The sequence below is a fragment of the Microbacterium sp. ET2 genome, assembly GCF_030347395.1.
GTDB classification, from domain to species: Bacteria; Actinomycetota; Actinomycetes; order Actinomycetales; family Microbacteriaceae; genus Microbacterium; species Microbacterium albipurpureum.
The window spans coordinates 3,456,328-3,513,700 of the sequence record NZ_CP128170.1; the positions used below are offsets into that span (position 1 = coordinate 3,456,328).

The window sequence follows — 57,373 nt, forward strand, 5'->3', positions numbered from 1 at the left end:
TCTACATTCTCGACATGACCTCGCCGCACGTCGCCTCGCTCCACACTGCGCCGCCCGTCTTCGAAGGCGAGGCGGGGGAGATCCGCCGGCTCACCCGCGCGGACTTCCCGATGCTCAGGCGGATGTCCATTCAGCGGATCGTCCTGGCCCACGGGGGTGTCCGCGAGCCGCAGTGGAACGTCAACGCACACCAGCTCGCCTACGTCACGCGGGGCAGGGTGCTGGTGTCGGTGCTCGGCAACGCCGATGCCTTCGCCACCTTCGTCGTCCAGGCGGGACAGATGTTCCACGTCGAATCGGGCGCCGTCGCGCACATCGAGAACGTCGGCGACGGAGACGCCGAGATCATCGCAGCGCTCCGGTCCGGTCACCCGCAGCACTTCTCCTTCTCCGGCAGCGTGAATGCGATGACCGATGCCGTCCTCGGGAACACCTACGACCTCGAAGCGAAAGCCTTCGAGATCCTGCCTCGACGGGACCCGACCCCGATCTTCCGACGGCGCGGCCCGGTGCACATCCCCGACACCGCCGGGCTTCCCAACGCCCGGCTCTTCGACGCCGAAGGGCAGCTGGCACCGCTGTCGTACAGCTACGGGTACGCGAAGCTCGCACGCAAGCAGTACTGGGCCGCACTGGAGAACCTCTCGATGTACCACCTCCACATCGCCGGGAGTGGAATGCGCGAGCCGCACTGGCACCCGGTCACCGCGGAGCTCGGCTACGTCTGGCAGGGCAGAGGACGGATGCGGGTGCTCGGCCCCGACGGAACCCTCGACCAGTACGAGCTCGAGCCCGGGCAGGTCTACTTCATCCCGCGCGCGTTCCCGCACCACATCGAAACGCTCGGCGAGGACGGACTGGACTTCCTCATCTTCTTCGACCAGTCGACCCCCGGAGACGTCGGATACCGCGCGACCGCCTCGGCGTTCTCGCGCCAGGTGCTCGCCGGTGCCTTCGGGATCCCGGAACAGGACCTGCCTCGACTGCCGTACACGCCCGTCGATCCGCTCATCGTCGAGCGACGGAACCGCCGGGACCCGTGACTGCCTCCGCCGCGGAAGCGGCGCTCGTCGGCGACATCCGGGCGGCCCTTCGCGAGGCAGCCGACTCTTCGCGCGCGGCGGGCCAGCAGGCCTACATGAAGTCCCCCATGCCGTTCCTCGGGATCCGGGTGCCCGAGGTGCGACGCCTGGTCGCTGAAGTCGCAGGCAGTGCCGACCCCGAGGCGAGTCTCTCCGCTGCGCGCCTGCTCTGGGACGAGGGGACCCACCGCGAGGAGCGCTACGCCGCGATGGCGCTCGTGCGCGCTCGCTCCTCCGAGGCGATCCGCGCCTCGTCCCGCTCGTCGAGCACCTGGTGCGCACCGGCGCCTGGTGGGACATCACCGATGAGTTGGCGCACCGCCTCGGCGACCTGCTCGACATCCGACCCGACGAGACCGCCGCCGTGGTGCGCGACTGGGCGCACGATGCCGACCGATGGATCCGGCGCATCGCCATCCTCTCCCAGCTGGGACGCCGGACGAGGGTCGATCAGGGGCTCCTGGCCGACGCCATCCGTCCGAACACGGCCGATCCCGAGTTCTTCATCGCCAAGGCGATCGGGTGGGCCCTGCGCGACCACGCCCGCACCGACCCCGCGTGGGTGAGGGCATTCGTCGCGGCTCACGACCTGCGTCCGCTGTCCGTCCGCGAGGCGCTCAAGCATCTGTGAGCCGGCTTGCTACGGTCACGCCCATGACCACCGCCCCGAGCTCCCGTACGGGGGCGACGCCGCAGAAGACCCCTTTGCTCATCGGCCTGCTCCCCTTCGCGGGTGTGATCCTGTTCGTCATCGCCGAGATCGTGGGATTCGTCGTCACCGGCGGTGCCGATGCGCTGCGGTGGACGACGATGAACGCCGTCCTCTTCCTCATCGGTTCGTCCAGTGTCGGCAACGGCATCGCCCACCTGTTCTTCGGGCCGGTAATCGCCCGATCGATCGGCTGGCAGCCCGGGCCGTTCCAGTTCGAAGTGGGAGCCGCCAACCTGGGCATCGGCGTCGCGGCGATCGTGGCGGCCGCGGCGTTCGATGCCGATGCGTGGCTCGCGCCCATCCTCGCGGCGCTCATCTTCCTCGTCCTCGCCGGCATCGGGCACATCCGCGCGATCGTGGTCGAGCGCAACCTCTCGATCAACAACGCGGGCCCCATCCTGGTGCTCGACTTCGTCATCCCGGTCGTCACCCTCGCGCTGTGGATCTGGCTGACCGTGTCGTAACGGCCTGCGAGGGCACCTCTAGACGGTGGTCGCGGCCAGTGCCAGCACCGCGCCGCCGACGATGAGCGGTGCGCCGACGAGTCCGAGGAGCGCATAGCGCCCCCAAGACAGCGTCACTCCCGCCGCGACGATCCGGGCATGCCACAGCAGGGTCGCCAGCGACGCCCAGGGGGTGACGAGGGGGCCGGCGTTCACGCCGATCAACAGGGCGGCCAGGCGCACCGGATCGTCGGCGGCGGATTCGAGCAGGAGGTAGGCGGGGAGGTTGTTGGCGAGATTCGCCGCCACGGCTCCGGTCCCGGCGATCCCGGCCAGTGACAGCGCCGAGTCGCCGGGGCCGATGAGCGCCTCCAGCGGCTCGAGAGCTCCGAGCGCCTCGAGCGCCGCGACGGCGACGAACAGGCCCGAGACGAAGACCAGCAGCGACCACGGCACGAGCGAGATCTGCAACCGCCGGGGCGACCGCCAGGCGAAGAGCACCACCAGCGCGAGGGCGGCCACGCTCGCCGGCATCCAGGGCGGGATGCCGCTGACGAGGGACGGCAGCAGCACGATCACGATGATCGCCGCCACCCGCAGTTGCACGCGATCGGTGATCAGCGGAGGCGCCGAGGCATCGTGGCGCCCACGGAGCCGTCGGCGGAAGACGAGGAAGAGCAGCGCCACCGAGAGGGCGATCGACACGAGCGCCGCCGGCCACAGCAGGCGCACGAAGCCGAGGATGTCGCCGCCGGAGATCCCGTCCACCGCGAGCAGGTTCGTGAGGTTGGAGATCGGCAGGAGCAGCGAGGCGGTGTTGGCGAGCCACACCGTCGCCACCGCGAAGGGGAGCGGGTCGAGACGATGCGAACGCGCGACCGCGAGGACGACCGGCGTCAGCAGCACCGCGGTGGTGTCGAGGGAGAGGAAGACGGTGACTCCGGCCGCGAGGCTCACCACGAGCATCCACAGCAGCAGGGTCCTGCCTCGAGCAAGCCGGGAGAGCGCGCCGGCGGCGACATCGAAGACCCCGGCTGTCGCGGCGAGCTCGGCCACCACGGTGATGGCCACGACGAACAGCAGGATGCTCCAGACCCGGTCGCCGACGGCGAGAAGATCGGATGCCGGGAGGACACCGGTCACCAGCGCCACCGCACCCGCGGCGAGGAGCCCGAGGCCCAGCATCCAGGTCTTCACTGCACCATCATGGTGCCCCGATCCGCGCCCACCGACCTGACTAGACTGTCCGCATGGATTCCCGGCCCAGCATCGCGGCTCTCGCCGCCCTGGTCGGCACGCGAACGCTCGACGCCTGAGCGGGCGGGGCGCTGACGCGCCCGAAGCTGAGAACGTGACCGACCACCCGTGACCGAGACCCAGGAGTACCCCTGTGACTGACGTTTCCCCGTCGGACGAATCCGCCCGCACCGACGGCTTCGCGCTCTTCCCCGACAAGTCCGTGATCGCCATGCGCGTGAACGGAGAGCCGCGAGACCTCGCGACGACCGTCGGCGACGGCGATGATGTCGAGCCCATCACCGTCGACAGCCCCGAGGGCCTGTCGATCCTCCGCCACTCGACGGCGCACGTGCTCGCCCAGGCCGTGCAGCGCATCTCGCCGCAGGCGAATCTCGGGATCGGCCCGCCGATCACCGACGGGTTCTACTACGACTTCGGCGTGGATGAGCCCTTCACCCCCGAGGACCTGAAGGCCATCGAGAAAGAGATGCAGCGCATCATCCGCGAGGGTCAGCGATTCGTCCGCCGCGTCGTCACCGACGAGGAGGCGCGGGTCGAGCTCGCGTCAGAGCCGTTCAAGCTCGAGCTCATCGGGCTCAAGGGCGGCGCCGACAAGACCGAGGGCGCATCGGTCGAGGTGGGAGCCGGGGAGCTCACCATCTACGACAACGTCGACCGCGACGGGGAGACGGTGTGGAAGGACCTCTGCCGCGGACCCCACGTGCCCAGCACCCGGACGATCGGCAACGGCTGGGCCCTGCAGCGGGTCGCCGGCGCCTACTGGCGGGGAAGTGAGAAGAACCCTCAGCTGCAGCGGATCTACGGCACCGCCTGGGCGTCGAAGGACGACCTGCGGGCCTACCAGCACCGCCTCGAGGAGGCGGCCAAGCGCGACCACCGCAAGCTCGGCCGCGAGCTCGACCTGTTCTCCTTTCCCGAAGAGATCGGGTCGGGACTGTCGGTGTGGCACCCCCGCGGCGGAATCGTCCGCGGCGAGATGGAGCAGCACGCCCGTCGACGCCACATCGAAGGCGGCTACACCTACGTCTACACCCCGCACATCTCCAAGCAGGACCTCTTCGTCCAGTCCAACCATTTGGTGACCTACAAGGAGGGCATGTTCCCACCCATCACCCTGGACGAGGAGCGCGACGCCGCGGGGGTCGTCACCAAGGCAGGGCAGGACTACTACCTGAAGCCCATGAACTGCCCGATGCACATCCTGATCTTCAAGGAGCGTGCGCGCAGCTATCGCGATCTGCCGATGCGTCTCGCCGAGAACGGGACGGTGTACCGCAACGAGCTGTCCGGAGCCTTGCACGGGCTGACACGCGTGCGCGGATTCACCCAGGACGACTCCCATCTCTTCGTCACCCCCGAGCAGCTGGAGGGGGAGGCGACCCGCGTGCTGGAGTTCGTCATCTCGATGCTCCGCGATTTCGGTCTCGACGACTTCGAACTCGAGCTGTCGATGCGCGACGACGAGAAGGAGAAGTGGATCGGCTCCGACGAGTTCTGGGAGTACTCCACCGACGCACTCCGCAACGTCGCGGTCGCCAGTGGGCTGAAGCTCACAGAGGTTCCCGGGGAAGCGGCGTTCTACGGTCCGAAGATCGACCTGAAGACCCGCGACGCGATCGGACGCACCTGGCAGCTGTCGACGGTTCAGGTCGATCCGAACCTTCCCGAGCGGTTCGAGCTCGAGTACACCGACCGTGACGGTCAGAAGAAGCGCCCGATCATGATCCACCGCGCGCTGTTCGGATCGATCGAGCGGTTCTTCGCGATCCTGCTCGAGCACTACGCCGGTGCCTTCCCGGTCTGGCTGTCGCCCGTCCAGGTCGTGGGAGTGCCGGTCGCGGAGGAGTACGCCGACTACCTCGACGGGATCGTCACGCGCCTGCGCGTCGACGGGGTCCGCGCCGAGGTCGATCACAGCGACGACCGGATGCAGAAGAAGATCCGCACCCACACCACGCAGAAGGTGCCGCTGATCCTCATCGCCGGCGAGCAGGACCGCTCGGCGGGGACGGTCTCGTTCCGGTTCCGAGACGGCAGCCAGGAGAACGGCATCGCCGTGGATGACGCGGTCCGGCGCATCCGCGCGGCGATCGACGGCCACCTGCTCGTGAACACCGCCGAGGACTTCCGTGTCTGACTCCGTCCGCGGCGGCGACGGCCTCGTCGCCGCCGCGGAGCTCGCCGGCGTCCCCGATGAGTTCCAGCGGCTGTGGACGCCGCATCGGATGGCGTACATCCAGGCAGGTCCCGAGCCGCTGCGCGAGGAGTGCCCCTTCGACGAGGCGCCGCGAAAGTCCGACGAGGACGGGCTCATCGTCTTCCGCGGGGAGACGGCGTACGTCCTGCTGAATCTCTTCCCATACAACTCCGGGCATCTCCTGGTCTGTCCCTACCGGCACATCGCGACCTACGACGAGGCGACCGCTGAGGAGGTGGCCGAGATCGGCGCGCTCACCCAGACGGCGATGCGGGTGCTCCGGCAGGTCTCGCGCTGCGACGGGTTCAACATCGGGATGAACCAGGGCGCCGTTGCCGGCGCGGGGGTGGCCGCGCACCTGCACCAGCACATCGTGCCGCGATGGGCGACCGATGCGAACTTCTTCCCGATCATCGCCAAGACGAAGGCCCTCCCGCAGCTTCTCGGCGAGGTACGCGTCGCCATCGCCGACGCCTGGCCCGCCTGATACCGCCCCCGGAGGGTGTGGACAACCCCCGGCCTCGCGGCGTGGTGGCCGATACGGTGGCGGACATGCCCTCACGCTCGACCGCCGCAGCCGCCGCTCTCGTCATCGTCGCCCTGAGTCTGGCCGGCTGCTCCTTCTCGGTCCCGGTGGTCGAGTCCGACGCGTCGTCGAGCCCCACGGTGGCCGCCCCGGCTCCCACGCAGACGGAGAGCGACGACACCGCCGGTGACGATCAGATGGCGGACGCGCTCGCCGAGCGCGACCAGTTCCTGGCCGACCAGCAGCTTCCGCTCGACGGCTCGCCCCTGGTGGCGGTCACTCCCGCGCAGCAGGAGTTCATCGCCCAGCAGCGCGAATTCATCGAGTCGCAGGGCGGCACCTGGGACGCTCAGACCGAGAGCATCTCCCTCGCGCTCGCTGCCGATGCCTGCGAGACGGCGATCCTGAACTACCACGAGGTCGACGCCCCGCTGCTGCAGGCCCACGTCGCCTCATCGCCGGTCTTCGCGCAGGTGATCCCCGCGGACTTCACCGCAGACCAGCGCGCGGCTGCGGAGCGCAACGTCGCGAGCGTGATGGTCTTCGGTGCCGGTTTCCTCTGCCCAGAAGACGGACCGCAGTGGGAGGCGGCTTTCACCGAGGTCTACGGCTGAGCCCTCAGCGCACCTGGGCGACGGAGAACTGCATGCGCGGGTGGGCGTAGAACTCCTGCGCCTCGACGAGCTGGAGTTCGCGTTCGCCGGATTCCAGGGTCAGGGCCAGGAGGTCGAACACGCTCGACACGGTGCGCGCCAGCGCCTCGCCCGCACTCCGAGTGCGCAGGTAGTGGGCCGTGAAGAGTGCAGCGGTGACGTCTCCCGATCCGTTCGCCTTCATCGGCAGCTGCGGGGTCTGCACGATCCATGCGCCGGCATCGTCGACCGCCAGCATCTCCAGGGTGCCCTCCTCGCGCTCGGGGCGTTCGACACTGGTGACCAGCACCGTGCGGGGACCCATCGCGCGCGCCGCCTCGACCGACTCCAGAGTGGACTCGAGGGAGAGGGGCTCGGTGTCGGTGAGGAAGCCGAGTTCGAACTGATTCGGGGTGATGATGTCGGCGACGGGGACGACCCGCTCGCGCAGCAGCACGGGGATGGCGGGAGCCACGAAGCATCCGGACTTCGCGTTCCCCATCACCGGGTCGCACGCGTACAGCGCGCCGGGATTGGCGGCCTTGACCCGACGGACGGCGTCGACGACCACGTCGCCGATCCCCTCGCTGCCCTGGTAACCCGACAGGACGGCGTCGATCTGCCCGAACACCCCACGCTCTTCGACGCCCGCGAGCACCTCGGCGACGTCGGCCGGCGGAATGAGCGGACCCCGCCAGGCGCCGTATCCGGTGTGGTTGGAGAAGTTCACGGTGTAGACCGGCAGCACCTCGACGCCGATCCGCTGCAGCGGGAAGACCGCCGCGGAGTTGCCGACGTGGCCGTACGCGACGGCGGACTGGATCGAGAGGATCTTCACGGGAGCATCATCCTTCGGTCAGGGCCGCGGCACGCGCGGCGGCGGAGAGGTCGCGGGCGAGTGCCCGGGCGTCGGCATCGTCCAGATCGTGGACGGTGAGTCGGAGGTGCGTGCTCGGCTGCTCGGTGCGCAGGGAGAACTCATCTCCGGTGCGGGCGAGCCAGCCGCGGCGCATCAGCTGCTCCGACACCCCGCGCGCGGGGGCGCCGGTGTCGACCCACAGGTTCAGGCCGTCGCGCGCGGCCGCGTCGATCCCGGCGTCGCGCAGGAGATCGGCGACGCGGGCGTTGCGCGCGGCGTAGTGCGCGGCCGCGTGATCGATCATCTTGCGCGCCGCGGGATCGGTCAGCTGCGCGAGCGCCAGCCGCTGCAGCAGATGGCTGACCCAGGTCGTCCCGGGGCTCAGCCGCGTGGCGAGGCGCTCGGCGGTGTCGGGGTCGGTCGCGGCGAGGGCGAGACACATGTCGGGTCCCAGGAACTTCGAGACCGATCGCACCAGTGCCCATCGGCGGTGCCCGGACGGGATCAGCGACAGGTAGGGACGCCGCGAGAGAAGGGAATAGTGGTCGTCCTCGACGATGAGGACATACGGATGCTGCGCCAGCACGCCGCGCAGATCCTCGGCGCGCTCGGCGCTCATCCCCGCCCCGGTCGGGTTCTGCGCACGGGGCGTGCAGACGATCGCGCGGGCGCCGGCCTCGAGCGCCGCGGAGAGTCCTGCCACCGTCATCCCCTCGTCGTCGACGGGGACGGCGATCGGCCGATACCCGCCGATCCGCACCGTGTGGAGCGCGGAGAGGAAGCAGGGGTCCTCCAGGGCGACGGCGTCGTCACGGGTGAGGGCCTGTGCGAGGAGTCGTTCGAGCGCGTCCACCGCGCCGTTGGTGACGGTGATGCGCATCTCATCGGCGAGCACGTCGGGCTCGAACCACTCCGCAGCCCACGCGGCCAGCTCGGCGTCGACGACGGGCTCGCCGTAGAGCACCGGTCGCGCAGCGATCCGGCTGAGGGCGGGCGCGAGATCGGGGATGAGGGCGGGGTCGGGGTTGCCGGTCCCGACGTCGCGGAGGACCGTGTCGGGGGCGAAGCCCTCCTGAGGCACCGACGCCCGGTCGGCCACCCGCGTGCCGCCACGGCCGCGGGACACCACGAGCGCGGCCTGCGAGAGCTGCCGGTACGCCGCGACGACGGTGTTGCGATTGACGCCGAGGGCTGCGGCGAGATCGCGCACCGGGGGAAGGGCGTCGCCGGGGGAGAGGATGCCCTCTTCGATCGACGAACGGATGCTGCGGGCGATCTCCGCTGCGGTGGTGCCGCGGATCGCCTGCTGCACGTCGATTGCCGTCATCCCGACCAGCCTACGCGGTAGGTCATGGTATTTTCTGGCCTAGGTCAAACTGAATCTTGTCTTGAAAGGACCGATGATGAGCACACCGACGACCGGATCCGACCGGGTCAAGCGCGGGCTCGCCGAGATGCTGAAGGGCGGCGTGATCATGGACGTGGTCACCGCCGAGCAGGCCCGCATCGCCGAGGACGCCGGCGCCGTGGCCGTCATGGCCCTCGAGCGGGTGCCCGCCGACATCCGGGCCCAGGGCGGTGTGTCGCGCATGAGCGACCCCGACATGATCGACAGCATCATCGACGCCGTCTCCATCCCCGTCATGGCCAAGGCGCGCATCGGGCATTTCGTGGAGGCTCAGGTGCTGCAGGAGCTCGGCGTCGACTACATCGACGAGTCGGAGGTGCTCTCGCCCGCCGACTACGTCAACCACATCGACAAGTGGAGGTTCACGGTGCCGTTCGTGTGCGGCGCGACGAACCTGGGCGAGGCGTTGCGGCGCATCACGGAGGGCGCCGCGATGATCCGCTCGAAGGGCGAGGCGGGCACGGGAGACGTCTCGGAGGCGATGAAGCACATCCGCAGGATCCGCGGCGAGATCGCCGCGCTCACCTCGCTTCCGAAAGATGAGCTGTACGTCGCCGCGAAGGAGCTCCAGGCTCCGTACGAGCTGGTGGCCGAGATCGCCGAGACCGGCCGCCTCCCCGTGGTGCTCTTCGTCGCAGGCGGCGTCGCGACGCCGGCCGACGCGGCGATGATGATGCAGCTCGGCGCCGACGGTGTCTTCGTCGGCTCAGGCATCTTCAAGTCGGGAAACCCGGCCGAGCGTGCGGCGGCCATCGTCAAGGCGACCACCTTCTTCGACGACCCGAAGGTCATCGCCGAGGTCTCGCGCGGACTCGGGGAGGCCATGGTCGGCATCAACGTCTCCGATCTCCCGGCTCCTCACCGCCTCGCCGAACGTGGCTGGTAGGCCGCGCGTCGGCATCCTCTCCCTGCAGGGGGACGTGCGCGAGCACGCGCGGGTTCTGGCCGATCTCGGCGCGGAGGTCGCCCTGGTCCGCCGGCCGGCGGAGCTGTCGGCCGTGGACGGGCTCGTGCTCCCCGGGGGCGAGTCCAGCACGATCGACAAGCTCTCGCGGGCGTTCGGCATGCAGGAGCCGATCCGCCGGGCGATCGCGGACGGGATGCCGGTCTTCGGCACGTGCGCGGGACTCATCCTCCTCGCCGATCGCCTGGAGGACGGGATCGAAGGGCAGCAGACCTTCGGAGGGCTCGACGCGACGGTCAAGCGGAACGCCTTCGGCGGGCAGGTGGAGTCGTTCGAGACGGAGCTGACGGTCGACGGTCTCGCTGGGCCGCCGGTGCGCGCCGCCTTCATCCGCGCGCCTTCGGTGACCGAGGTCGGCCCGGCCGCCCACGCGCTCGCCGCACTCGACGACGGTCGAGTCGTCGCGGTCGAGCAGGGGTCGCTGCTGGGGATCGCGTTCCACCCCGAGGTCTCGGGGGAGACCAGGTTCCATCGGCGGTTCCTCGACCACGTCGCCGAGCGGGCCTGACGTCTCCCTCTCCCACCCACTCCCCTCCCCGCCCGCCCTCCCACCCGGCCCGCCCACCCTCCGCGAGAATCCATCTGGACGCCGAGGATGCGGGTGAACCCCTCATCCTCGGCGCGCCGTTGCACTTTCGCGGCGCGAAGCGGGCGGCGCAAGCGTAGCCGCGGGTCAGACCGCCGCGGGCGAGGTCAGGCGGGCGATCGCGGCGAGGGTGAGGTCGATGTCGTCGTCGCCGGTCACCCACGACGACATCGAGCAGCGCAGCACCGCCCGTCCGCGCCAGCGCGCTCCTGTCAGGGCTGCCGTTCCCTCCTGAAGGATGGCGCGCCCGAGCTCCTGGGTCGCGTCGTCGTCATCCAGTCGGAACATCACCTGGGTGAAGTCCGGCGCGCAGACCACCGTCACCCCCGGGATGGCGCGGAGGCCCCGTTCCAGCCTGCGGGCGTTCGCGTGCAGCCGGTCGACGAGGGCTTCCACGCCCTCCCTGCCGAGCGATGCCAGGGCCGCCCACACGGGGACGCCGCGAGCTCGTCGAGACAGTTCGGGTGTGACATCCCACGGGTCGAACCCGGTGTACATGAGGTAGTCCCCACCGGCCCGGAACATAGCTATCGAGTCGGCCGGATCCCGGACGATCGCCATGCCGCAGTCGTAGGGGACGTTCAAGGTCTTGTGGGCATCGGTCGTCCAGGAATCGGCGGCGTCCACACCCCAGGTGAGGGCGCGCAGGCGCGGTGACGCGGCCGCCCACAGACCGAAGGCGCCGTCGATATGGACCCACGCGCCCTGCGATCTCGCGATGGGGACGAGCTCGGCGAACGGGTCGAACGCCCCCGAGTGCACTTCGCCCGCCTGCAGGCAGACGATCGTCGCCGCATCCGCCGGAGCCGCGTCCAGCGCTCGCGCGAGCGCGTCCGGGCGCATCCTGCCGTCGTCGTCGGAATCGACGACGACGGTGTCGGCCTCGCCCAGCCCGAGGAAGCGCGCGGCACGATCGATCGAACCGTGGCGGTCGCGACCGACCACGAGGCGAACCGGCGGCGATCCGGCGAATCCTCGACGGGTGAAGTCCCAGCCGCGGCGTCGCAGGAGCGCGTGACGTGCGACGGAGAGGCAGACGAAGTTCGACACCTGCGCTCCGGTGACGAACCCCACCGAGGCGCCGCGCGGGAGATCGAGGATCTCCAGCAGCCAGTCGCCCGCAACGCGCTCGAGCGCGACGGTCGCGGTGGTCATGGCGCTCGTGCCGGAGTTCTGGTCCCAGGCCGACACCAGCCAGTCGGCGGCGAGCGCCGCCGGCAGGGTGCCGCCGATGACGAAACCGAAGAAGCGCCCGCCCGGGATCGCGACCAGGCCGGGGTCGGCGCGGGCAGCGAGATCCCGGATGACGTCCGCGGCGGGCCGGCCGCTGTGGGGGAGCGGGCCGCCGAACACCGCCGTCATCTCCTCGATGCCCGCCCGGGGCCAGACGGGGCGATCGGGCAGGGTCGCCAGGAAGTCCCGCGCCGCGTCATGAGCGGCGTCCAGCGCCGCGCTGCGCTCATCCATGGCGACAGTGTCCCGCCGCTCCCGCGAGAGTGCAACGGGCTGCCGAGGATGCGGGCGAACCCCGTTCCTTCGGCGCGCAGATGCACTCTCGCGAGGGTGGGAAGCGGGCGCGGCTAGAATCGTCAGCATGTCCGGCCACTCCAAGTGGGCGACCACCAAGCACAAGAAGGCCGTCATCGACGCCCGCCGTGCGAAGTCGTTCGCCAAACTCATCAAGAACATCGAGGTCGCCGCCAAGATCGGCGGCGCCGACCTCTCCGGCAACCCCACGCTGTACGACGCGGTGCAGAAGGCGAAGAAGACCTCCGTCCCCAACGACAACATCGACCGTGCCATCAAGCGCGGCGCGGGAATCGGGGGCGAAGCGGTCGAGTACACCTCGATCATGTACGAGGGCTACGGCCCCAACGGCGTGGCGCTCATGATCGAGTGTCTGACCGACAACCGCAATCGTGCCGCCGCCGAGGTGCGCACTGCCCTCTCGCGCAACGGCGGCAACCTCGCCGACCCCGGCAGCGTCGCGTACAATTTCACCCGCAAGGGCGTGATCGTCGTCCCCGGCGAGGGGACGAGCGAGGACGACGTCATGCTGGCCGTCCTCGACGCCGGTGCCGAGGAGGTCGAGCCCCACGGCCAGGGATACGCCGTCATCACCGAGGCGAGCGAGCTGGTGTCGGTGCGCACCGCCCTCCAGGACGCGGGGATTGACTACGACTCCGCCGACGTCGAGTTCGTCCCCAACCTCAAGGTGGAGGTCGACGCCGACACGGCTCGCAAGGTCTTCCGGCTGATCGACGCGCTCGAGGACAGCGACGACGTGCAGAACGTCTTCAGCAACCTCGATCTGACCCCCGAGGTTCAGGCCGAGCTCGAAGCGGAGGACTGAGCGCGGGCCGACGCCGAGCCCACCGGGCGCGCCTGCGGCGTCGCGGGGGAAGTCGCGCCTACCGTTGCGGGGTGGCCACCTTCCGCGTTCTCGGCGTCGACCCGGGTCTGACCCGATGCGGGATCGGCGTGGTCGACGTCGCGGCCGACCGCAGTGCACGTCTGGTGCATGTGGGCGTCCTGCGCACCGAGCCGGGCGCGCCGATCGAGCACCGTCTCGCAGCCCTGGCTGCGGGGCTGCGCGAGGTCGTCAGAGCTCACGATCCCGCGGCCGTCGCCGTCGAGCGGGTGTTCGCGCAGCACAACCGGCAGACGGTGATGGGAACGGCCCAGGCCAGCGGTATCGCCCTGCTCGTGGCGGGGGAGGCGGGCATCCCCGCGGCCACACACACCCCGACCGAGGTCAAGGCGGCGGTCACCGGGTACGGGGCGGCCGACAAGCGGCAGGTGCAGACGATGGTCGCTCGCGTGCTGCGTCTGGACGCCCTGCCCCAGCCCGCCGACGCGGCGGATGCGCTCGCGCTGGCACTGTGTCACGCGTGGCGGCGCGGCGCCGCCGCCGGACCCGCTGCCGGGGCACTCACGCCGGCGCAGCAGCGGTGGGCCGACGCCGAGCGACTCGCCCGTCGCTGAGGGCGGCGGCCGGGGTGTCGCTAGAACATATGTCCGAAGTGTCGTCTAGGCTTGGCCCATGATCTCCTCCCTCCACGGCACCGTGCTGCACGTCGAGGCCGACAGCGTCATCGTCGAGGTCGGCGGGGTCGGTTTCTCCGTCGCCGTGACGCCGCAGGTGTCGCGCAGCGCCCCGGTGGGGGAGCGCGTGCTGCTGCACACCTCTCTGATCGTCCGTGAGGACGCGATGTCGCTGTTCGGCTTCACGACTCGAGAGGAGCTGGCGGTGTTCTCGGTGCTCCTGGGCGTCACCGGCGTCGGTCCGAAGTCGGCGCTCGGGGTGCTGGCCACCCTGACGGTGCCGCAGATCGCCGATGCCGTGGCCGCCGACGACGACGCACCCTTCCGACGGGTCTCGGGGATCGGGCCCAAGACCGCCAAGCTCATCGTCGTGCAACTCGCCGGCAAGCTCGCGCCCGCTCGCCCCGCCGGCGCGGCGGCCGCCGCCGTGCCGGCGCCCGATCTGAGTTCCCAGGTCGTTCAGGCGCTCGTGGGTCTCGGCTGGTCCGAGCGCACCGCGGCCGAAGCGGTGACCGCGGTCTCCGAGACGGCGACCGACGCCGACCGCTCCTCCGTGGGTGCGCTCCTGCGTCGCACCCTCGCCGAACTCGGCCCCGCCCGGGAGTCGCTCCGTGGGTGAGGCCCTGGATCCCGCCGAACCGGCCGACGAGTCCGAGCTCGCCATCGAGGGGGCGCTCCGGCCCACTTCGCTCGCCGACTTCGTCGGGCAGCAGAAGGTGCGCGGCCAGCTCCAGCTGCTTCTGCAGGCCGCGCGCATCCAGCAGCGCCCGGCCGATCACATCCTGCTCTCGGGTCCTCCCGGGCTCGGCAAGACGACGCTGGCGATGATCGTCGCGCACGAGAGCGAGCGGATGCTGCGGATGTCCAGTGGCCCCGCGATCCAGCACGCGGGCGACCTCGCCGCTCTTCTGTCGAGCCTCGTCCCGGGCGAGGTGCTCTTCATCGACGAGATCCACCGCATGGCCCGTTCCGCCGAGGAGATGCTCTATCTCGCGATGGAGGACTTCCGCATCGACATCATGGTCGGAAAAGGCGCCGGCGCCACCAGCATCCCGCTGGATCTGGCTCCCTTCACGCTCGTCGGCGCGACCACCCGCTCGGGGATGCTGCCCAATCCGCTTCGCGACCGTTTCGGCTTCACCGCGCACCTGGAGTTCTACGAGCCGGAGGAGCTGGAGCAGGTCATCCGGCGCTCGGCCGAGAAGCTCAGCGTGCAGATCCCGGCATCGTCGCGGTCGGAGATCGCGCGGCGCTCGCGCGGTACACCTCGGATCGCGAACCGGCTGCTGCGCCGAGTCCGCGACTATCTCATCGTGCACCGGGATGGCGGCGCCGCCGATGCCGAGGTGGTGGACGCGGCCCTGGAGCTCTACGACGTCGATCGGATCGGACTGGACCGTCTCGACCGTGCCGTGCTGGACGCGCTCGTCCGCCGATTCCACGGCGGACCGGTCGGTCTCGGAACGCTCGCGGTCGCCGTCGGCGAAGAGCCCGACACCATCGAATCCGTCGTCGAGCCGTATCTCGTCCGCATCGGTTTCATGGGTCGAACACCCCGCGGCCGGGTCGCGACTCCGGACGCGTACGCCCACCTGGGAGTCCCCCACCGCGATGGGGCCCTCAGATTCGATGACCTATAATCGCTCAAGGCTTCTCGCCGCCTCCCCTCCCTGCACGGCAGCGCCGCCCAGGCGTGCCGAAACCGAAAGGTGCCCTTCACCTCATGGACTTCGCGAACTTCTTCGCCAACTACGGCCTGATCCTCCTGCTGGCCGCCCTGTTGGTCTTCATGTTCTGGAGCTCGCGTCGTCGCCTGCAGAAGCAGAAGGCCGAGCAGGAGGAGCGCGCCCGCCAGACCGTTCCCGGCGCCGAGGTGCTCCTCCAGGGCGGGCTCTACGGCACGATCGTCTCCTATGACCCCGACAACCTCGACCAGCCCGCGGTCGTGGAGATCGCTCCGGGGGTGAGCATCAAGGTGCACAGCCAGGCGATCCTCCGCGTCGTGAACCCCACCGACATCCTCACGGAGGCGGAATTCATCGAGGCCGAGGTCAGCAAGGAGGAGTACCTCGAGGGCGTGGCCACGGGAGACATCACCTCGATCAGCGATGACCGGCGCGCTGCCTCACCCGCCGAGCCCACGGACGAGACCGACGCGGACAAGCGCACCAAGCCCGACGCCTGACCCGTCATCCGACGGCTCGAAGAAAGCTGACCCCTCCGTGGCCACATCCACCCCCGTCCGCCGCGCCTGGCGGGCCCTGATCGGCCTGCTGGCCATCACGGCAGCCCTGTTCGGCATCAACGCGCTCGGTGTCTACGCCTTCGGCCAGAGCTCGTGGGTTCCCGAGCTCGCGCTCGACCTGCAGGGCGGCACGCAGATCGTGCTCGAGGCACAGACCGAGAACGCCGAACCGCCGTCGACGGAGCAGCTGGATCAGGCGGTCACGATCATCCGTCAGCGCGTCGACGCCTCCGGCGTCGGCGAGGCGGATGTCGCCACCCAGGCGGGCAACCAGATCGTGGTGCAGATCCCCGGGGAGGCCGACGAGGAGACCCGTCAGCGCATCGAGCAGTCGGCGCAGCTCCAGCTGCGTGCGGTGCTCGCCACGAGCAACGAGACCACCGGTGCGTTCATCGGGCAGGACGGCAACCAGACGCCGTACCCCACACCCGATCCGTCGCTGCCGTCGACGCCGTCACCCTCGCCGTCCGACGGCAGCGATCCCGCGTGGATCACCCCGGCGCTCCAGGCGCAGTACGACGCCTACAACTGCTCCGATCCGGCGAACGACCCCGCCAATGCCCCCGCCGATCAGCCGCTCATCACCTGCGATCCCACGGGCACGGTGAAGTACCTCCTCGGACCGGTCGAGCTCGACGGGTCGGCCATCGACGACGCGACCTTCGGTCTGCAGCAGACCGACGGTCGCTGGGCGGTCAATCTCGTCTTCGACGGCGAGGGGACGCAGATCTTCGGTGAGATCAGCCAGCGCCTGTTCGGTGCCGCGCCGCCCCTCGACCAGTTCGCCTTCGTCCTCGACGGATCGGTGCTCTCCGCGCCCCAGATGAACGGGGTGATCCTCGACGGACGGCCGAGCATCACCGGCAGCTTCACGCAGGAGACCGCACAGGTGCTCGCCGACCAGCTGCGCTACGGTGCCCTGCCGCTGAGCTTCGAGGTGGTCAGCTCCGACACCATCTCGGCCACCCTCGGATCCCAGCAGCTGCAGATCGGCCTCATCGCCGGCCTCATCGGCCTGATCCTGGTCGCGCTCTATTCCCTCGCGGTATACCGCGCGCTGGGCTTCGTCATCATCGCCTCGCTCATCGTGATGGGCGTGCTGACCTACATCACGCTGTGCATCCTGGCGTGGCGCATCGGGTATCGCCTGTCGCTGGCCGGTGTGGCCGGTGTGATCGTCTCCATCGGATTCACCGCCGACAGTTTCATCGTCTACTTCGAACGAATACGAGATGAGCTGCGCGACGGAAAGTCGATCACGGGTGCGGTCGAAGACGGTTGGGCCCGCGCGCGCCGGACGATCTACATCTCGAAGTCGATCAACGTCCTCGCGGCCGTGGTGCTCTACATCCTCGCCGACGCCACCGTGAAGGGCTTCGCCTTCACGCTGGGTCTGACCACGGTGATCGACGTGCTGATCTTCATCATGTTCACCCACCCGGTGCTGCAGCTGCTGGCCCGTACGCGCTTCTTCGGGTCGGGGCATCCGCTGTCGGGTCTCGATCCGGAAGCCCTCGGCGCCGTCTACCGAGGTCGAGCGCAGTTCCGCGCACCGGTGTCGGCGGGGAAGACTCCGGCAGCGCGCCGGGCAGCCAAGGCTCGAGGCGAAGCGGAGCGACGGCAGACCATCGCAGAGCGCAAGCAGGCGGAACTCACCGCCGCGGAGTCCGGCAAGTCCGCAACGAAGGTCAAGGACGGAGACCACTGATGCGGTCCATGAGCCAGCTCGGCAACGATCTCTACACGGGTAAGACCAGTTTCCCGTTCGTCGGGCGACGGCGGCTGTGGTTCATCATCGCGGCGATCCTCGTGATCGGGTCTGCGCTGGTGCCCCTGTTCCGTCCCATCCAGCTCTCCATCGAGTTCACCGGCGGCTCGCAGTTCACCGTCTCCGGCGTCGCCACCACCGATCAGGCCTTGGCCACGGAGGCTGTGCAGTCCGTCGTGCCCGGAGCGGTCACCCGCGTCGTGACGGTCGGCTCGGACGCCATCCGTGTGCAGACCGACCAGGTCACCGACGACGAGAGCCTGCAGATCTCCACGGCGCTGGCCGAGGAGTACCAGGTTCCCGCCGCCGATGTCAGCTACTCCTTCATCGGGCCCAGCTGGGGAGCGGACGTCACGCGGCAGTCGCTGTGGGGCCTTGCGATCTTCCTGGCGCTGACCTTCCTGATCCTCGCGATCTACTTCCGGACGTGGAAGATGTCGACAGCGGCGATCATCGGCCTGGTCGATGTTCTCATCATCACCGTCGGGGTCTACGCCCTCTTCGGGTTCGAGATCTCACCCGCCGCGGTCATCGGCTTCCTGACGATCCTGTCGTACGCGTTGTACGACACGACGGTGGTCTTCGACAAGATCAGAGAGAACACCAGCGAAGACGGAGAGGTCTCCGGTCGCACGTTCGGCGAGTCGGTCAACCTGGCCGTCAACCAGACGCTGGTCCGCTCGATCAACACCACGGTGGTCGCAGCCCTTCCGACAGGGGCGATCCTGTTCATCGGTGCGCTGTGGCTCGGGGCGCGGACACTCACCGACATCTCGCTGTCGATCTTCGTCGGCACGATCGTGGCGGCGTACTCGACGATCTTCGTCGCGGCTCCGCTGTACGCCCTCTTCCGTGAGAAGGAGCCGGCGGTGCGGGCCCGCGACGAGCGAGTCCTCGCCGCGCGTGAGCTCGCGGGCACTCCCGTCTGAGCCCGGCGCTCCCGCGAGAGGGGGTGCAGTCGCGGCGCACACGGGGCCGAACGAGGGGGTCCCGCTCGCGGCGTAGGATGAGGTGTCCAGCGGAGGGAGGGGCCACATGACGGAGACCGTCCCGTCCGCTCCGGCGCCGCCGGCGTCGCAGACGACCTCGTCGCTGCGCAGGCTCGTGCCCCGCATCTTCTCCCGCTCCGCGCGCCGCGACGATGTCGAGCGTCTGCTGCGCACGGTGCGCACGCATCACCCCAAGGGCGACCTGACGATCATCGAGCGCGCCTACACCGTCGCCGAGAAGGCCCACTCCGGGCAGACGCGACAGAGCGGCGAGCCCTACATCACGCATCCTCTCGCGGTGGCGCAGATCCTGGCCGACCTGGGGCTGGGACCCCGCGCGATCGCCGCCGCTCTCCTGCATGACACCGTCGAGGACACCGGCTACCCGCTCGACACCCTCACGGCCGAGTTCGGCGACGAGGTCGCCATGCTGGTGGACGGCGTCACCAAGCTCGACAAGGTCAAGTACGGCGAGAGCGCTCAGGCCGAGACCGTTCGCAAGATGATCGTGGCGATGTCGCGCGACATCCGGGTTCTCATCATCAAGCTCGCCGACCGCCTCCACAACGCCCGCACCTGGGGATTCGTCCCGCCCGAGAAGGCGAAGAAGAAGGCCACAGAGACCCTCGAGATCTACGCCCCGCTCGCGCACCGGCTGGGTATCCAGACGATCAAGTCCGAGCTCGAGGACCTCTCCTTCGCCGTTTTGCACCCCAAGCTCTACGCCGAGATCGACAGTCTCGTCAAACAGCGCACCCCCCAGCGCGAGCAGTACGTCCAGAGCGTCATCGAAGCCGTCGAAGGAGACCTCCGCGAGCTGCGCGTGCGCGGTCGGGTCATGGGCCGCCCCAAGCAGCTGTACTCCGTGTACCAGAAGATGATCGTGCGCGGTCGCGAATTCGACGACATCTACGACCTCATCGGCATCCGCGTGCTGGTGGGGAGCGTTCGCGACTGCTACGCGGTGCTCGGCTCGATCCACGCGCGGTGGACACCGCTGTCGGGACGCTTCAAGGACTACATCGCCACGCCCAAGTTCAATCTCTACCAGTCGCTGCACACCACCGTCATCGGTCCGGCAGGACGCACGGTGGAGATCCAGATCCGCACCAACGAGATGCACCAGCAGGCCGAGTACGGTGTGGCGGCGCACTGGAAGTACAAGGAGCGGATGAACGGCGGCAAGACCGACGCGAAGGCCGTCGACGCCGACATGGCCTGGCTCGCCCACATCTCCGACTGGCAGGCCGAGACGGCCGACCCTGGCGAGTTCCTCGATTCGCTTCGCTTCGAGATCGGCGCGAAAGAGGTGTACGTCTTCACGCCCAAGGGCCGGGTCATCGGACTGCCCTCGGGTGCGACACCGGTGGACTTCGCCTACGCCGTCCACACCGAGATCGGCCACCGGACGATGGGGGCGAAGGTCAACGGGCGACTCGTGCCGCTGGAGTCCGAGCTCAACAGCGGCGACGTGGTCGAGGTGTTCACCTCGAAGAACCCCGATGCGGGTCCCAGCCAGGACTGGCTGGGGTTCGTCAAGAGCACCCGCGCCCGCAACAAGATCCGCGGCTGGTTCACCAAGGAGCGGCGCGAAGAAGCGGTCGAGCAGGGGAAGGATGCCATCGCCCGCGCGATGCGCCGCCAAAACCTTCCGCTCCAGCGCCTGATGAACCAGGACTCCTTCACCGAGGTCGCCCGGCAGTTGCGCTACGAGGACGTCTCCGCCCTGTACGCCGCGGTCGGCGAGGGACACGTGTCGACGCAATCCGTGATCGAGAAGGTCACGGCGCTCGTGAGCGCCGCCGAGGACACCTCCACGGGCCCGATCGACCTTCCGGCGGTCGGCCGGTCGAGGGCCCCCCGCGGGGGGGAGTCCGGAGTGCTGGTCCGCGGCGCCCCCGACATCCTGGTCAAACTCGCCAAGTGCTGCACGCCGGTCCCCGGCGACGAGATCGTGGGCTTCGTCACCCGCGGCAGCGGCGTGTCGGTCCATCGCGCGGACTGCACCAACGTGCGGTCGCTGAAGGAGGACCCCGAGCGCCTCATCGAGGTGGAGTGGGCACCGACCACCAAGAGCGTGTTCCTCGTCCAGATCCAGGTCGAGGCGCTCGACCGCTCAGGTCTGCTGAGCGATGTCACGCGCGTACTCAGCGAGCATCACGTCAACATCCTCTCCGCGACCGTGTCGACCTCCAATGATCGGCTGGCCATCAGCAGATTCGTGTTCGAGATGGGCGACACCGTGCACCTGGACCGCGTGCTCAACGCCGTGCGGCGAATCGATGCGGTCTACGACGTCTACCGCGTGACCTCTTCATGATCGGCCGGACGGGCCGCCAGCTCGGCGAGAAGGTCGAGGGCCCGTCTCTTGTGCGGAACCCGGCCCCGGCTGCTGAGATGTGCGTGGGTGATCCCTGCCAGCCCGGGTCTCAGGCGGGAGAACTCTCCGGCGGCGCGCCGGTGCGTCTCGTCGCCGACTCGGCAGAGGTCGGCGAGCGTCCGCGCGGGAGTGGTGACCCAGACCCCGCCGACATGCTCGAGGTCCCGGCGGTCGAGGGCCATGTCACGCACGACGACGCGGCGGTCGTGCACGGCCGTGACCCGTCGCGTCACGGCCCGCTGCACCGTGTGGCGCGCAGGCGGCTCGGGGATCGCACCGTGGATCCACGCGGCGCTGAGGTGGGTGGCCGCGAAAAGATCAGTGAGGATGCCGCCGAGCGACCCGGCCCGCAGCGCCGCCGTTTCCACCGCATCGGCCGGCATGTAGCCGTCGCCGACCTCGATGACGTCGCCGTCCAAGCGCGCGGCTGAGAGCTCGGTCGCCGACAACCGGTCACCCGGGAGGTAGAGGAAGCGCGAGGGGGCCATGGCGGCGAGTCTGCCGCGGATGAGCGGTCGGCGGGTGGCCCTGTGGAGAACCCGCGGTGGTCAGCCGCCGAGGGCGCGCAACCAGGTCTGCCGGGCTTCGAGTGCTTCCTTGGCCTTCGCGACCGCGCGCGCATCTCCCGACGCCTCGGCGGTGGCCACTTCTGCTTCGAGCTTGGCGATGGCGTCGGTCAGCTGACGGGTCATGTCGTCGGCCCGCGCCTGCGTCTCGGGGTCGTTGCGCTTCCACTCGACCTCTTCGCGCGACCGTACGGCCTGCTCGATCTTGCGGAGCTCGTCGTCGAGCGAGCGCTCGGCGTCGCGGGGGAAGATGCGACCGATCTCATCCCACCTCCGCTGGATGCCGGTCAGCAGTGAACGGGCTTTGGCGAGATCCTTCTCATCCGGGATCGGGCGGGCCTCCACGAGCAGGGCCTTCTTCGCCTCGATCTTCTCCTTCGAGGCTTCGGCGTCGGCTGCTTCCCGTTCGCCGCGTGCGGCGTAGAGCGCGTCACCGGCGGCCTTGAAGCGCGCCCAGAGCGCGTCATCCGCCTTTTTGCCGGCACGACCGGCGGATTTCCACTCGTCCAGCAGGTCGCGATAGGCGCCGATGCCGTCCTCACCGCGCGGAGCGAGGGCTTCCGCGCGTTCGATCAGCCGCGTCTTGCGGTCGCGGACGGATTTGTGGGCCTCGTCGAGCTCGGCGTAGAACGCCCGGCGGTGTTTGTCGATCGTGGCGCGGGCGTCGCGGAACCGCTTCCAGAGCTGCTGCGCGGTCGAGCGCGGTAGCCGCGGACCGTTCTGCTGATGCGACTGCCATTGATCGAACAGGGCGGCCAGCTCCGTCGAAACCTGCTTCCACTGCACCGATCGCGGATCGCGGGCGGCAAGCTCCTCTGCTCGCTCGACCAGAGCGGTGCGCTCCTTCACGGCGGCGTCCACAGCCTCCCGGGCTGCGGCGGCCTCCGTCGCCGAGGCTTCCGCGAGCGACGAGGTGAGCGTGGCGACCCGCGCCTCGAGGGCGGCGAGGTTCCCCACCGCGGCGGCGCCGCTGATCTTCGCCTGCAGGGAGGTCGCGGTTGCACGGAGGTCGCTGGCCGAGGCGCCACCACGGCGGTGGCGAACCTCGAGGAGTGTCACCTCGGCGGCCAGGTCGGTGAACTTGCGCTCGAAGTAGGCGAGGGCCTCTTCGGGCGAGCCATCCGGGAACTGGCCGACGACGCGCCATCCGTCCGACTCTCGCACCGATACGGTGCCGTCCTCGTCGACACGGCCCCAGGGCTGGTCGTCGGTGGGGGTTTCCGGAGTGGTGGGGTCTGCTGCGGCAGTCACGGGATGCACCTCATCGCGGCCGAGGCCGGGTGTGGGGGATGGACGCGCCCCAGCCTAGTACGGCGGCGCGTCCGGGCGAGAGGATTGCGTCCGGGTGCGCCTATTGATCGGCAGGGGCGGAGGGGTCGTCGCTCGGCTCGCCCGTCGGCTCGCTGCCCGGCGCAGGGGTCGTCTCCAGAGGGGTGGGTTCGGGCGCGGGGGCGTCGGTCGGGCTGGGCACCGAAGTCTGCGTCGGGGAGGGAGCGGGCTCGGGCACGCCGGGTCCGACGGTGAAATAGGCGGTCTGCGCGGCGACGATCCCGGCGATCAGCAGGCCGCCGGCAACACCGGCGATGAGGTTGTCGCGGCGGCGTCGGCGCTGCTGACCCTCGTGGAAGCTCTGTCGGGCCTGGTAGAGCCGGGCTCGCTCGCGTTCCGCGCGGGACGCACGATCCTTGCTTCCGGTGGCCACCGATCCTCCTTCGGTCCCGGCGGTCCCGGGCGCAATGATCCTATGCACAGCGCCGGGGGGCCGCCAAACGGGGGAGAGGCGGCGTCTGCGGTCGCCGTTAGCCTTGGGGAGTGAGTGATACGGCGGGTCTCGTGCGCAGCCACACACCCCTCGCCGTGCGGATGCGCCCCACGTCCCTCAGCGAGGTCGCGGGCCAGGGACATCTGCTGCGGAAAGGGTCCCCTCTGGTCACCCTCGCCGATCCCGAGTCGACGGGGACGACGGCGACGTCGGTGATCCTCTGGGGCCCGCCCGGCACCGGCAAGACCACGCTCGCTCAGGCGATCGCCCGCTCGTCGGGCCGGCGCTTCGTCGAGCTGTCCGCGGTGACAGCCGGGGTCAAAGACGTCCGGGAGGTGATGCAGGACTCCCTCACGCAGCGAGACCTCTACGGTCAGTCGACGATCCTCTTCCTCGACGAGATCCACCGGTTCACCAAGGCGCAGCAGGACGCGCTCCTCCCCGGCGTCGAGAACGGCTGGGTCGTGCTGATCGCGGCGACCACCGAGAATCCTTCCTTCTCGGTCATCTCGCCGCTGCTGTCCCGCTCTCTGCTGCTGACGCTGCGTCCCCTCACCGACGCCGATCTGGGCATGCTGGTCGATCGTGCGATGGACGATCCGCGGGGACTGGCCGGCAGGCTCGCCCTCGACGCCGACGCCCGGGACGCCCTGGTCAGGCTGGCCTCCGGCGATGGCCGGCGCGCCCTCACCGCACTGGAAGCGGCAGCGTCGCTGGCCGAGCGGGACGCGACGGAGTCCGACGACGCCGACGAGGCCGCCGCAGAATCGGATGCCACGGCTCCCACGATCACGGTCGACCACGTCGCGCAGGCCGTCGACCGGGCGCTGCTGCGCTACGACCGCCAGGGGGACGAGCATTACGACGTCATCAGCGCATTCATCAAATCGATCCGCGGCTCGGACGTCGACGCGGCGATCCATTACCTCGCCCGCATGATCGAGGCAGGAGAGGACCCGCGCTTCATCGCCCGCCGGCTGATCATCTCGGCATCCGAAGACATCGGCCTCGCCGACCCGCAGGCCCTCGTCATTGCGGTCGCCGCGGCCGATGCCGTGCAGTTCATCGGCATGCCCGAGGGTCGTATCCCCCTCGCCGAGGCGACGGCGTACCTCGCCACGACGGCGAAATCGAATGCGGCCTATCTGGCCGTGGACGCCGCGATCGCCGACGTCCGCGCGGGAGGGTTCGGGCGCGTGCCCGTGCATCTGCGTGACGCCCACTATCCGGGCGCGAAGCGTCTCGGCCACGGCAAGGGGTACGTGTATCCGCATGACAGCGAGGTGGGGGTGGTCGCTCAGCAGTACCTCCCGGACGAGCTGCGCGGCACGCGGTATTACCGGCCGACGAACCACGGGCAGGAGCGGGAGGTCCAGGCGAGGCTCGAGAAGATCAGGAAGCTGCTCGGAGAGTGAACGTGAACGAGGCTTTCGAGGCTCGCCTCGAGCGGTTCTGGACGGAAGCCGACGAGGAGTCCGCGACGGAGCTGGCGGCGACGCTGGACCAGCTTCTCGCCGACTCGGCCGCGCCACTCGAGCGGGCGCTGTTCGAACGTGCGTCGCTGCACGACTTCCTCGGCGACGAGGCCGCCGCCGTCCCGCTTTACCGTGCGGCTCTGGACGCCGGGCTCGCGCCCCCGCACCGCACGCAGGCGGTTATTCAGCTGGCCAGCTCTCTTCGCAACGTCGGGGAGGTGTCGGCGGCGATCATGCTGCTGCAGGCGGTCAGTGCGGAGGACCCGCTCTTCCCGGCTGCGCAGGCTTTCCTCTCCCTCGCCCTCCACGACGACGACAAGCCCACCGCGGCGCTGCGCACGGCACTCGCGGCGCTGGCGCCCACCTTGCCCGCGTACCAGCGGGCGGTGTCGTTCTACGCCGGTGACCTCACTTCCCGGGAAGGGGCGCGGGCGCCCGGCCGGCGCACAGCCGAGCGCGAGAACCCCGAAGGTGGGTCTCGGCCGCGGGAAGCACCGGGAGGGCGCTGAGGGACGATCTGGTAGGCTTGAACGGCTTGAAACACCGTTTTCGGGCATCCCCTCTCTTCTTCACCGACCTTCCGGCATGCCCCGGCGTGCAGTCCGGCAGGGCGAAGAGGGGCGATACGTCCGCGAGCCGTGAAAGACACGGCAGCGTCATCGAAAGGAACACTTCGTGGCTACGAAGTCCCAGGACCGCCGCAAGGTCCGCCTGTCCCGTGCCCTCGGCGTCGCCCTCACCCCGAAGGCCGCCCGCTACCTCGAGAAGCGTCCCTACGCTCCGGGTGAGCACGGTCGCACCAAGCGCAAGGCCGACAGCGACTACGCCGTCCGCCTGCGTGAGAAGCAGCGTCTGCGCGAGCAGTACGGCATCCGCGAGAAGCAGATGCGCAACACGTTCAACGAGGCCCGCCGTACCCAGGGCCTGACCGGTGAGAACCTCGTCGAGCTGCTCGAGATGCGTCTGGACGCCCTCGTGCTGCGCTCGGGCTTCGCCCGCACCACCGCGCAGGCCCGCCAGATGGTCGTGCACCGTCACATCCTCGTCGACGGCCAGACCGTCGACCGCCCGTCGTTCCGCGTGAAGCCGGGTCAGACCATCCACGTCAAGGCCAAGAGCGAGGGCACCGAGCCCTTCCAGGTCGCCGCCGCCGGGGGACACGCCGACGTGCTGCCTCCCGTCCCGGGGTACCTGCAGGTCGAGCTCGACAAGCTGCAGGCGCAGCTCGTGCGTCGCCCCAAGCGCGCCGAGGTCCCCGTCGTCTGCGACGTCCAGCTCGTCGTCGAGTACTACGCCGCGCGCTGACGTTCCGTCGACAGCGTGCCTCTCGGAAGGCGTCGGGGTCACCCCGGCGCCTTCCGTCGTTTCCGCCTACGATGAGACAGTGCCGCGCCCGCGGCGGAGGAAGTGGTGTGATGAGAAGTCTCCTGTGGTTCTTGATCGGGATCATCGGCGGGTTCGTCGCCGCCCATGTGGTGAACAAGAACCCCCGCGGAGCCGAACTCCTCGCCGAGGTCGACGCCCGCATCTCGGAGTTCACCGACCGTATGGGCGATGCCTACCGTGACCAGCAGGGACGCTTCGCCGACACCCTCGACGACATCGGTGACGCTGCCGACGACGCCGTCGATGCGGCGGCGGACGCCGCCGGCGAGGCACTGGCCAAAGCCAAGGCGGCCGCAGCGTCATCCGACTGATCCGTCGTCCCATCCGTCGTCCGCTCGCTTGGCGGGCGGATGACCCACGTCTTCCTGAGGATTCCGCATGAGAACCGCTGAGATCGCCCAGCGCTACCTCGACTATTTCGAGCGCAACGGCCACACCATCGTCCCGTCGGCCTCGCTCGTCAGCGACGACCCGTCGCTGCTGTTCACCGTCGCCGGCATGGTGCCCTTCATCCCGTACCTCACCGGTGTGGTGCCGGCGCCCTATCCGCGCGCGGCGGACGTGCAGAAGTGCATCCGCACCAATGACATCGAAGAGGTCGGCAAGACACCGCGGCACGGGACGTTCTTCCAGATGCTCGGCAACTGGTCCTTCGGCGACTACTTCAAGGAGGGGGCGATCCGCTACGCGTGGGACCTGCTGCTCTCCTCCGAGGCCGACGGTGGTCTCGGGTTCGATGAGAAGGACCTGTGGGTCACGGTCTACGAGGACGACGACGAGGCGGAATCACTCTGGCGCACCGTGGCCGGCATCTCGCCCGACCGCATCCAGCGCCTCGGGCGCGATTCGAACTACTGGAGCACCGGACAGCCCGGCCCCGCCGGGCCCTGCTCGGAGATCTTCTTCGACCGCGGTCCGGCATACGGCATCGACGGGGGTCCCGCCACCGACGATGACCGGTACGTGGAGATCTGGAACCTCGTGTTCATGCAGTACGCGATCACGAACGTCCGCTCCAAGGTCGACTTCGACATCATCGGCGAGCTGCCGCAGAAGAACATCGACACCGGGATGGGTCTCGAGCGCGTCGCGTTCCTCAAGCAGGGCGTGGAGAACATGTACGAGACCGACCAGGTGCGCCCGGTCCTCGATCGTGCGGTGGAGCTGTCGGGCCGTCGCTACGGTGCCGTCCACGACGACGACGTCCGCTTCCGCGTCGTGGCCGACCACGTGCGGTCCTCGCTCATGCTCCTCGCCGACGGTGTGACCCCGTCCAACGAGGGTCGCGGATACATCCTGCGGCGGCTCATGCGCCGGGCGGTCCGCGCCATGCGCCTGCTGGGTGTGGATGCTCCGACCTTCCCCGAGCTGTTCGCGGCCTCCCGCGACGCGATGAAGGCCGCCTACCCGAACCTCGAGGCGGAGTACTCCCGGCTGTCGGCCTACGCCGTCGCCGAAGAGGAGACGTTCCTTCGGACCCTCGCGTCGGGGTCGACCATCCTCGACCTCGCGGTGACGACCACCAAGGACGCCGGGGGCACGAGCATCGCGGGGGCCGACGCCTTCCTGCTGCACGACACCTACGGGTTCCCGATCGACCTGACGCTCGAGATCGCCGAGGAGGCCGGGCTGAGTGTCGACCGTGCCGCCTTCGACACCCTCATGCAGGAGCAGCGCTCCCGTGCGAAGGCCGATGCCAAGGCGCGAAAGCGCGCCATCGCCGACCACAGCGTCTATCGGGAGTTCCGTGCACGCGGGGAGACGGCGTTCACCGGATACACCGACCTCGAGACCGAATCCACGGTTCTGGGCGTGCTCGTCGACGGTGTATCGGTCGACCGCGCCCGCCAGGGCGAGCTCGCCGAGGTCATCCTCGCCGAGACGGCCCTCTACGCCGAATCGGGCGGTCAGGTCGCCGACAAGGGTGTGATCGTCGGGCCCGGGTACGAACTCGACGTGCTCGACGTGCAGCGGCCGGTTCCGGGCCTGATCAGCCACACCGTCGAGGTGCGCACCGGCGAGGTCGGGGTGGGCCAGCCCGCGACCTCGGTCGTCGACGCCGCGAACCGTCGGGCGGCGATGCAGGCTCATTCGGCGACGCACCTCGTCCACGCCGCGCTGCGCGACACCCTCGGTCGGTCAGCGATGCAGGCCGGGTCGCTGAACCGCGCCGGGTACCTGCGTTTCGACTTCACCTGGGGTCAGGCGCTGTCGGGGGAGACGAGGTCGGAGATCGAGGAGATCGCCAACAACGCGGTGCGTGACAACCTCGAGGTCACCACCCGGGTTCTCTCGCTGGATGAGGCCAAACAACTCGGCGCGCTGGCACTGTTCGGCGAAAAGTACGGCGACACCGTTCGGATGGTCGACATCGGCGGACCGTGGTCGCGCGAGCTCTGCGGCGGCACCCACGTCGACCGCAGCGCCGAGGTCGGGATCATCAACCTCGTCGGGGAATCGTCGGTGGGTGCGTCCAACCGCCGTGTCGAGGCCCTCGTCGGCGCCGACGCGTTCCGCGAGCTGGCGGCAGAGCGCGCCATCGTGTCGCAGCTGACGTCTACCCTGAAGACCCCCCGCGACCAGCTGCCCGCCCGCATCGCCGATCTCACAGCGAGCCTGAAGGCCGCCGAGAAGAAGATCGCGCAGCTGGAATCGAAGGCGCTCGGCGAGCGCCTCCCGCAGCTGGTCGCCGCCGCCTCCCGTCAGGGTGCCTACGCGGTCGTCGCCGAGAACCTGGGCGCGGCCTCGAGCGCCGATGATGTCCGGGCCCTGGCCCTGCAGGTGCGCGAGCGGCTCGGCGCGGATGCCGCCGTGGTCGCCCTCGGGGCCGTCGTGGGGGAGCGGCCGGTGGTGATCGTGGCAACGAACGACACCGCGCGGAGCGCCGGCGCCCGTGCGGGTTCGCTCGCCAAGACCGCCGCGGGCGTCCTCGGCGGCGGCGGGGGCGGACGCGACGACCTCGCCCAGGGTGGGGGGACGGATGCCGCCGCGCTGCCGGCGGCGATGGCTGCCGTCACCCGGGTGCTCGCCGACGGATGACCGATTTCCGGCGGGGAGCTCGCCTCGGGATCGATGTCGGGAAGGCCCGGGTGGGGGTCGCTCGCTCGGATCCGGACGGATTGCTCGCGACCCCGGTGGAGACCGTCGCCCGCGACGAGCGGGCGATCGCCCGCGTGCGCGAGCTCGCGGAGGAGTACTTCGCGGTGGAGCTGATCGTCGGCCTTCCCCTGAATCTCCGCGGCGAATCGACGCCCTCGACCGAGGACGCCCGGGCCTTCGCGGAGGAGCTCGCGACGGCGTCGGCCGTGCCCGTGCGCCTCGTCGACGAGCGCCTGACCACCGTGTCCGCGCACGCGGTTCTGCGCGATTCGGGCAGATCGCAGCGTTCTTCTCGTAGCATTGTGGACCAGGCCGCGGCCGTCGTTCTGCTTCAGCACGCCCTCGATGTGGAGAAGCGGCAGGGACGACCGCCCGGAACCCCCGTCCCCCAGGAGCCCGCCTGATGCCCGATCACCCGTCGTCCGAGGATCCGTTCGCGGATCTGTTCGGGAAGCTGCCCGACCCCCGTACCCGTGACTCCCGCCGGTCGCAGAGCGCCCCCGAGACTCCCGGAGCGGCGGATGCGCCCGCCGGAGGGCGCGCGACCGCGCAGCCGGCGAGCGAGGACGCACCCGGACCTGCCGCCCCGCCGCCCTCGCGCCGCGCAGCCCGCGAGGCCGCGTTGCGATCCACCGATGCGCCGTCCGCGCCGGTGCCCGCACCCCGGAGCGACCCGGCGCCGATCCCTGCGCCCCGTGACGCGCAGACTCCGGTGTCCGCCGGTCTCGCCTCCGCCGCCCCGTCGAGCGCGGAGCGGGGAGCCACCCGCACCGCGACGCGGCCGGCCGGCACCGCAACGCTCGAAGACCTCTTCACCGGCGAAGCCACCACCGAGGCCCTCGGGTCCCCGCCGCCCAAGCCGGATCGGCGCCGGCGTCGCATCGGCGCGGCGATCGCGATCGGGCTGATGCTCGCCATCATCGGCGGCATCGTCGGCGGTGGCCTGTACGTCTGGAACACCTACGAGTCGCAGATCCGAGAGGTGATGGGGTGGGAGGAGCCGGCCGACTTCGAGGACGGCCTCGCGAACGGAGAAGCGCTCGTCACGATCGTCTCGGGCGACACCGGTCAGTCGATCTCGCAGACGCTCTTCGAAGCGGGCGTCACCAAGACCTCCGACGCCTTCTACGACTACCTGATCGACAACGGCCGGAGCCCGACGTTCATGCCCGGCGTGTATCGCTTGCAGCTGCAGATGACCTCCGAGGCGGCACTGGCGGCGATCGAAAACCCGGAGAACAAGCTCGAGAACTCCGCACTCATCCCCGAGGGTCAGACGGCGGAGGCGACTCTGGAGATCGTCGCGGAGAGCCTCGGAATGCCGCTGGAGGACCTGCAGGCCGCAGCGGCCGACCCTGCCGCTTACGGCGTCCCGGCTGACAGCCTCGAGGGGTGGCTCTTCCCGGCGATGTACACCTTCGATCCCGGAGTCACGGCGAGCGATGTCATCCAGACGATGGTGGACCGCACCGTGCAGTCGCTGGATGCCGCAGGGGTTCCCGTCGACGATCGGCAGCGGATCCTCATCATCGCCTCGATCATCCAGCGCGAAGCCCGCTACGAGGCCGACATGCAGAAGGTCTCCCGCGTCATCCAGAACCGGCTCGACCCCGGGAACCAGGAGACGTTCGGGAAGCTGCAGATGGACTCCACCGCCCAGTACGGGGTGGGCGAGAGCCGCGAAGGCGTCGTGAGCTCGAGTGAGGAGGCCCTGACCGATCCGAACCCGTGGAACACCTACGTGCAGGTGGGGCTGCCCATCGGTCCGATCGCCAACCCCGGGGATGTGGCCATCAACGCGGCGATGAACCCCGCGGACGGCCCGTGGCTGTACTTCGTGACGGTCAACCTCAACACGGGCGAGACCATCTTCACCGAGACCTACGACGAGCACCTCCGGTACGTCGAGCAGTGGCGGGAGTGGTGCAGACAGAATCCCGACGCGGGATGCTGAGCGCCGACGCCACGCGCCTGGCGGTGTGGGGCGACCCGATCGCGCACAGCCGATCCCCGCAGCTGCACACCGCCGCCTACGCCCTGCTCGGCCTGCCCTGGACCTACGAGCGTCGACGGGTCTCCGAGGCGCAGTTCGACGCCGCTCTCGCCGACCCGACGGAGACCTGGCGCGGCCTGTCGTTGACGATGCCGTTGAAGCACGTCGGGGCGAAGGCTGCGACCGTTCTCGACCGCGCCGCGCAGCTCAGCGGGGCGGTGAACACCCTCGTCCCCGGCGACGAGGGGATCCTCGGCTTCAACACCGACGTGGCCGGGCTCGTCGCAGCGATCCGCGAACAGGGGATCGAGCGGGCGACGCGCGGGAGGATCCTCGGCGCCGGAGCGACCGCGACCTCCGCGCTCCTCGCGTTGGAAGCACTCGGCGTACCGGAGGTCGAGATCCGCGCGCGCCGCCCGGACGCGGCCCGCCACCTCGTCGCCCTCGGCGGGCAGCTCGACCTCCACGTCACGGCGGCACCGCTGGACGCACCCCGCACCCGCCCGGGCGCCGGAACCGATCCTGAGCTGACCATCGCCACCCTTCCCGGAGACGCCGAGCCGGCGGCATCCGTCCTCGACGCGGTCGTCGTGCCGGGGGGCCTGCTGGTCGACGTCGTCTACGGCACGTGGCCGACACCCCTTGCCCGGGCGTGGGAGGATGCGGGGGGCCGGGCCGTCTCCGGGTTGCCGATGCTCCTGCATCAGGCGGTGCGTCAGGTGCGGATCTTCACCACCGGGGATGCCGACCAGCCGCTCCCGTCAGAGTCCGTCATCGTCGCGTCGATGCGCCGAGCCCTCATGGAAGACTAGGACCCATGCTTCGCGTGCTCACCGCCGGGGAATCCCACGGCCCCGAACTCGTCGCCATCATGGAGGGTCTCCCCGCCGGCGTCCCGGTCTCCCGCGCCGCCATTCAGGCCGACCTCGCCCGTCGGCGCCTCGGGTACGGGCGCGGTTCGCGGATGAAGTTCGAAGCCGACGCCCTGGAGATCTCCGCAGGAGTCCGCCACGGCTACAGTCTGGGCAGCCCGATCGCGCTGCGCATCGGCAACACCGAGTGGCCGAAGTGGACCGAGGTCATGAGTCCGGAGCCGGTGGAGCTCACCGAGATGTCGCGCGGCCGCGGCGCCGCCCTGACGCGCCCTCGTCCGGGTCACGCCGATCTCGTCGGCATGCAGAAGTACGGATTCGACGAGGCCCGTCCGATCCTCGAACGGGCGAGCGCTCGGGAGACCGCGGCGCGGGTGGCTCTGGGGGCGCTGGCGCGCGGGTTCCTCGCCGAGCTCGGCATCCAGCTGGTCAGCCACACGCTCTCGATCGGGCCCGTGCGCACCCCCGACGACGCGCCGCTGCCGACGCCCGAAGACCTCGAGATCCTCGACGCCGATCCGTTGCGCTGCTTCCACCCCGCAACGTCCGAGCGGATGGTGGCCGAGGTCGACGCCGCACGTAAAGACGGCGACACGCTCGGCGGCGTGGTCGAGGTGCTCGCCTACGGGCTGCCGCCGGGCCTCGGCTCGCACGTCCACTGGGACCGGCGACTGGACGGCAAACTCGCCCAGGCACTCATGAGCATCCAGGCGATCAAGGGCGTCGAGGTCGGCGACGGCTTCGAGACCACCCGCCGCCGCGGATCCCAGGCGCACGACGAACTCTTCGCCGGCGAAGCCGGCATCACCCGCAGCACCGATCGTGCGGGAGGCACCGAGGGGGGCATGTCCACCGGCACCGTTCTGCGCGTGCGCGCCGGGATGAAGCCCATCGCCACGGTCCCGCACGCCCTGCGGACGATCGACGTGGCCACGGGGGAGGCCGCAGCGGCACACCACCAGCGCTCGGACGTCTGCGCGGTGCCGGCCGCCGGAGTCGTCGCCGAAGCCATGGTCGCCATCGTCCTCGCCGAGGTCGTCCTGGAGAAGTTCGGCGGCGACAGCGTCGGCGAGACCCTTCGCAACCTCGAGAGTTACGTCGCCGGCATCCCCGACACCCTGCGCACGGTCGGCGAGAGCGATCCGGCGATCGCCGCCCACGATGACCTCGCCGTCTGAGGCGATCGTCCTCATCGGCCCGATGGGGGCGGGTAAGACGAGCCTGGGGAAGAGGGTCGCGCGTCGCCTCGGCGTGCCCTTCACCGACACCGATGCCGGGATCACCCGCGAGCACGGGCCCATCGAGCGCATCTTCGCCGAGCGGGGAGAAGCGGAGTTCCGCCGCCTCGAGCGTGAGACCGTCGCTGTCGCGCTTCGCGCAGGCGGCGTCGTGTCGCTCGGCGGGGGAGCGGTGCTCGACCCCGACACCCAGCGCGATCTCGAGAGGCACCGGGTGGTTCTCCTGACCGTCGCGCCTCGCGTCGTCGCCCATCGCCTGCGCGACACCGCACGGCCGCTTCTGCAGGACGAAGACCCCATGACCCGGTGGAACGCGATCCTCGCCGAGCGCCTCCCCCTTTACCGGCGACTCGCGGATGCGACGTTCGACACCTCGAGCGGACCCCTGCAGGAGGTCGTCGACGCCATCGTCGCGTGGGCCGAGGCCCCGCAGAAGGAGAGAGCATGACCGACGCCACGGTGATCACCGTCGCAGGTGCGGCGCCCTACGACGTCACGGTCGGACGCGGGATCCTGCCGAGGCTGGCCGACGCCCTTCCCGCCGACGCGCAGAAGGTGCTGATCGTGCATCCGCCGACGCTGTCCGCGCAGGCGGAGCAGCTGCGCGGGTCGATCGGGAACGGACGCCAGGTGCTTCTGGCGGAGATCCCCGACGCCGAACAGGGAAAGCGCATCGAAGTCGCCGCCTTCTGCTGGCAGATCATGGGGCAGGCCGATTTCACACGTACTGATGCCGTCATCGGATTCGGCGGAGGAGCGGTCACCGATCTCGCGGGTTTCGTCGCTGCGACGTGGCTGCGCGGCGTGCCGATCGTGCAGGTGCCGACCACAGTGCTCGGCATGGTCGATGCCGCCGTCGGCGGCAAGACGGGAGTGAACACCGCCGAGGGCAAGAACCTCGTCGGTGCGTTCTGGCCCCCGCGCGCCGTGCTGTGCGACCTCGACCTGCTCGTCACCCTCTCGCGCAACGAGGCGGTCGCGGGATTCGCCGAAGTCGTCAAGGCCGGGTTCATCTGGTACCCCGAGATCCTCGACCTCATCGAGGCCGACCCCGAGGGTGTGGTGGATCCGTCGACATCCGGTTTCCGACGCTCGATCGAACTGGCCATCGAGATGAAGGCGCGGGTCGTCGGGGAGGATCTTCGCGAGGCGGGCCTGAGAGAGGTCCTCAACTACGGGCACACCCTCGGTCACGCGATCGAGCACGCCGAACGCTACCGCTGGCGCCACGGCGCGGCGATCTCTGTCGGCATGGTGTTCGCCGCGGAGCTGTCGCGCCTGGCGGGGCGCCTCTCGGATGACGCGGTGCAGCGTCACCGCGACATCCTGGGTGCCCTCGGTCTTCCCCTGACCTATCGGGCGGGCGCCTGGCCGCAGCTGCTGGCGACGATGCAGCGCGACAAGAAGAGCCGCGGCGGGATGCTGCGCTTCATCGTGCTCGATGACATCGCCCGGCCCACGGTGCTGCAGGCCCCGGACGAGTCGCTGCTCTTCGCGGCGTATCAGGAGGTCGCGGGGTGAGGTCACGGGCGGAGGTGCGCCGGGTCCGCCTGCACGAATGGGCCGAGATCCGCGACCTCCGCATGGCCGCCGTCAGCGATCCCGACGCATCGCTGGCCTTCCTCACCACCCTGGAGCAGGAGCGGGAGCGCGACGACGCGGCATGGCGCGATCGCGCCGCCGGGGCGGCCCTCGGTGAGGACGCGGCGCAGTTCGTCGCCGTCGACGGCGACGCCTGGGTCGGGTCGGTCAGCGTGCTGCTTCGCACCTCGGGCGATCGCGACCATCTCGGACGTGCGGTGGACGCGCCCCGCGCCGACGTGGTCGGGGTCTTCATCGTCCCGGCCGCACGCGGCGCGGGCCTGCTGGACAGACTGATCGACGCGGCCGGGGCCTGGGCCGCCGAGAACGGCGCGGACGCCCTCACCCTCGACGTGCACCGCGACAATGCACGCGCCCGAGCGGTGTACCGGCGGATCGGCTTCGTGCCCACGGGCGTCGAATTCACCAGCGCCATCGGGCCCGAGATCGAGATGCGCAAACCCCTGGGGAGAACGAGATGACCACGAACCGACGCCTTCTGCTGGTGAACGGACCGAACCTCAACCTCCTGGGAGTCCGGGAGCCCGCCGTCTACGGCACGCAGACCCTCGCCGATGTCGAGGACCTCGTCGAGCGGACGGCGGCGGAGCGGGGATTCGAGGTGCGAGCCGTCCAGAGCAACCACGAGGGTGTCCTCGTCGACGCGATCCACGCGGCGAGGGAGGACTGCGCCGGCATCGTCATCAATCCTGCGGGGCTCACCCACACCTCGGTCGTCCTCCGTGATGCCCTCTCGGGCGTCGCGCTCCCGGTCGCCGAGATCCACATCTCCGACATCCGCACCCGCGAGCCCTTCCGCCATCACTCCTACGTCGCCGACGTCGCATCCATCCACGTCATGGGGGAGGGGATCGAGGGCTACCGCACCGCGACGCGCCTGCTGATCGACCTCCTGACCGGTCAGGCCGAGGGCTGAGGACCGATCGTCACGTAGAATCGGTGGTCGGCCGTTCGGCCGCAACGCCTCCGGGGCACATCGCCCGCACTTCGAAGGATCCGATCAGCGCAATGGCATCGACCGCAGACATCAAGAACGGCGTCGTCCTCAACATCGACGGACAGCTCTGGAGCGTCGTGGAGTTCCAGCACGTCAAGCCCGGCAAGGGCGGGGCGTTCGTCCGCACCAAGCTCAAGAACGTCGTGACCGGAAAGGTCGTCGACCGCACCTACAACGCCGGTGCCAAGGTCGAGATCGAGAACGTCGACCGCCGTGACTTCACCTACCTGTACAACGACGGCGACAGCTTCGTCTTCATGGACCTGAGCGACTACGACCAGGTCAACGTCCCTGCCGCCACCGTGGGCGACGCGAAGAACTTCCTGCTGGAGAACCAGCAGGTCACGATCGCGCTGAACAACGGCACCCCCCTCTACCTCGACCTGCCGGCGTCGGTGGTGCTCGAGATCACCTACACCGAGCCGGGTCTGCAGGGCGACCGCTCGTCGGCCGGAACGAAGTCCGCCACGGTCGAGACCGGCTACGAGATCCAGGTTCCGCTGTTCCTGGAGACCGGAACCAAGGTGAAGGTCGACACGCGCACCGGTGACTACCTCGGTCGCGTGAACTGAGCGCGGACAGCACCCGATGAGTGCCCGCACGAAAGCGCGCAAGCGCGCGCTCGACATCCTCTTCCAGGCTGACGTCCGCGGTGAAGACCTCGGGGTGATCCTGGCGGCCGAGGCCAAGCGCGCCGCCAGTGAACCCGCTCGCGAAACGTCGTGGCTGTACGCCCGGGAGATCGTCGACGGCATCATCGATCAGCGCGACGACATCGACGAGCAGATCACCACGTTCGCCAAGGACTGGTCGCTCGCGCGGATGCCCGCCGTGGACCGTGCGCTCCTGCGGATCGGTGCCTGGGAGATCCTGTACAACGACGCCGTCCCCGCCGCGGTGGCCATCGACGAGGCGGTGGAGCTCGCGAAGGAGTTCTCCACCGACGACTCCGGGGCATTCGTCCACGGCGTCCTCGGCCGTATCTCCCGCGCGGCCTAGCCGACCGGTCACGGGTACCGGCGTGCGTGCGATCAGGGGAGCGTTCCTCGACTTCGTCGACGACCCGTGGCGACATGTCGGCCACGAGCAGGCCGCGACGCGCTTCTTCGCCGACGGTCTGCTCGTCGTCGACGACCACGGGATCATCCTCGATTTCGGACCGTACGACGATGTCGTGGCCCGCCATCCGTCGACGGAGATCATCGAGATCTCCGGTCGGCTCATCCTCCCGGGCTTCATCGACGGGCACATCCACATTCCGCAGACCCGGATCCTGGGGTCCTACGGCGAGCAGCTTCTGCCCTGGCTGGAGAAGTGGGTGTTCCCGGAGGAGCGCCGGTACTTCGACCGGGAGTACGCGGAGGAGGGTGTGCGCCGATTCTTCGACACGCTCCTCGCCTCCGGTACCACGACCTGTCAGGCCTTCACCACGGCGCAGCCCGTCACGACGGAGGTCGTCTTCGAAGAGGCCGCGCGCCGGAACGTGCGCATCATCACCGGCATCACCGCCATCGACGCGAACGCCCCCGAGTGGTTCACCACGACGGCCGACGAGTTCTACGCCGCGGCGACGGAACTCATCGGGAGATATCACGGCGTCGGCCGGAGCTCGTACGCCATCACGCCGCGCTTCGCCTATGGCGCGACGAAGGATCTGCTCGCCGCGTGCGCGCGACTGAAGGCGGAGAACCCCGACGTGTGGGTGCACACGCACATCTCCGAGAACCCGTCCGAGATCCGGGGCGTGCTCGAGCTTCACGACGACTGCGCGGACTACCTCGAGGTGTATGAGAAGTACGGACTTGTCGGCCCCAAGTTCACCGGCGGGCACGGCGTCTGGCTCACCGACGGCGAGTTCCGCCGGTTGTCCGAGGCCGGCGCCGCCGTGACGTTCTGTCCGTGCTCCAATCTCTACCTCGGAAGCGGCCTGTTCCGGCTGGGACGGGCGACCGACCCCGAGCATCGGGTGCTGCTGACCTTCGGAAGCGACGTGGGCGGCGGGAACCGCTTCAGCATGCTGAACGTGCTCGAGGATGCGTACAAGGTCGGGATGCTCAACAACACCCAGCTCGACGGCAGCATCGACCCCTCCCGGCAGGATGCCGCCGAAGCCGAACGGAACAGGCTCTCTCCGTATCGCGCGTTCTACTCCGTGACCCTGGGGGGTGCGGAGGCGCTGCGGCTGGGTGACAAGGTCGGCAACTTCGACATCGGCAAGGAGGCCGACTTCGTCGTCCTGGACGGGGAGGGCGGCCCGGCGGCCGTGCGCTGGCGAGCCGGCCTCACCGGGGGCGACGCCGCGCCCACGACCGTCGAACACGCCGCCGAGCTACTCTTCGCGATCATGATGGTGGGCGATGACCGGGCCATCGCCGAGACCTGGGTGATGGGCGACCGGGTCTACTCGCGGGACGTCGTCGACGGGGCCGACTGAGGAGGGCGGATGCCGCGCCGCCGCGCCGCGGGCTCGCTCGCTCGGCCGATGCGGAGGCGACCCGCGTAGAATCGCTCCGGTTCGAAACGGAGGAGACGCATGCGGATCACAGGCCTCGGGCACGCGGGAATGTTCATCGAGACGCGCGGTGGCAGCATCCTCTGCGACCCCGTCATGGGACCGACCTTCTTCGGCTCGTGGTTTCCTTTCCCCGACAACCGGGCCCTGGACTGGGAGAGCTTCGGCAAGGCCGACTTCCTCTACATCTCCCACCGGCACCGCGACCACTTCGACCCGGCGCTGCTCGAGCGGTACGTGCCGAAGGACATCCGGGTCCTCCTTCCGGAGTACCCCACCGATGACCTCGAGCAGGACCTCCGGCGCCTCGGCTACGACAACATCGTCTTCACCCAGGCGGGGGTGCCGCTGGAGTTCGGACCGTTGCAGCTGATGGTCACGCCGCTGCGCGCACCGAGCGACGGCCCGATCGGGGATTCGTCGCTGTCGGTCGACGACGGCACCGCCAGCATCCTGAATCAGAACGACTCCCACCCACTGGATCTGGAGAAGCTGATGGCGTTCTCCAAGCCCGAGGCGTACTTCACCCAGGTCTCCGGCGCGATCTGGTGGCCGATGGTCTACGACCTGGAGGCCGATGCGAAGCGGAACTTCGCCCGCCTGAAGCGCGACGCGCAGAACAAGCGGGCGATGTACTACATCGAGAAGGTCGACGCGGAGCACGTGTTCCCCATGGCGGGGCCGCCGATGTTCCTGCGCGAGGCCCTCTTCAAGTACAACGGACAGGGCCTGGACGGCGACGCCATCTTCACCGACCAGCGGGAGTTCCTCCGGCACATGGCCGACGTGCGTCCCGATCAGAAGGGGTACGAGTTCGTTCCCGGGACGGTCGTGGAGATGAACGGCGGCGAGCTGACCGTCGCGCAGACGCTCTACACCGAGGCCGAGATCGACCGCATCTTCGACGACAAGTGGGCCTACCTCGCCGAGCAGCGCGACGCACGGCAGGAGGAGATCGCCGCGGAGGAGGCCACCCGCGCGCCCGTGCTCGCGCCGGACGAGATGCTCGCGGCCATCAAGGAGTGGTGGGAGCCGCTGCTGCGTCGGGCCCGCACCATCCGCAACGGTGTCGGAGGGAACGTGCGCTTCCGGATCGGCGAGTTGGACATGGTCGTCGACTTCCCGCGTGCGAAAGTGCGCGAATACGACGGCGAAGAGTGCATCTACTGGTACACGATTCCCGCCGACCTCGTGTCGACCAACATCCGCGACCACGAGATCGACTGGTCGAACTCGATCTTCCTGTCGATGCAGTTCGAGGTCGGTCGCTCAGGCAAGTTCAACGAGTTCCTGACGACGTTCCTGAAGTGCCTGTCACGGGACCGCATCGAGTACGTGGAGAACTGGTACGCCGAGCAGTCCGACGTCTCGGAGGACATCCGCCTCGCCGACTGGGTCGTGCAGCGGCGCTGCCCGCACCTGCGCGCCGATCTGTCGAAGACCGGCAAGGTCGAGGACGGCGTACTGACGTGCAGTCTCCACGACTGGAAGTGGGACCTCACCTCGGGCAAGTGCCTGACCTCGCAGGGCCACCCGATCCGGGCCAGTCAGGCCGACGAGTCCGCGGACCGCGCCGAGGCTCCCGCGGCCTGACCCGCGCCGGGTCGTCGCCTGTGGTCCGCGCCGTCTGAGGTCCGCGCCGTCGCCTGCGGTCCCCGCCGTCGCTCCGGTGCCGTTCAGCATCCGTTCGTTCGTCGAAGATGTACGCCGCCAACCGTGAAACGTGTACATCTGCGACGAACGAACCGTCGGCGGGTGCCCTTGCCGTGCCGCCCGGCCAATCCCGTCGCGCAGCGCGGGACCGCGCGTCCTTCCACGCCAGCGCCTCCCGCGCCCGTTCGTCCGTCGAAGATGTACGTTCGGAGCGGGTTCGCGCGTACATCTTCGACGGATGAAGCCGGGCTGTGGACAACGCCAGAGGCACGGATGGCGGGCCGGGCACCCTGGTCGGATGGATGCAGGCGCGCAGCGAGGGGCCTTCACCGTGGCGGACGCGCGGACGCGAGGGATCTCGCGCCGCCGAAGAGACCGTGCCGAGCTGGAAAGGCCGTTCTACGGAGTCCGCGCGGAACCTCGTCCCGTCCGCGCGGAGGTGCATCTACTCGCGCGCGAGCGCGCTGCGATCGTCGAGGCGGCGCTCCGCTTCAGCGTCCGGATGAACGACGGCGGTTGCTTCAGCCACACGACGGCGGCGCTCCTGTGGGACCTGCCGCTGCCCGTCCTGGCCGATACGCGGATCCACGTCAGCACGCCCGGTCGAGCACCTCGGGCTGCCGGCACCGTCGGGCATCAGATTCGCCCGGACCTCGTCACGGTCGTGAGGCACCCACACTTCGGCATTCCCGTGTCGGATCCCGCCACCACCTGGGCGATGCTCGCGCCGATGATCAGCGCGTACGACCTCATCGCGGTCGGTGATGCCCTCGTGCGGTCTCCGCGTGTGGCCGGGCCGTTCGGCCACGTCATCAGTCCCGCGCAGGCCGACCTCGAAGAGCTCCGCCGCGCGGCCCGTTCGGGTCGACGGCTCGGTGCTGACGTGCTCCGCGAAGCGCTTGAGCGGATTCGCACCGGTGTCGCGTCGCGGCCCGAGACCTGGGCGCGGCTGCTGCTCGTGGATGGCGGACTTCCCGAACCGGTGACCGATCACGACGTGTACGGCGCGGCGGGGGAGTTCCTTGGATGCGTAGACCTCGCGTACCCGCAGCTGCGGATCGCCATCGAGTACGAAGGCGATCAGCACCGGACCGACTCCGCGCAGTGGCAGCGCGATCTGGAGAAGCACGAGCGGCTCATGGATGCAGGGTGGCGAGTCATCCGGGTCGCGCGCGATCAACTCTTCCGATACCCGCTGCAGTACGTCGACCGCGTCCGCGTCGCGCTGAGCACGCGCCGCTGACGGTCGGCCGTCCGCAGGCGCGGTGCACGCCGCATCCGCTCTTCATTCGTCACAGATGTGCGCCGGACGGCCCTTGGTGTGTACATCTCCGACGGATGAACGGGCTTTGGCCGGGGGTGCGGCGCAGGGAGCGGGAGCGGCGGCGGCGAGGCGTGCGGGGGAACGGAGTCGGGGGACGGCGGCGCCGCGAGAGGGGGATTCGCAGAGGAAATGGCGGCGAGCGGGAGCCCGCGCCGGGTGCGGAAGGCAGCTCCGGTAGAGTGGGGAACAGTAACCGGCAACCTTTAAATCCGTCCCGTGAGGCGGAGAAGGGAGCGGCGGATGACCGTGCGCACCGTGCTGCACGACGCCGACATCACTCGGGCGTTGACTCGGATCTCCCACGAGATCCTCGAGTCCAACAAGGGACCCCAGGGCCTGGTCATCCTGGGAATCCCCACGCGCGGCGTTCCCCTCGCGGAACGCATCGCCGCGTTCGTCACCGAGTTCGGCGGCGCCCCCGTTCCCGTCGGGGCTCTGGATGTCACGATGTACCGCGACGACCTGCACCGTCATCCCACCCGGGCGCCCCACCCCACGCAGATTCCGCCGAACGGAATCGACGGGGCCGTGGTCGTGCTGGTGGACGATGTGCTCTTCTCCGGTCGGAGCATCCGGGCGGCCCTCGATGCGCTCCAGGACATCGGTCGCCCGGCCGCCGTGCGCCTGGCGACCCTGGTCGATCGCGGGCATCGCGAGCTGCCGATCCGCCCCGACTTCGTCGGCAAGAATCTCCCGAGCGCCCGTGAAGAGCGGGTGTACGTGCGCCTTCGCGAGATCGACGGCGAGGACTCGGTCTCGATCGAGGGGAGTGCGGCGTGAGGCACCTGCTCGACACCAAGACCCTCGACCGGGAGGCGGCGATCGGCATCCTCGACGTCGCCGAGGACATGGCCGACACCCAGCGCCGCGAGGTGAAGAAGCTCCCGACGCTGCGCGGCAAGACGGTGGTGAACCTCTTCTTCGAGGACTCCACCCGCACCCGCATCTCGTTCGAAGCGGCGGCCAAACGCCTTTCCGCCGATGTCATCAACTTCTCTGCCAAGGGCTCGAGCGTGTCCAAGGGCGAGTCGCTCCAGGACACCGCGCAGACCCTGCAGGCGATGGGCGCCGACGCGGTCGTCATCCGTCATGGTGCGTCCGGCGCGCCGCGGACCCTCGCCACGAGCGGCTGGATCACCGCCGGAGTGGTCAACGCCGGCGACGGCACCCATGAGCACCCCACACAGGCGCTCCTCGACGCGTTCACGATCCGCAAGCGCCGCTTCGGTGCCGCCAGTCGCGGCCGTGGGCTCGACGGCGTCCGCGTGACGATCGTCGGCGACATCCTCCACTCGAGGGTCGCCCGCTCCAATGTCTGGCTGCTCACGGCCCTCGGGGCGGACCTCACCCTCGTCGCTCCACCCACGCTCATCCCGCAGGATGTCTCGGGCTGGCCGGTCACGGTTCAGTACGACCTCGACCGTGCCATCGCCGACGGTCCCGATGCCGTGATGATGCTGCGGATCCAGCTCGAGCGGATGCGTGCGGCCTACTTCCCGACGGAGCGGGAGTATGCGCGGGTCTGGGGCCTGTCACGGCAACGGGTCGCAGCCCTTCCGCCCGATACGATGGTGTTGCACCCCGGCCCGATGAACAGGGGGCTGGAGATCGCCGCCGAAGCCGCGGATTCCGAGCGATCGACGGTGCTCGAGCAGGTGACCAACGGTGTGTCCGTGCGGATGGCCGTGCTGTACCTCCTGCTGGCCGGCGAGCGCGACGACGAGAGAGAGGACGGACGATGAGCGCCCCTCACTCCGCCATCCCGGCCACCCTGCTGATCCGCGGTGCCGCGCCGTTGGGCGATGGGCGAGGTGACATCCTCGTCGAGGACGGCATCATCGCCGAGGTCGGCTCAGGTCTCACGCGTAGTGGTGCCACCGTCATCGATGCGGACGGGCTCATCGCCCTGCCGGGTCTCGTCGACCTCCACACGCACCTGCGCGAACCCGGGTTCGAGCACGCCGAGACCGTTCTGACCGGCTCGCGTGCTGCAGCCGCCGGCGGCTACACCACCGTGTTCGCGATGCCGAACACCTCGCCCGTGGCCGACACCGCCGGCGTCGTCGAGCAGGAGCTCGCGCTCGGCGAGGCCGCCGGGTACGCCACGGTCCAGCCGATCGGCGCCGTCACCGTCGGGCAGCGCGGCCAAAGCCTCGCCGAGCTCGGCGCGATGGCCCACTCCCGAGCGCGCGTACGGGTGTTCAGCGACGACGGGTTCTGCGTCTGGGATCCGCTGATCATGCGCCGCGCGCTGGAATACGTCAAGGCGTTCGACGGCGTCATCGCGCAGCATGCGCAAGATCCGCGGCTCACCGAGGGCGCGCAGATGAACGAGGGGGCGGTGTCGGCGGAGCTGGGTCTGGCGGGCTGGCCCGCGGTCGCGGAGGAGTCGATCATCGCCCGCGACGTGCTCCTGGCCGAGCACGTCGGCTCGCGCCTGCACGTCTGCCACCTCTCCACAGCCGGGTCGGTCGACATCATCCGGTGGGCGAAGCGCCGGGGGGTGGCCGTGACCGCCGAGGTCACACCCCACCACCTGCTGCTCACCGACGAGCTCGTCCGCGGCTACGACGCGCGGTTCAAGGTCAACCCGCCGCTTCGCCGAGACGATGACGTCCGGGCCGTGCGGGAAGGACTCGCCGACGGCACGATCGACATCGTGGCCACCGATCACGCCCCGCACCCCGCCGAGGCGAAGGCGTGCGAGTGGCAGGCGGCGGCCAACGGAATGGTCGGACTCGAGAGTGCGCTGCGGGTGGTGCACGAGGCGATGGTGAACACCGGGATGCTGGGATGGGACGACGTCGCCCGGGTGATGTCCGCAGCCCCGGCCCGCATCGGCCGTCTCCCGGGAGCCGGGACGCCGCTGACCGCCGGCCAGCCGGCGTCGCTGACCCTCTACGACCCCGCCGCTGCGCGCCCGTTCACCACGGAGGACCTCCGGGGGCGGAGTGAGAACTCGCCCTACCTCGGCCGCGCCCTGCCGGGCGAGGTGCGCGTCACACTCCACCGAGGCGTGCTCACCGTCGTCGACGGGGACGTGCTCGAGACACCGGGGGTGCACGCATGACCCGCGAGGGTGCACTCATCGTCACCCTGGCCGGGGTCGTCGTCGTGCTCCTCCTCCTTCTCTGGGCCTGGCGCCGACGATCGCGTCGTGATGCGGGGCTCGCTGCGCCCGTGGGGACACCGCCCGAGACCGCGGCGGAGCTCGCGCGCTTCGGCGTGCTGTACGTCGCCACCACGCGCCACGACGAACCGCTCGAGCGTCTCGCGATCCGACACCTGGGCTTCCGCGCGCGTGGTGAGGTCACCGTCACCGACGGCGGCGTCGCCCTCGATCTCGACGGCGCCCCCCGGCTCTTCCTCGCCACCGCCCGCCTCGCCGCCGTCGACCAGGCGACCGTCGCCATCGACCGCGTCGTCGAGTCGGGCGGCCTCACCCGCCTCGTCTGGCGGCTCGACGACGGCACGCCCGTCGACTCCTACTTCCGGCCGCAGGAAGCCTCCGCGCAGGCTCTTGCAACCGCCATCCGACCCATCGTTGCCCCGACTGGAGACGACACATGACTGCGCTTCCCACCTCAGCGCTCCCCGCTGGCGCGCTCCTCGCCGCCGCCCCCGCCGTCCTCGTGCTCGAGGACGGCACCCGCCACACCGGGCGCGCCTACGGCGCGCGCGGCACCACCCTCGGCGAAGTCGTCTTCTCCACCGGGATGACCGGCTACCAGGAGACCCTCACCGACCCGTCGTACGCCGGCCAGATCGTGCTGCAGACCGCCCCTCACATCGGCAACACCGGGATGAACTCCGAAGATGTCGAGTCGCGGCGCATCTGGGTGGCCGGCTACATCGTCCGCGATCCCGCGCGTGTGGTGTCGAGCTGGCGCTCCGAGCGATCGCTCGACGAGGCGTTGGCCGCCGATGGGATCGTCGGCATCAGCGGAATCGACACGCGGGCCGTCACCCGTCACATCCGCTCCGCCGGAAGCATGCGCGGAGGGATCTTCTCCGGCGAAGCCGCCGGCTGGGACGCCGAGGAGCAGCTCCGCCTGGTGAAGGAGGCCCCCGAGATGACGGGCCAGAACCTCTCCTCGACGGTGTCGGTCGGGGCCGTGGAGGTCACACCCGCACGAGGTGAGCGCCTCGGCAACCTCGCGGTGCTCGACCTCGGCGTCAAGCAGGCCACGATTGTGAACCTCGCCGACCGGGGTTTCGACGTTCACGTTCTGCCGCAGAACGCCACGATCGACGACATCCGCGCCATCGACCCCATCGCGGTGTTCTACTCCAACGGGCCCGGCGACCCCGCGGCCTCGGCCGATCACGTCGAGCTGCTGCGCGCCGTGCTGGATGACCGGCTGCCCTTCTTCGGCATCTGCTTCGGCAATCAGCTTCTCGGCCGCGCTCTCGGCCTCGGCACCTACAAGCTGCCCTTCGGCCACCGTGGCATCAATCAGCCGGTGCTCGACAAGGTGACCGGCAGGGTGGAGATCACCGCTCACAATCACGGCTTCGCCGTCGACGCGCCGCTGGAGGGCTCCTTCGACAGCCCACAGGGGTACGGGCGGGTCGAGGTGAGCCACATCGGTTTGAACGACAACGTCGTCGAGGGGCTGCGTGCCCTCGACATCCCCGCCTTCTCGGTGCAGTACCACCCCGAGGCGGCGGCAGGTCCACACGACGCCAACTATCTGTTCGACCGGTTCCGTGACATGGTGCGCGCGCATCGTGACACCCGACCCGGCGCCGCGAACGTCCAGGAGAGCAACCACTGATGCCCAAGCGCGACGACATCCACAGCGTCCTCGTCATCGGGTCCGGCCCGATCGTGATCGGCCAGGCTGCCGAGTTCGACTACTCCGGAACCCAGGCGTGCCGGGTCCTGCGAGCCGAGGGGGTGCGGGTCATCCTGGTCAACCCCAACCCGGCGACGATCATGACCGACCCCGACTTCGCCGATGCGACCTACATCGAACCGATCACCGCCGAGGTGCTCGAGACGATCATCGCCAAGGAGAAGCCCGATGCGATCCTTCCCACGCTCGGCGGCCAGACGGCCTTGAACGCCGCCATCTCGCTGCACGAGAAGGGGATCCTCGACGCCTACGGCGTCGAGCTGATCGGCGCCAAGGTCGATGCGATCCGCAAGGGTGAGGACCGGCAGGTGTTCAAGGAGCTCGTCATCGAGGCGGGTGCGGATGTCGCGGCGAGCCGGATCTGCCACACGATGGACGAGGTGCTCGCCGGCGCCGCCGAACTCGGCTACCCCCTCGTCGTGCGCCCCTCGTTCACGATGGGAGGCCTCGGATCCGGCTTCGCCTTCGATGAGGCCGACCTCCGCCGCATCGCGGGTGCGGGCCTGCACGACTCGCCCACCCACGAGGTGCTCCTGGAGGAGTCGATCCTCGGGTGGAAGGAGTACGAGCTCGAGCTCATGCGCGACACCGCAGACAACACCGTCGTGGTCTGCACCATCGAGAACGTCGACCCCGTCGGGGTGCACACGGGGGATTCGATCACCGTTGCGCCGTCGCTGACCCTCACCGACCGCGAGTATCAGAAGCTGCGTGACATCGGCATCGACATCATCCGCGCCGTGGGCGTGGATACCGGTGGCTGCAACATCCAGTTCGCCGTGAATCCCGATGACGGCCGCATCATCGTGATCGAGATGAACCCGCGGGTGTCGCGCTCCTCCGCCCTGGCCTCGAAGGCCACGGGCTTCCCGATCGCGAAGATCGCCGCCAAGCTCGCCATCGGGTACCGCCTCGATGAGATCCCGAACGACATCACCCGCGTGACCCCGGCGAGCTTCGAGCCGACGCTGGACTACGTCGTGGTGAAGGTGCCCCGCTTCAACTTCGAGAAGTTCCCGGCTGCCGACACCACGCTGACCACCACCATGAAGTCGGTGGGCGAGGCGATGGCGATCGGTCGCAACTTCACCACCGCGCTGCAGAAGGCGCTCCGTTCGCTGGAGAAGCGCGGCTCGAGCTTCCACTGGGGTCCGCAGTCCCGATCGGTGGAGGAGCTGCTGGAAGGCGCGAAGACCCCGACCGATGGGCGCATCGTCCTCGTCCAGCAGGCGCTCCGCCTGGGTGCCACCCCTGAGCAGGCGTTCGACGCCACGGCGATCGATCCGTGGTTCCTCGATCAGATCGTGCTCATCAATGAGGTGGCGGACCTCATCCGAGACGCGCCGGAGCTGGATGAGGCGACGCTGCGGCAGGCGAAGGATCACGGTTTCAGCGACGCTCAGATCGCGCAGCTGCGCGGGATGACCGAGGCCGAAACGCGCGGCACCCGTCACGGGCTCGGCATCCGCCCGGTGTACAAGACCGTCGACACCTGTGCGGGGGAGTTCCCGGCGCTGACGCCGTATCACTACTCCAGCTACGACGCCGAGACCGAGATCGCCGCGTCGGAGCGCACCAAGGTCGTCATCATCGGTTCGGGCCCGAACCGCATCGGGCAGGGCGTGGAGTTCGACTACTCGTGCGTCCACGCATCGTTCGCGCTCGCCGATGCCGGATTCGAGACCATCATGGTCAACTGCAATCCCGAGACCGTCTCCACCGACTACGACACCTCCGACCGGCTGTACTTCGAGCCGCTCACCCTGGAGGACGTGCTGGAGGTGCTGTACGCCGAGTCGCAGTCGGGGGAGATCCTCGGCGTCATCTGCCAGCTGGGCGGGCAGACGCCGCTGGGTCTGGCCCAGGGCATCGAGGATGCCGGGTACCGGATCCTCGGCACGAGCCCCGCAGCCATCGAGCTCGCCGAGGAGCGGGAGCTGTTCTCCCGCCTCCTCGATGACGCCGGCCTCCTTGCGCCGCGCAACGGCACGGCGATCGACGTCGAGCAGGCCGTGACGATCGCGGAGGAGATCGGGTACCCGGTTCTCGTGCGTCCGAGCTTCGTCCTCGGCGGCCGCGGGATGGAGATCGTCTACGACACCTCGAGCCTGCGCGACTACTTCGTGCGCATCGCCGATCAGGCGATCATCGGGCCGGGGATGCCGCTCCTGGTCGACCGGTTCCTCGACGACGCGATCGAGATCGACGTCGACGCCCTCTACGACGGCGACCGGCTGTACGTGGGCGGCATCATGGAGCACCTCGAAGAGGCCGGCATCCACTCCGGCGACTCCAGCTGCGCGCTCCCGCCGATGTCGCTCGGCCGCAGCGACATCGACCGGGTTCGCGAGGCGACGCTCGCCATCGCCCACCGCGTGGGGGTGCGGGGGCTGCTGAACGTGCAGTTCGCGATCAGCGCCGGGGTGCTCTACGTCATCGAGGCGAACCCGCGCGCGAGCCGCACGGTGCCGTTCGTCTCCAAGGCGCTCGGGATCCCGCTCGCCAAAGCCGCCAGCCGCATCATGGCGGGCTCGACGGTCGCCGAGCTCGTCACCGAGGGCCTGCTCCCCGAGGCCGACGGCTCGCGCGTGCCCCTCGGAGCGCCCGTCGCGGTGAAGGAGGCGGTGCTCCCGTTCAAGCGGTTCCGCACCCGCGACGGACAGATCGTCGACTCGGTGCTCGGACCCGAGATGCGCTCGACCGGCGAGGTCATGGGCATCGATCGCGACTTCCCGACCGCGTTCGCCAAGAGTCAGGAGGCCGCCTACGGCGGGATGCCGCTGACGGGGACCGTCTTCATCTCGGTCGCCGACGGTGACAAGCGCGCCGTGATCCTCCCCGCCCACCGCCTCCAGGAGCTCGGCTTCGACCTCGTCGCCACCGAGGGGACGGCGGAGATCCTCGGACGCAACGGCATCGAGGTGCGCGTGGTGAACAAGTACTCCGCCACGCAGACGACGGGGGAGACGAACATCGTCGACCTCATCAACGCCGGCGACATCGACATCGTCGTGAACACCCCGAGCGGGGGGCTCGCGCGTGCCGACGGCTACGAGATCCGCGCAGCGGCGGTCGCGGCCGACAAGGCGCTGTTCACCACCATGGCGGTGCTCGGTGCCGCCGTGAGCGCCCTCCCCGTGCTGCGTGAGGGGTTCGCGGTGCGGAGCCTGCAGGAGTACGCCGCCGATCGGGCGGAGGCCCGGTGACCGGTTTCGCCGAACGTCTGCGCGCGGCCCTCGACACCCACGGCCCCCTCTGCGTCGGGATCGACCCTCACGCGCACCTCCTCGCCGAGTGGGGCCTCGGTGACACCGCTGCCGCGGTTCGCGACTTCGCGTTGCGGACCGTCGACGCCGCGGCCGGGCGCGTCGGCGTGGTGAAGCCCCAGGTGGCGTTCTTCGAGAGATTCGGGGCCGGCGGGTTCGCGGCGCTGGAGGAGACGCTCGCCGCCGCGCGTGCGGCGGGGCTGATCGTCATCGCCGACGCCAAGCGCGGCGACATCGGCAGCACGATGGCCGCGTATGCGGCCGCCTGGCTGACCCCCGGCTCACCGTTGGAGGCCGACGCGCTCACCGTCAGTGCCTACCTCGGACCCGATTCCCTCCGCGAGACCCTGACCGGGGCGGTCCGTGCGGGGAAGGGCGTCTTCGTGCTGGCTGCCACCAGCAATCCCGAAGCGACGCCGTTGCAGACCGCGCACCCCGTGGATGTGGCGGCGGATGACGGCCAGACGGTCGCCGCCCGGGTCGCCCGCGACGTCACGTGGGTGAACGGCTCGGCCGCCTTCACCGGTGACCTCGGTCCGATCGGACTCGTGGTGGGCGCGACGGTGGACCGGTGGGAACTCGGCCTCACCGACGACCTGCTGCGCGGCGCACCTCTCCTCGCGCCCGGATTCGGCGCGCAAGGTGCTCAGCCCACCGACCTGTCGCGCCTGTTCGGTGCTCTGTCGCGCAACGTCCTCGCCAGCGAGAGCCGCAGCATCCTGTCCGCCGGACCGGCCGACCTCGCTTCCCGGATCGAGCAGCGGCGGGCCCTGTACCGGGAGGGACGGTCGTGATCTCGTCCCGTCGCCCTCCCGAGGTCGACCGCCGCGCCGCCTCGGAGCGGGCGGTTGCCGCGCGCCGCGCCCGCGCCGCGCTCAAGCGCGATCTGGCCACGCGCATCATCTCGCCTCAGGAGCTCACCCGCCGTGCCTTCGCTGCTCCGGATTCGCCTGCCGGGACGCTGCGCGTCACCGAGTTCCTCACCGCCCTTCCGGCCATCGGGGAGGGCAAGCGCGACCGGATCCTCGAATCCCTCGCCATCTCGCCGGTGAAGCGACTCGGCGGGCTCGGCGCCCGCCAACGTCGCGACCTGACGGCCTTCCTCGACGAGCGGTGGCCCGAGCCCGCGCCGCGGACGGGTCGCAGTCGCCTCATCGTGCTGGCCGGCCCGACGGCGGTGGGGAAGGGGACGGTCGCGGCGCACATCAAGACGCACCACCCCGAGATCCTGCTGTCCGTCTCCGCGACCACGCGCGGGCCGCGACCGGGGGAGCGGGACGGCGAGCACTACTACTTCGTCGGCGATGTCGAGTTCGACAGGCTCATCGCGGAAGGCCAGCTCCTCGAATGGGCGACGGTGCACAACTCCCACCGCTACGGCACCCCCCGCCGGCCGATCGAGGAGGCCCTGGCGCAGGGCCGCACCGTGCTGCTCGAGATCGATCTGCAGGGGGCACGGCAGGTCCGGGCCGCCGAGCCGTCGGCGACGCTCGTCTTCCTCCTGCCACCCAGCTGGGACGAACTGGTGAACCGGCTCGTGGGGCGCGGCACCGAGGATGCCGAGGAGCGCGCCCGGCGTCTGCGCACCGCGCGGGTCGAACTGGCAGCGCAGTCGGAGTTCGATTACCGCGTGGTCAACGACGACGTCGCCCGGGCGGCATCAGAGGTCGTTTCGCTCGCCGCACGCTGATCCGGCGGACGCGGACGTTTCACAACGTTACGTCCGATGTGTCATATCGATGCCGGGTGGGCAGGGTGGGGACATGCCCATCCCGAACTCCCGCGTCGCCGACGTGCCGTCAGGCCGCGCATCGCGCGGCGCGGTCCGCGTCGCCGGGGTGGCTCGGACGTTCCCGACGCCCGCGCCGCTGCCGGTGCTGCGCGGTGTGGACCTCACGCTCGCGCCCGGTGAGATCGTGGCCGTGGTGGGGCCGTCCGGATGCGGCAAGTCGACGCTTCTGCGCCTCCTCGCAGGGCTGGACACTCCGACCTCGGGTGTGATCGAGCTCGACGCCGCGCCCGTCCGCGACACCGACGAGCGCACCGCGGTGGCCTTCCAGGAACCGCGCCTGCTGCCGTGGCGCACCATCGCAGACAACGTCGCCCTCGGACTTCCTCGCGGGATCCGCGGGTCGGAGCGCCGAGACCGCGTCGCCGAACTCCTCGACCTCGTCGGTCTCAGCCACGCCGCCGACCGTCGCCCGCGCGAGGTCTCCGGCGGCATGGCCCAGCGCACCTCCCTCGCCCGGGCGCTGGCCCGGGGTCCCGAGGTCCTCCTGCTCGATGAGCCCTTCGGTGCTCTCGACGCCCTCACGCGCCTGCGCATGCAGGACCTGCTGCTGCAGATCCACGCCGCGCGGCCCACCACCGTCCTCCTCGTCACGCACGACGTCGAGGAGGCGCTGTACCTGGCCGACCGCGTACTGCTGCTGCGCTCCCTGGACGACTCCGCGGCGTCCTCGATCGCGCGCATCGTCGAGGTGCCGGGCTCGCGCCCGCGCGACCGCGCCGCCCACGACTTCACCGCCCTGCGCGCCGAGCTCCTCGAAGGACTCGGCGTCGACACACACCACAGCACACCCGACATCCGCACCCCCGCCGAGGAGATCCGATGAGCACCATCGTCCGCCGCACCCTTCCCGCCCTCGCGATCGCCGGGACGATCATGCTCGCCACGACCGGCTGCCTCGCGGGGGAGAGCGCCGGCGCGAGCAACGCCGATGCCGGGGGCTCGGCCGGGGCCGAGGGCGTGGAGTGGTCCACCGACACCCTGTCGATCGACTTCGCCACCTACAACCCCCTCAGCCTCATCGTGCGGGACCAGGGGCTTCTCGAAGAGGCGCTCGGCGACGACGTCACCGTCGAGTGGGTGCAGTCGGCGGGTTCGAACAAGGCCAACGAATTCCTGCGCGCGGGATCCATCGACGTGGGGTCGACGGCGGGGTCGGCGGCACTGCTCGCGCGCGCCAACGGATCGCCCATCAAGGTGATCGACATCTACTCGCAGCCCGAGTGGTCGGCCCTCGTCGTGCCCGAGGGAAGCGACATCTCCTCCGTCGCCGACCTGGCCGGGAAATCCGTGGCCGCCACCCCGGGCACCGACCCCTACTTCTTCCTGCTCCAGGCGCTGGAGACGGAAGGGTTGACGGTCTCGGACATCCAGCTGCAGAACCTCCAGCACGCCGACGGGCGCGCCGCCCTCGACGCCGGGTCGGTCGATGCCTGGGCGGGCCTGGACCCGATCATGGCCGCCGCCGAGGCGGAGTCCGGCGCCGAGCTTCTCTACCGGAACGTCGACTTCAACTCCTACGGCTTCCTCAACGCCACCGAGGAGTTCCTGACCGACCACCCCGATGTCGCGCAGGTCGTCGTCGACGCCTACGAAGAGGCCCGTGCCTGGGCGTTGGAGAACCCCGAGGAGACTGCGGCGCTCCTGGCCGAGGTCGCCGGCATCGACCTCGCCGTCGCCGAGACGGTGATCACCGAGCGCTCCAACCTCGATGTCAGCGGCATCCCCGGCGACGACCAGCTGGCGGTGCTGGAGAAGATCGGTCCGGTCCTCGTCGAGTCCGGCTCGATCCAGGGGGGTCAGGCCGCGGTCGACGAGGCCCTCGCCACCCTCGTCGACGACAGCTTCGCCCGCACCGCGACGGAGGATCAGTGAGCACCGGCGTCCGCCTCGATCGCGCCACGACGCTCGATCACGACCCCGATCAGGACGCGGCGTCCGCGACGGCCGCTCCGGTCACCGCCCCCGTCGCTGCGGCGACGGGGGCGTCCGCGCGCCGTGAGTTCTGGGCCCGGCCCGGCGTCCGCGTCATCGGCGGTCTCGTCGTCCCGGCCCTCCTCCTCCTCGCCTGGCAGGTCGCCTCGAGCACCGGCGCCGTCCCCGCCTATCGGCTGCCGCCGCCCGCGACGGTGGTCACCGCCGCGCTCGAGATGGCGCAGACCGGTGAGCTGTGGCTGAACATCGCGATCTCGGTGCAGCGCGTCCTCCTCGGCTTCGCGCTGGGCTCGGTGGTCGGCATCGCCGCCGCAGCGCTCGTGGGCCTGACCCGTACCGGCGACGTGCTGCTCAGTCCCTCGCTCGCGGCGCTGCGCGCCATCCCGTCGCTGGCGCTCGTTCCCCTGCTGCTGCTGTGGATGGGCATCGGCGAGGAGTCGAAGGTCACCCTCATCGCGATCGGCGCCTTCTTCCCGGTGTTCACCACCGTCGCCGGTGCCCTCCGTCACGTCGACGCGCACCTGGTCGAGATGGGGCGGTCCTTCAGCCTGCGCGGCTGGGATCTCTTCCGCACCGTCCAACTCCCCGCCGTCCTCCCGGCCCTGATCTCGGGCCTGCGCCTCGGGATGGCGCAGGCGTGGCTCTTCCTCGTCGCCTCCGAGCTCCTCGGCGCGGCGATGGGGCTCGGGTTCCTGCTCACGATCTCGCAGCAGACCGGTCGGGTGGACCGCATCCTCCTGACGATCGTGCTCCTGGCCCTCCTCGGTGCGCTCTCGAACGCGATCCTCAGCCTGGTGCAGAAGCGGCTCCTGCGGCGGTGGGCGTGACCACCCCCGAGACCCTCGATCACTCCGCGCTGCGCTTCGCGCCGCCCACGGATCTCGCCGCACGGGCGAATGTCACGGCCGAGGCGTACGAGCGGGGTGCCGCCGACCCCCTCGGCTTCTGGGAGGAAGCCGCCCGACGCCTGGAGTGGACGACGCCGTGGCACCGGACGCTGACGTGGACGCCACCCGATCGCGATGATCCCGCGGTGATCCCCTCGGCGACGTGGTTCGGCGGCGGACGCCTGAACGTCGCGGTCAACTGCGTCGACCGGCATGTGGCAGCCGGCCGCGGCGACACGGTGGCGCTCTACTTCGAGGGGGAGCCGGGGGATCGGCGCCGGGTCACATACGCCGACCTGCAGCGGGAGGTCGCGCGTGCCGCGCATGCGCTCACCGCGCTGGGCGTCGAGGCGGGCGACCGGGTGGTGGTGTACCTGCCGGTGCTCGTCGAGACCGTGGTCGTCGCGCTCGCCTGCGCACGGATCGGCGCCGTCCACTCCCTCGTCTTCGGCGGCTTCTCCGCCGAGGCGCTGCGTTTCCGCCTCGAAGACACCGGGGCGAAGCTGCTCGTCACCTCCGACGGACAGTTCCGCCGTGGGAGCGCCGTGGAGGTGAAGTCGACCGCGGATGCCGCGGCGGCGGGTCTTCCCTCGCTCGAGCACGTGCTGGTGGTCCGCCGCACCGGGCACGACGTGTCGTGGACACCCGGACGCGACCTCTGGTGGCACGAGATCATGGCCGCGCAGCCCGACGTGCACGATGCGAGCGACGTCGATGCGGAGCATCCGCTCTTCATCATCTACACGTCGGGGACGACCGGCAGGCCCAAGGGGCTCGTGCACACCTCCGGCGGGTATCTGACCCAGGCGTCGTGGGCCCACTGGGCGCATTTCGACGCCAAGGCCGATGACGTCCACTGGTGCACCGCCGACCTCGCGTGGGTCACCGCGCATACCTACGAGCTTTACGGACCGCTCTCGAACGGTCTCACGCAGGTCATCTACGAGGGAACGCCGGACACCCCCGATCGCACGCGGCACCTGGAGATCATCGAGCGCTACGGCGTGACGGTGTACTACACCGCACCCACCCTCATCCGCACCTTCATGGCGTGGTTCGGCGACGCCCTTCCCGCGGGCTTCGATCTGTCGCGCCTGCGCCTGCTCGGCACGGTGGGGGAGGCGATCAACCCCGCGGCGTGGCTGTGGTTCCGCGAGACCTTCGGGCGGGGGGAACTCCCCGTCATCGACACCTGGTGGCAGTCCGAGACCGGTGCCGCGATGGTGGCTCCGCTTCCGGGGGCGACGACCCTCGCGCCGGGCTCACCCTCCCGGCCGCTCCCCGGCATCGACGTCGCGGTGGTCGATGACGACGGGGCCGAGATCAGCCCTGGCGGGTCGGGCACCCTCGTGGTGCGATGTCCGTGGCCCGGCATGGCCCGCACCGTGTGGGGCGACCCGGCACGATACCGGAGTGCCTACTGGTCGACCTTCGCCGGCCGCGGCGAGTGGGGCGGCTACTACGTCGCCGGGGACGGCGCGACCTCTGACGAGGAGGGCAACATCCGCATCCTCGGCCGGCTCGACGACGTCGTGAACGTCTCGGGGCACCGATTGTCGACCATCGAGATCGAGTCGGCCCTGGTCGCCCGCGACGACGTCGCGGAGGCGGGTGCGACCGGGGTCGCCGACCCGGTGACCGGTCAGCGCGTCGTCGTCTTCGCCGTCGCCGCCGGCGACGCGAGACCCGATGAGGCCGTCCTGCGCGACGAGGTCGCCCGGGCGATCGGGCCGGTCGCCCGGCCCCACCGTGTCGTGTGCGTGCCGGAGCTCCCCAAGACCCGGTCGGGCAAGATCCTCCGGCGTCTCCTCGCCCAGCTCTGGGAGGCCGACCTCGACCGGCGTGCCGGTCGCGCACCGGCGCCGCTCGGCGACACCACGTCCCTGCAGAATCCCGAGGCCGTCGCAGCCATCGCCGCGACCCTCGCCGCCCACTGACCGCTCGCCTCTCGGAAAAGGACCCATGACTGACGACCACCGCTTCGGCTTCCGCACCCGCGCCCTGCATGCCGGCGGCACGCCCGACGCCGCCACCGGCGCCCGCGCCGTGCCGATCTACCAGAGCACCTCGTTCGTCTTCGAGGGCGCCAAGGATGCCGCGAACCTCTTCGCCCTGCAGAAGTACGGCAACATCTACTCGCGCATCGGCAACCCCACCGTCGCGGCGCTCGAGGAGCGCCTCGCCTCACTCGAGGGGGGCATCGGCGCGGTGGCGACGGCGTCGGGCATGAGTGCGGAGTTCATCACCTTCGCCGCCCTCGTCGGCGCCGGTGACCACGTCGTCGCGTCGGCTCAGCTGTACGGAGGGACGGTCACCCAGCTGGATGTCACGCTCCGGCGCTTCGGTGTGGAGACCACCTTCGTCGCCTCGACCGAACCGGCCGACTACGCCGCCGCGATCCGCCCAGAGACCAAGGTGCTCTACGTCGAGACGATCGGCAACCCCTCAGGCTCCATCGCCGACATCGAAGGACTCGCCGAGGTCGCCCACGCCGCCGGCATCCCGCTGGTCGTGGATTCCACCCTCGCGACGCCCTACCTCGCGCGCCCTCTTGAGCACGGCGCCGACATCGTCATCCACTCGGTGACGAAGTTCCTCGGCGGACACGGGACGACCCTCGGCGGAGTGGTGATCGAGAAGGGCACGTTCGACTGGGGGAACGGCAGGTTCCCGCAGATGACCGAGCCGGTGGCCTCGTACGGCGGAATCCGGTGGTGGGACAACTTCGGCGAGTACGGCTTCCTCACCAAGCTCCGCAGCGAGCAGCTGCGCGACATCGGGCCGGCGCTGAGCCCCCAGTCGGCCTTCCAGCTCCTGCAGGGGGTCGAGACGCTCCCGCAGCGCATCGACGCCCACCTGGCCGGAGCACGGATCGTCGCCGAGTGGCTGGACACGGACCCGCGGGTCTCCTACGCAACCTGGGCGGGGCTTCCCGGGCATCCCCACCACGAGCGCGCGAAACGGTATCTCCCGCTCGGCCCGGGCTCGGTCTTCGCCTTCGGCATCCGGCCGCAGGGATCCGGCGACGAGATCGACCCCGATGCGGCGCGCGCGGCGGGGGA

54 protein-coding genes and 1 pseudogene (1 of these 55 cut by a window edge) are annotated in these 57,373 nt (G+C 70.0%); 48 read left to right on the top strand and 7 right to left on the bottom strand.

The features are described from left to right. The first annotated feature begins 14 nt into the window (after positions 1-14). From QSU92_RS16750 to QSU92_RS16760, 4 genes and pseudogenes are all read left to right on the top strand, one after another. Complete coding sequence (locus tag QSU92_RS16750) at positions 15-1,043, top strand: cupin domain-containing protein (protein ID WP_289263634.1); 1,029 nt, start codon at positions 15-17, stop codon at positions 1,041-1,043. Positions 1,044-1,138: 95 nt separating this feature from the next. After that, a pseudogene (locus QSU92_RS17525) lies at positions 1,139-1,255 on the top strand (DNA alkylation repair protein); the annotation flags it as partial. Positions 1,256-1,356: 101 nt separating this feature from the next. Next, positions 1,357-1,713: a DNA alkylation repair protein gene (locus QSU92_RS17530; protein ID WP_333783431.1), complete on the top strand. Its 357-nt coding sequence runs from the start codon at positions 1,357-1,359 to the stop codon at positions 1,711-1,713. A gap of 23 nt (positions 1,714-1,736) precedes the next feature. Then, complete coding sequence (locus QSU92_RS16760) at positions 1,737-2,258, top strand: DUF6790 family protein (RefSeq protein WP_289263635.1); 522 nt, start codon at positions 1,737-1,739, stop codon at positions 2,256-2,258. A gap of 18 nt (positions 2,259-2,276) precedes the next feature. Here QSU92_RS16760 and QSU92_RS16765 read toward each other — a convergent pair whose 3' ends face one another. After that, the gene (locus tag QSU92_RS16765) at positions 2,277-3,434 is read right to left on the bottom strand and encodes an SLC13 family permease (protein WP_289263637.1); all 1,158 of its coding nucleotides are present in this window, start codon (positions 3,432-3,434) and stop codon (positions 2,277-2,279) included. Positions 3,435-3,705: 271 nt separating this feature from the next. Between QSU92_RS16765 and thrS the strand changes: the two genes are divergently transcribed. From thrS to QSU92_RS16780, 3 genes are all read left to right on the top strand, one after another. Continuing rightward, on the top strand, positions 3,706-5,634 hold the full coding sequence (gene thrS / locus QSU92_RS16770; RefSeq protein WP_422880448.1) for a threonine--tRNA ligase: 1,929 nt from the start codon (positions 3,706-3,708) through the stop codon (positions 5,632-5,634). Further along, positions 5,627-6,181, top strand: coding sequence for an HIT family protein (locus tag QSU92_RS16775; RefSeq protein WP_289263641.1), 555 nt, complete (start codon positions 5,627-5,629; stop codon positions 6,179-6,181). The genes thrS and QSU92_RS16775 overlap by 8 nt, the downstream gene beginning before the upstream one ends. 65 nt (positions 6,182-6,246) lie before the next feature. After that, positions 6,247-6,834 carry a hypothetical protein gene (locus QSU92_RS16780; protein WP_289263643.1) on the top strand — a complete coding sequence of 196 codons (588 nt, stop codon included), beginning with the start codon at positions 6,247-6,249 and terminating at the stop codon, positions 6,832-6,834. Between the two features lie 4 nt (positions 6,835-6,838). Here QSU92_RS16780 and pdxY read toward each other — a convergent pair whose 3' ends face one another. Together pdxY and QSU92_RS16790 are read right to left on the bottom strand one after the other, a co-directional pair. Continuing rightward, positions 6,839-7,690 (bottom strand): pyridoxal kinase PdxY, encoded by an 852-nt coding sequence (gene pdxY, locus QSU92_RS16785; protein ID WP_289263646.1) that lies wholly within the window; start codon positions 7,688-7,690, stop codon positions 6,839-6,841. 7 nt (positions 7,691-7,697) lie between these two features. Then, positions 7,698-9,038, bottom strand: coding sequence for an aminotransferase class I/II-fold pyridoxal phosphate-dependent enzyme (locus QSU92_RS16790; protein WP_289263648.1), 1,341 nt, complete (start codon positions 9,036-9,038; stop codon positions 7,698-7,700). Positions 9,039-9,114: 76 nt separating this feature from the next. On the opposite strand from QSU92_RS16790, the gene pdxS reads away from it, so the two are divergent. After that, a complete protein-coding gene (gene pdxS, locus QSU92_RS16795; protein WP_289263650.1) occupies positions 9,115-10,005 on the top strand; it encodes a pyridoxal 5'-phosphate synthase lyase subunit PdxS in 891 nt (296 codons plus the stop codon). Continuing rightward, a complete protein-coding gene (pdxT, locus tag QSU92_RS16800) occupies positions 9,995-10,591 on the top strand; it encodes a pyridoxal 5'-phosphate synthase glutaminase subunit PdxT (protein ID WP_289263653.1) in 597 nt (198 codons plus the stop codon). The genes pdxS and pdxT overlap by 11 nt, the downstream gene beginning before the upstream one ends. Before the next feature lie 165 nt (positions 10,592-10,756). On the opposite strand, the gene QSU92_RS16805 is transcribed toward pdxT, so the two are convergent. Then, a complete protein-coding gene (locus QSU92_RS16805; RefSeq protein WP_289263654.1) occupies positions 10,757-12,136 on the bottom strand; it encodes a pyridoxal phosphate-dependent decarboxylase family protein in 1,380 nt (459 codons plus the stop codon). 127 nt (positions 12,137-12,263) lie between these two features. On the opposite strand from QSU92_RS16805, the gene QSU92_RS16810 reads away from it, so the two are divergent. From QSU92_RS16810 to QSU92_RS16845, 8 genes are all read left to right on the top strand, one after another. Continuing rightward, positions 12,264-13,022, top strand: coding sequence for a YebC/PmpR family DNA-binding transcriptional regulator (locus QSU92_RS16810; protein WP_289263656.1), 759 nt, complete (start codon positions 12,264-12,266; stop codon positions 13,020-13,022). 71 nt (positions 13,023-13,093) lie between these two features. Beyond that, complete coding sequence (ruvC, locus tag QSU92_RS16815) at positions 13,094-13,654, top strand: crossover junction endodeoxyribonuclease RuvC (protein WP_289263658.1); 561 nt, start codon at positions 13,094-13,096, stop codon at positions 13,652-13,654. Between the two features lie 58 nt (positions 13,655-13,712). Then, complete coding sequence (gene ruvA / locus QSU92_RS16820) at positions 13,713-14,333, top strand: Holliday junction branch migration protein RuvA (RefSeq protein WP_289263660.1); 621 nt, start codon at positions 13,713-13,715, stop codon at positions 14,331-14,333. Then, entirely contained in the window at positions 14,326-15,354 is a 1,029-nt protein-coding gene (gene ruvB / locus QSU92_RS16825) for a Holliday junction branch migration DNA helicase RuvB (protein ID WP_289263662.1), read from the top strand. Before ruvA ends, ruvB begins: the two co-directional genes overlap by 8 nt. Before the next feature lie 83 nt (positions 15,355-15,437). Continuing rightward, on the top strand, positions 15,438-15,899 hold the full coding sequence (locus tag QSU92_RS16830; protein WP_289263664.1) for a preprotein translocase subunit YajC: 462 nt from the start codon (positions 15,438-15,440) through the stop codon (positions 15,897-15,899). Positions 15,900-15,936: 37 nt separating this feature from the next. Continuing rightward, the gene (gene secD / locus QSU92_RS16835; protein WP_289263666.1) at positions 15,937-17,667 is read left to right on the top strand and encodes a protein translocase subunit SecD; all 1,731 of its coding nucleotides are present in this window, start codon (positions 15,937-15,939) and stop codon (positions 17,665-17,667) included. Further along, positions 17,667-18,656, top strand: coding sequence for a protein translocase subunit SecF (gene secF, locus QSU92_RS16840; RefSeq protein WP_289263668.1), 990 nt, complete (start codon positions 17,667-17,669; stop codon positions 18,654-18,656). The genes secD and secF overlap by 1 nt, the downstream gene beginning before the upstream one ends. Before the next feature lie 106 nt (positions 18,657-18,762). After that, positions 18,763-21,036 carry a RelA/SpoT family protein gene (locus tag QSU92_RS16845; protein ID WP_289263670.1) on the top strand — a complete coding sequence of 758 codons (2,274 nt, stop codon included), beginning with the start codon at positions 18,763-18,765 and terminating at the stop codon, positions 21,034-21,036. Here QSU92_RS16845 and QSU92_RS16850 read toward each other — a convergent pair. The 3 genes from QSU92_RS16850 to QSU92_RS16860 all read right to left on the bottom strand — a co-directional run bounded on the left by QSU92_RS16850 (position 21,015) and on the right by QSU92_RS16860 (position 23,364). Further along, on the bottom strand, positions 21,015-21,584 hold the full coding sequence (locus tag QSU92_RS16850; RefSeq protein ID WP_289263672.1) for a type IV toxin-antitoxin system AbiEi family antitoxin: 570 nt from the start codon (positions 21,582-21,584) through the stop codon (positions 21,015-21,017). The two genes, QSU92_RS16845 and QSU92_RS16850, sit on opposite strands and share 22 nt — an antisense overlap. A gap of 60 nt (positions 21,585-21,644) precedes the next feature. Beyond that, positions 21,645-22,913: a DUF349 domain-containing protein gene (locus QSU92_RS16855; RefSeq protein WP_289263673.1), complete on the bottom strand. Its 1,269-nt coding sequence runs from the start codon at positions 22,911-22,913 to the stop codon at positions 21,645-21,647. Between the two features lie 100 nt (positions 22,914-23,013). Next, a complete protein-coding gene (locus QSU92_RS16860; RefSeq protein WP_289263674.1) occupies positions 23,014-23,364 on the bottom strand; it encodes a dioxygenase in 351 nt (116 codons plus the stop codon). Positions 23,365-23,525: 161 nt separating this feature from the next. Here QSU92_RS16860 and QSU92_RS16865 point away from each other — a divergent pair, with 161 nt between their 5' ends. The 31 genes from QSU92_RS16865 to QSU92_RS17015 form a co-directional block, all read left to right on the top strand. Continuing rightward, positions 23,526-24,839: a replication-associated recombination protein A gene (locus QSU92_RS16865; RefSeq protein ID WP_422880449.1), complete on the top strand. Its 1,314-nt coding sequence runs from the start codon at positions 23,526-23,528 to the stop codon at positions 24,837-24,839. Positions 24,840-24,841: 2 nt separating this feature from the next. Beyond that, a complete protein-coding gene (locus QSU92_RS16870) occupies positions 24,842-25,408 on the top strand; it encodes a tetratricopeptide repeat protein (RefSeq protein WP_289263678.1) in 567 nt (188 codons plus the stop codon). Positions 25,409-25,574: 166 nt separating this feature from the next. Further along, entirely contained in the window at positions 25,575-26,204 is a 630-nt protein-coding gene (gene rpsD / locus QSU92_RS16875; protein ID WP_124293195.1) for a 30S ribosomal protein S4, read from the top strand. A 110-nt stretch (positions 26,205-26,314) separates the two neighbouring features. Next, positions 26,315-26,596, top strand: a complete 282-nt coding sequence (locus tag QSU92_RS16880) for an ATPase (protein WP_289263682.1) — start codon at positions 26,315-26,317, stop codon at positions 26,594-26,596. A 67-nt stretch (positions 26,597-26,663) separates the two neighbouring features. Continuing rightward, positions 26,664-29,324 carry an alanine--tRNA ligase gene (gene alaS / locus QSU92_RS16885; RefSeq protein WP_289263685.1) on the top strand — a complete coding sequence of 887 codons (2,661 nt, stop codon included), beginning with the start codon at positions 26,664-26,666 and terminating at the stop codon, positions 29,322-29,324. After that, positions 29,321-29,788 (top strand): Holliday junction resolvase RuvX, encoded by a 468-nt coding sequence (gene ruvX / locus QSU92_RS16890; protein ID WP_289263689.1) that lies wholly within the window; start codon positions 29,321-29,323, stop codon positions 29,786-29,788. Before alaS ends, ruvX begins: the two co-directional genes overlap by 4 nt. Further along, on the top strand, positions 29,788-31,338 hold the full coding sequence (gene mltG / locus QSU92_RS16895; protein ID WP_289263691.1) for an endolytic transglycosylase MltG: 1,551 nt from the start codon (positions 29,788-29,790) through the stop codon (positions 31,336-31,338). Before ruvX ends, mltG begins: the two co-directional genes overlap by 1 nt. Beyond that, positions 31,332-32,189 (top strand): shikimate dehydrogenase family protein, encoded by an 858-nt coding sequence (locus QSU92_RS16900; protein ID WP_289263693.1) that lies wholly within the window; start codon positions 31,332-31,334, stop codon positions 32,187-32,189. Before mltG ends, QSU92_RS16900 begins: the two co-directional genes overlap by 7 nt. Before the next feature lie 5 nt (positions 32,190-32,194). Continuing rightward, positions 32,195-33,427, top strand: a complete 1,233-nt coding sequence (gene aroC, locus QSU92_RS16905) for a chorismate synthase (RefSeq protein WP_289263695.1) — start codon at positions 32,195-32,197, stop codon at positions 33,425-33,427. Beyond that, on the top strand, positions 33,411-33,935 hold the full coding sequence (locus tag QSU92_RS16910) for a shikimate kinase (RefSeq protein ID WP_289263697.1): 525 nt from the start codon (positions 33,411-33,413) through the stop codon (positions 33,933-33,935). The genes aroC and QSU92_RS16910 overlap by 17 nt, the downstream gene beginning before the upstream one ends. Next, the gene (gene aroB, locus QSU92_RS16915) at positions 33,932-35,008 is read left to right on the top strand and encodes a 3-dehydroquinate synthase (protein WP_289263699.1); all 1,077 of its coding nucleotides are present in this window, start codon (positions 33,932-33,934) and stop codon (positions 35,006-35,008) included. Before QSU92_RS16910 ends, aroB begins: the two co-directional genes overlap by 4 nt. Further along, positions 35,005-35,550, top strand: coding sequence for a GNAT family N-acetyltransferase (locus QSU92_RS16920; RefSeq protein ID WP_289263701.1), 546 nt, complete (start codon positions 35,005-35,007; stop codon positions 35,548-35,550). Before aroB ends, QSU92_RS16920 begins: the two co-directional genes overlap by 4 nt. Continuing rightward, positions 35,547-36,005 carry a type II 3-dehydroquinate dehydratase gene (aroQ, locus tag QSU92_RS16925; RefSeq protein ID WP_289263705.1) on the top strand — a complete coding sequence of 153 codons (459 nt, stop codon included), beginning with the start codon at positions 35,547-35,549 and terminating at the stop codon, positions 36,003-36,005. Before QSU92_RS16920 ends, aroQ begins: the two co-directional genes overlap by 4 nt. Before the next feature lie 92 nt (positions 36,006-36,097). Further along, positions 36,098-36,658, top strand: coding sequence for an elongation factor P (efp, locus tag QSU92_RS16930; protein ID WP_289263706.1), 561 nt, complete (start codon positions 36,098-36,100; stop codon positions 36,656-36,658). A 16-nt stretch (positions 36,659-36,674) separates the two neighbouring features. After that, positions 36,675-37,085 (top strand): transcription antitermination factor NusB, encoded by a 411-nt coding sequence (gene nusB, locus QSU92_RS16935; protein WP_289263708.1) that lies wholly within the window; start codon positions 36,675-36,677, stop codon positions 37,083-37,085. 22 nt (positions 37,086-37,107) lie between these two features. Next, positions 37,108-38,520: a guanine deaminase gene (guaD, locus tag QSU92_RS16940; protein WP_289263710.1), complete on the top strand. Its 1,413-nt coding sequence runs from the start codon at positions 37,108-37,110 to the stop codon at positions 38,518-38,520. Positions 38,521-38,619: 99 nt separating this feature from the next. Then, positions 38,620-40,191 (top strand): Rieske 2Fe-2S domain-containing protein, encoded by a 1,572-nt coding sequence (locus QSU92_RS16945; protein WP_289263712.1) that lies wholly within the window; start codon positions 38,620-38,622, stop codon positions 40,189-40,191. 358 nt (positions 40,192-40,549) lie between these two features. After that, positions 40,550-41,494, top strand: a complete 945-nt coding sequence (locus tag QSU92_RS16950) for a PDDEXK family nuclease (RefSeq protein ID WP_289263714.1) — start codon at positions 40,550-40,552, stop codon at positions 41,492-41,494. A gap of 321 nt (positions 41,495-41,815) precedes the next feature. Then, on the top strand, positions 41,816-42,355 hold the full coding sequence (gene pyrR / locus QSU92_RS16955; RefSeq protein WP_289263716.1) for a bifunctional pyr operon transcriptional regulator/uracil phosphoribosyltransferase PyrR: 540 nt from the start codon (positions 41,816-41,818) through the stop codon (positions 42,353-42,355). Then, a complete protein-coding gene (locus QSU92_RS16960; RefSeq protein WP_289263718.1) occupies positions 42,352-43,317 on the top strand; it encodes an aspartate carbamoyltransferase catalytic subunit in 966 nt (321 codons plus the stop codon). Before pyrR ends, QSU92_RS16960 begins: the two co-directional genes overlap by 4 nt. Then, positions 43,314-44,645, top strand: coding sequence for a dihydroorotase (locus tag QSU92_RS16965; protein ID WP_289263720.1), 1,332 nt, complete (start codon positions 43,314-43,316; stop codon positions 44,643-44,645). The genes QSU92_RS16960 and QSU92_RS16965 overlap by 4 nt, the downstream gene beginning before the upstream one ends. Further along, on the top strand, positions 44,642-45,145 hold the full coding sequence (locus tag QSU92_RS16970; RefSeq protein WP_289263722.1) for a PH-like domain-containing protein: 504 nt from the start codon (positions 44,642-44,644) through the stop codon (positions 45,143-45,145). The genes QSU92_RS16965 and QSU92_RS16970 overlap by 4 nt, the downstream gene beginning before the upstream one ends. Then, positions 45,142-46,353: a glutamine-hydrolyzing carbamoyl-phosphate synthase small subunit gene (carA, locus tag QSU92_RS16975; RefSeq protein ID WP_289263724.1), complete on the top strand. Its 1,212-nt coding sequence runs from the start codon at positions 45,142-45,144 to the stop codon at positions 46,351-46,353. Before QSU92_RS16970 ends, carA begins: the two co-directional genes overlap by 4 nt. Further along, entirely contained in the window at positions 46,353-49,640 is a 3,288-nt protein-coding gene (gene carB, locus QSU92_RS16980; RefSeq protein WP_289263726.1) for a carbamoyl-phosphate synthase large subunit, read from the top strand. Before carA ends, carB begins: the two co-directional genes overlap by 1 nt. Next, positions 49,637-50,494: an orotidine-5'-phosphate decarboxylase gene (gene pyrF / locus QSU92_RS16985; RefSeq protein ID WP_289263728.1), complete on the top strand. Its 858-nt coding sequence runs from the start codon at positions 49,637-49,639 to the stop codon at positions 50,492-50,494. The genes carB and pyrF overlap by 4 nt, the downstream gene beginning before the upstream one ends. Next, the gene (gmk, locus tag QSU92_RS16990; RefSeq protein ID WP_289263731.1) at positions 50,491-51,390 is read left to right on the top strand and encodes a guanylate kinase; all 900 of its coding nucleotides are present in this window, start codon (positions 50,491-50,493) and stop codon (positions 51,388-51,390) included. Before pyrF ends, gmk begins: the two co-directional genes overlap by 4 nt. Before the next feature lie 73 nt (positions 51,391-51,463). Then, entirely contained in the window at positions 51,464-52,315 is an 852-nt protein-coding gene (locus tag QSU92_RS16995) for an ABC transporter ATP-binding protein (protein ID WP_289263732.1), read from the top strand. After that, a complete protein-coding gene (locus QSU92_RS17000) occupies positions 52,312-53,364 on the top strand; it encodes an aliphatic sulfonate ABC transporter substrate-binding protein (protein ID WP_289263734.1) in 1,053 nt (350 codons plus the stop codon). The genes QSU92_RS16995 and QSU92_RS17000 overlap by 4 nt, the downstream gene beginning before the upstream one ends. Further along, a complete protein-coding gene (locus tag QSU92_RS17005) occupies positions 53,361-54,251 on the top strand; it encodes an ABC transporter permease (RefSeq protein WP_289263736.1) in 891 nt (296 codons plus the stop codon). The genes QSU92_RS17000 and QSU92_RS17005 overlap by 4 nt, the downstream gene beginning before the upstream one ends. Beyond that, entirely contained in the window at positions 54,248-56,248 is a 2,001-nt protein-coding gene (gene acs, locus QSU92_RS17010; protein ID WP_289263738.1) for an acetate--CoA ligase, read from the top strand. The genes QSU92_RS17005 and acs overlap by 4 nt, the downstream gene beginning before the upstream one ends. Positions 56,249-56,273: 25 nt before the next feature. After that, positions 56,274-57,373: the 5' portion of an O-acetylhomoserine aminocarboxypropyltransferase/cysteine synthase family protein gene (locus tag QSU92_RS17015; RefSeq protein ID WP_289263740.1), read on the top strand. Its footprint extends 232 nt past the window's final position; the window shows 1,100 of its 1,332 coding nt (coding positions 1-1,100); the start codon lies at positions 56,274-56,276; the stop codon falls past the right edge of the window.

Excerpts from the sequence above, each read along its gene's own strand:
- aroB (WP_289263699.1), top strand. The coding sequence starts at position 33,932 with ATGACCGACGCCACGGTGATCACCGTCGCAGGTGCGGCGCCCTACGAC.
- QSU92_RS16865 (WP_422880449.1), top strand. The coding sequence starts at position 23,526 with ATGCGCCCCACGTCCCTCAGCGAGGTCGCGGGCCAGGGACATCTGCTG.
- QSU92_RS16750 (WP_289263634.1), top strand. The coding sequence starts at position 15 with ATGACCTCGCCGCACGTCGCCTCGCTCCACACTGCGCCGCCCGTCTTC.
- thrS (WP_422880448.1), top strand. The coding sequence starts at position 3,706 with ATGCGCGTGAACGGAGAGCCGCGAGACCTCGCGACGACCGTCGGCGAC.
- QSU92_RS16995 (WP_289263732.1), top strand. The coding sequence starts at position 51,464 with ATGCCCATCCCGAACTCCCGCGTCGCCGACGTGCCGTCAGGCCGCGCA.
- QSU92_RS16970 (WP_289263722.1), top strand. The coding sequence starts at position 44,642 with ATGACCCGCGAGGGTGCACTCATCGTCACCCTGGCCGGGGTCGTCGTC.
- QSU92_RS16900 (WP_289263693.1), top strand. The coding sequence starts at position 31,332 with ATGCTGAGCGCCGACGCCACGCGCCTGGCGGTGTGGGGCGACCCGATC.
- QSU92_RS16790 (WP_289263648.1), bottom strand. The coding sequence starts at position 9,038 with ATGACGGCAATCGACGTGCAGCAGGCGATCCGCGGCACCACCGCAGCG.
- QSU92_RS16760 (WP_289263635.1), top strand. The coding sequence starts at position 1,737 with ATGACCACCGCCCCGAGCTCCCGTACGGGGGCGACGCCGCAGAAGACC.
- alaS (WP_289263685.1), top strand. The coding sequence starts at position 26,664 with ATGAGAACCGCTGAGATCGCCCAGCGCTACCTCGACTATTTCGAGCGC.
- ruvA (WP_289263660.1), top strand. The coding sequence starts at position 13,713 with ATGATCTCCTCCCTCCACGGCACCGTGCTGCACGTCGAGGCCGACAGC.
- carA (WP_289263724.1), top strand. The coding sequence starts at position 45,142 with ATGACTGCGCTTCCCACCTCAGCGCTCCCCGCTGGCGCGCTCCTCGCC.
- mltG (WP_289263691.1), top strand. The coding sequence starts at position 29,788 with ATGCCCGATCACCCGTCGTCCGAGGATCCGTTCGCGGATCTGTTCGGG.
- QSU92_RS16950 (WP_289263714.1), top strand. The coding sequence starts at position 40,550 with ATGGATGCAGGCGCGCAGCGAGGGGCCTTCACCGTGGCGGACGCGCGG.
- aroQ (WP_289263705.1), top strand. The coding sequence starts at position 35,547 with ATGACCACGAACCGACGCCTTCTGCTGGTGAACGGACCGAACCTCAAC.
- efp (WP_289263706.1), top strand. The coding sequence starts at position 36,098 with ATGGCATCGACCGCAGACATCAAGAACGGCGTCGTCCTCAACATCGAC.
- secF (WP_289263668.1), top strand. The coding sequence starts at position 17,667 with ATGCGGTCCATGAGCCAGCTCGGCAACGATCTCTACACGGGTAAGACC.
- QSU92_RS16910 (WP_289263697.1), top strand. The coding sequence starts at position 33,411 with ATGACCTCGCCGTCTGAGGCGATCGTCCTCATCGGCCCGATGGGGGCG.
- carB (WP_289263726.1), top strand. The coding sequence starts at position 46,353 with ATGCCCAAGCGCGACGACATCCACAGCGTCCTCGTCATCGGGTCCGGC.
- pyrR (WP_289263716.1), top strand. The coding sequence starts at position 41,816 with ATGACCGTGCGCACCGTGCTGCACGACGCCGACATCACTCGGGCGTTG.
- QSU92_RS16845 (WP_289263670.1), top strand. The coding sequence starts at position 18,763 with ATGACGGAGACCGTCCCGTCCGCTCCGGCGCCGCCGGCGTCGCAGACG.
- QSU92_RS16805 (WP_289263654.1), bottom strand. The coding sequence starts at position 12,136 with ATGGATGAGCGCAGCGCGGCGCTGGACGCCGCTCATGACGCGGCGCGG.
- QSU92_RS16780 (WP_289263643.1), top strand. The coding sequence starts at position 6,247 with ATGCCCTCACGCTCGACCGCCGCAGCCGCCGCTCTCGTCATCGTCGCC.
- aroC (WP_289263695.1), top strand. The coding sequence starts at position 32,195 with ATGCTTCGCGTGCTCACCGCCGGGGAATCCCACGGCCCCGAACTCGTC.
- QSU92_RS16965 (WP_289263720.1), top strand. The coding sequence starts at position 43,314 with ATGAGCGCCCCTCACTCCGCCATCCCGGCCACCCTGCTGATCCGCGGT.
- pdxS (WP_289263650.1), top strand. The coding sequence starts at position 9,115 with ATGAGCACACCGACGACCGGATCCGACCGGGTCAAGCGCGGGCTCGCC.
- QSU92_RS16830 (WP_289263664.1), top strand. The coding sequence starts at position 15,438 with ATGGACTTCGCGAACTTCTTCGCCAACTACGGCCTGATCCTCCTGCTG.
- ruvX (WP_289263689.1), top strand. The coding sequence starts at position 29,321 with ATGACCGATTTCCGGCGGGGAGCTCGCCTCGGGATCGATGTCGGGAAG.
- nusB (WP_289263708.1), top strand. The coding sequence starts at position 36,675 with ATGAGTGCCCGCACGAAAGCGCGCAAGCGCGCGCTCGACATCCTCTTC.
- QSU92_RS16850 (WP_289263672.1), bottom strand. The coding sequence starts at position 21,584 with ATGGCCCCCTCGCGCTTCCTCTACCTCCCGGGTGACCGGTTGTCGGCG.
- QSU92_RS16880 (WP_289263682.1), top strand. The coding sequence starts at position 26,315 with ATGAGAAGTCTCCTGTGGTTCTTGATCGGGATCATCGGCGGGTTCGTC.
- QSU92_RS16810 (WP_289263656.1), top strand. The coding sequence starts at position 12,264 with ATGTCCGGCCACTCCAAGTGGGCGACCACCAAGCACAAGAAGGCCGTC.
- QSU92_RS16945 (WP_289263712.1), top strand. The coding sequence starts at position 38,620 with ATGCGGATCACAGGCCTCGGGCACGCGGGAATGTTCATCGAGACGCGC.
- QSU92_RS17000 (WP_289263734.1), top strand. The coding sequence starts at position 52,312 with ATGAGCACCATCGTCCGCCGCACCCTTCCCGCCCTCGCGATCGCCGGG.